General features: G+C 61.7%; 49 protein-coding genes and 1 riboswitch (2 of these 50 running past the window's edge). Of the genes, 35 read left to right on the top strand and 14 right to left on the bottom strand.

Annotated elements, in window-relative coordinates; genetic code table 11:
• From BN1123_RS09845 to cbl, 6 genes are all read left to right on the top strand, one after another.
• Positions 1-574: the 3' portion of a sulfate ABC transporter substrate-binding protein gene (locus tag BN1123_RS09845; RefSeq protein WP_042026720.1), read on the top strand. It extends 425 nt beyond the left edge of the window; 574 of the gene's 999 nt are visible here — the last part of the coding sequence; its start codon lies beyond the left edge, outside the window; its stop codon occupies positions 572-574.
• Positions 575-629: 55 nt separating this feature from the next.
• Positions 630-1205, top strand: a complete 576-nt coding sequence (locus BN1123_RS09840; protein WP_042026718.1) for an RBBP9/YdeN family alpha/beta hydrolase — start codon at positions 630-632, stop codon at positions 1203-1205.
• Between the two features lie 261 nt (positions 1206-1466).
• The gene (gene cysT / locus BN1123_RS09835) at positions 1467-2306 is read left to right on the top strand and encodes a sulfate ABC transporter permease subunit CysT (RefSeq protein ID WP_042026717.1); all 840 of its coding nucleotides are present in this window, start codon (positions 1467-1469) and stop codon (positions 2304-2306) included.
• Entirely contained in the window at positions 2303-3193 is an 891-nt protein-coding gene (gene cysW / locus BN1123_RS09830) for a sulfate ABC transporter permease subunit CysW (RefSeq protein ID WP_042026716.1), read from the top strand. Before cysT ends, cysW begins: the two co-directional genes overlap by 4 nt.
• A 22-nt stretch (positions 3194-3215) precedes the next feature.
• Positions 3216-4274: a sulfate/molybdate ABC transporter ATP-binding protein gene (locus tag BN1123_RS09825; RefSeq protein ID WP_042026715.1), complete on the top strand. Its 1059-nt coding sequence runs from the start codon at positions 3216-3218 to the stop codon at positions 4272-4274.
• A 96-nt stretch (positions 4275-4370) separates the two neighbouring features.
• Positions 4371-5318, top strand: coding sequence for an HTH-type transcriptional regulator Cbl (gene cbl, locus BN1123_RS09820; protein WP_042026713.1), 948 nt, complete (start codon positions 4371-4373; stop codon positions 5316-5318).
• A 61-nt stretch (positions 5319-5379) separates the two neighbouring features.
• Here the strand turns inward: cbl and gbpA are convergent, their stop codons facing one another.
• Entirely contained in the window at positions 5380-6804 is a 1425-nt protein-coding gene (gene gbpA, locus BN1123_RS09815; RefSeq protein ID WP_082037521.1) for an N-acetylglucosamine-binding protein GbpA, read from the bottom strand.
• A gap of 64 nt (positions 6805-6868) precedes the next feature.
• A riboswitch (cyclic di-GMP riboswitch) is annotated at positions 6869-6953 on the bottom strand.
• A gap of 265 nt (positions 6954-7218) precedes the next feature.
• Positions 7219-8907: a methyl-accepting chemotaxis protein gene (locus tag BN1123_RS09810; protein WP_042026712.1), complete on the bottom strand. Its 1689-nt coding sequence runs from the start codon at positions 8905-8907 to the stop codon at positions 7219-7221.
• 280 nt (positions 8908-9187) lie between these two features.
• On the opposite strand from BN1123_RS09810, the gene BN1123_RS09805 reads away from it, so the two are divergent.
• The 11 genes from BN1123_RS09805 to BN1123_RS09755 all read left to right on the top strand — a co-directional run bounded on the left by BN1123_RS09805 (position 9188) and on the right by BN1123_RS09755 (position 25931).
• A complete protein-coding gene (locus BN1123_RS09805) occupies positions 9188-11041 on the top strand; it encodes a M3 family metallopeptidase (RefSeq protein ID WP_042026711.1) in 1854 nt (617 codons plus the stop codon).
• A gap of 460 nt (positions 11042-11501) precedes the next feature.
• Positions 11502-12845 carry a TackOD1 domain-containing metal-binding protein gene (locus tag BN1123_RS09800; protein ID WP_042026709.1) on the top strand — a complete coding sequence of 448 codons (1344 nt, stop codon included), beginning with the start codon at positions 11502-11504 and terminating at the stop codon, positions 12843-12845.
• Positions 12838-14178 (top strand): glycosyltransferase family 2 protein, encoded by a 1341-nt coding sequence (locus tag BN1123_RS09795; protein ID WP_042026707.1) that lies wholly within the window; start codon positions 12838-12840, stop codon positions 14176-14178. Before BN1123_RS09800 ends, BN1123_RS09795 begins: the two co-directional genes overlap by 8 nt.
• Positions 14178-15227 (top strand): HlyD family secretion protein, encoded by a 1050-nt coding sequence (locus BN1123_RS09790; RefSeq protein WP_042026706.1) that lies wholly within the window; start codon positions 14178-14180, stop codon positions 15225-15227. The genes BN1123_RS09795 and BN1123_RS09790 overlap by 1 nt, the downstream gene beginning before the upstream one ends.
• 802 nt (positions 15228-16029) lie before the next feature.
• Positions 16030-18414 carry a poly-beta-1,6 N-acetyl-D-glucosamine export porin PgaA gene (pgaA, locus tag BN1123_RS09785; RefSeq protein ID WP_224212325.1) on the top strand — a complete coding sequence of 795 codons (2385 nt, stop codon included), beginning with the start codon at positions 16030-16032 and terminating at the stop codon, positions 18412-18414.
• Complete coding sequence (gene pgaB / locus BN1123_RS09780) at positions 18414-20372, top strand: poly-beta-1,6-N-acetyl-D-glucosamine N-deacetylase PgaB (protein ID WP_224212324.1); 1959 nt, start codon at positions 18414-18416, stop codon at positions 20370-20372. The genes pgaA and pgaB overlap by 1 nt, the downstream gene beginning before the upstream one ends.
• A complete protein-coding gene (pgaC, locus tag BN1123_RS09775; RefSeq protein ID WP_082037520.1) occupies positions 20369-21619 on the top strand; it encodes a poly-beta-1,6-N-acetyl-D-glucosamine synthase in 1251 nt (416 codons plus the stop codon). The genes pgaB and pgaC overlap by 4 nt, the downstream gene beginning before the upstream one ends.
• Positions 21606-21920: a hypothetical protein gene (locus BN1123_RS09770; RefSeq protein ID WP_026458228.1), complete on the top strand. Its 315-nt coding sequence runs from the start codon at positions 21606-21608 to the stop codon at positions 21918-21920. The genes pgaC and BN1123_RS09770 overlap by 14 nt, the downstream gene beginning before the upstream one ends.
• Before the next feature lie 462 nt (positions 21921-22382).
• Positions 22383-23045: a hypothetical protein gene (locus BN1123_RS09765; protein WP_042026704.1), complete on the top strand. Its 663-nt coding sequence runs from the start codon at positions 22383-22385 to the stop codon at positions 23043-23045.
• A gap of 21 nt (positions 23046-23066) precedes the next feature.
• Positions 23067-24410: a zinc-dependent metalloprotease gene (locus BN1123_RS09760; RefSeq protein ID WP_042026702.1), complete on the top strand. Its 1344-nt coding sequence runs from the start codon at positions 23067-23069 to the stop codon at positions 24408-24410.
• 237 nt (positions 24411-24647) lie between these two features.
• On the top strand, positions 24648-25931 hold the full coding sequence (locus BN1123_RS09755; RefSeq protein WP_042026701.1) for a ferredoxin reductase family protein: 1284 nt from the start codon (positions 24648-24650) through the stop codon (positions 25929-25931).
• On the opposite strand, the gene BN1123_RS09750 is transcribed toward BN1123_RS09755, so the two are convergent.
• Positions 25914-29081: a S41 family peptidase gene (locus BN1123_RS09750; RefSeq protein WP_042026699.1), complete on the bottom strand. Its 3168-nt coding sequence runs from the start codon at positions 29079-29081 to the stop codon at positions 25914-25916. The genes BN1123_RS09755 and BN1123_RS09750 overlap by 18 nt on opposite strands.
• A gap of 280 nt (positions 29082-29361) precedes the next feature.
• On the opposite strand from BN1123_RS09750, the gene BN1123_RS09745 reads away from it, so the two are divergent.
• On the top strand, positions 29362-29838 hold the full coding sequence (locus tag BN1123_RS09745) for a L,D-transpeptidase family protein (RefSeq protein ID WP_026457107.1): 477 nt from the start codon (positions 29362-29364) through the stop codon (positions 29836-29838).
• A gap of 84 nt (positions 29839-29922) precedes the next feature.
• Here BN1123_RS09745 and BN1123_RS09740 read toward each other — a convergent pair whose 3' ends face one another.
• The 5 genes from BN1123_RS09740 to BN1123_RS09720 all read right to left on the bottom strand — a co-directional run bounded on the left by BN1123_RS09740 (position 29923) and on the right by BN1123_RS09720 (position 35307).
• Complete coding sequence (locus tag BN1123_RS09740; RefSeq protein WP_082037519.1) at positions 29923-30369, bottom strand: ion channel; 447 nt, start codon at positions 30367-30369, stop codon at positions 29923-29925.
• Positions 30370-30445: 76 nt separating this feature from the next.
• Complete coding sequence (locus tag BN1123_RS09735; protein WP_042026697.1) at positions 30446-31477, bottom strand: DUF2955 domain-containing protein; 1032 nt, start codon at positions 31475-31477, stop codon at positions 30446-30448.
• Between the two features lie 34 nt (positions 31478-31511).
• Positions 31512-32639 carry an HlyD family secretion protein gene (locus BN1123_RS09730; protein ID WP_042026696.1) on the bottom strand — a complete coding sequence of 376 codons (1128 nt, stop codon included), beginning with the start codon at positions 32637-32639 and terminating at the stop codon, positions 31512-31514.
• 18 nt (positions 32640-32657) lie between these two features.
• Positions 32658-34187: an efflux transporter outer membrane subunit gene (locus tag BN1123_RS09725; protein WP_082037518.1), complete on the bottom strand. Its 1530-nt coding sequence runs from the start codon at positions 34185-34187 to the stop codon at positions 32658-32660.
• Entirely contained in the window at positions 34177-35307 is a 1131-nt protein-coding gene (locus tag BN1123_RS09720; protein ID WP_042026694.1) for an AI-2E family transporter, read from the bottom strand. Before BN1123_RS09720 ends, BN1123_RS09725 begins: the two co-directional genes overlap by 11 nt.
• 532 nt (positions 35308-35839) lie before the next feature.
• Between BN1123_RS09720 and BN1123_RS09715 the strand changes: the two genes are divergently transcribed.
• The 5 genes from BN1123_RS09715 to BN1123_RS09695 all read left to right on the top strand — a co-directional run bounded on the left by BN1123_RS09715 (position 35840) and on the right by BN1123_RS09695 (position 39886).
• Positions 35840-36562, top strand: a complete 723-nt coding sequence (locus BN1123_RS09715; RefSeq protein ID WP_042026693.1) for an AzlC family ABC transporter permease — start codon at positions 35840-35842, stop codon at positions 36560-36562.
• 2 nt (positions 36563-36564) lie between these two features.
• Positions 36565-36897, top strand: coding sequence for an AzlD domain-containing protein (locus tag BN1123_RS09710; RefSeq protein ID WP_042026692.1), 333 nt, complete (start codon positions 36565-36567; stop codon positions 36895-36897).
• 124 nt (positions 36898-37021) lie between these two features.
• Complete coding sequence (locus BN1123_RS09705) at positions 37022-38548, top strand: YjjI family glycine radical enzyme (protein WP_042026691.1); 1527 nt, start codon at positions 37022-37024, stop codon at positions 38546-38548.
• Positions 38549-38559: 11 nt separating this feature from the next.
• Complete coding sequence (locus BN1123_RS09700) at positions 38560-39450, top strand: YjjW family glycine radical enzyme activase (protein WP_042026689.1); 891 nt, start codon at positions 38560-38562, stop codon at positions 39448-39450.
• Between the two features lie 112 nt (positions 39451-39562).
• Positions 39563-39886 carry a DUF1820 family protein gene (locus BN1123_RS09695; RefSeq protein ID WP_026456223.1) on the top strand — a complete coding sequence of 108 codons (324 nt, stop codon included), beginning with the start codon at positions 39563-39565 and terminating at the stop codon, positions 39884-39886.
• Between the two features lie 46 nt (positions 39887-39932).
• On the opposite strand, the gene BN1123_RS09690 is transcribed toward BN1123_RS09695, so the two are convergent.
• The 3 genes from BN1123_RS09690 to BN1123_RS09680 all read right to left on the bottom strand — a co-directional run bounded on the left by BN1123_RS09690 (position 39933) and on the right by BN1123_RS09680 (position 42689).
• Entirely contained in the window at positions 39933-40865 is a 933-nt protein-coding gene (locus BN1123_RS09690; protein WP_042026687.1) for a LysR family transcriptional regulator, read from the bottom strand.
• 209 nt (positions 40866-41074) lie between these two features.
• The gene (locus BN1123_RS09685; protein WP_042026686.1) at positions 41075-42271 is read right to left on the bottom strand and encodes an amino acid aminotransferase; all 1197 of its coding nucleotides are present in this window, start codon (positions 42269-42271) and stop codon (positions 41075-41077) included.
• Between the two features lie 142 nt (positions 42272-42413).
• A complete protein-coding gene (locus BN1123_RS09680) occupies positions 42414-42689 on the bottom strand; it encodes a metal/formaldehyde-sensitive transcriptional repressor (protein WP_026456226.1) in 276 nt (91 codons plus the stop codon).
• A 70-nt stretch (positions 42690-42759) separates the two neighbouring features.
• Here BN1123_RS09680 and dmeF point away from each other — a divergent pair, with 70 nt between their 5' ends.
• The 5 genes from dmeF to BN1123_RS09655 all read left to right on the top strand — a co-directional run bounded on the left by dmeF (position 42760) and on the right by BN1123_RS09655 (position 48771).
• The gene (gene dmeF, locus BN1123_RS09675; RefSeq protein ID WP_042026685.1) at positions 42760-43698 is read left to right on the top strand and encodes a CDF family Co(II)/Ni(II) efflux transporter DmeF; all 939 of its coding nucleotides are present in this window, start codon (positions 42760-42762) and stop codon (positions 43696-43698) included.
• A 273-nt stretch (positions 43699-43971) separates the two neighbouring features.
• Positions 43972-44979 carry a Fe(3+) ABC transporter substrate-binding protein gene (locus tag BN1123_RS09670; RefSeq protein ID WP_042026684.1) on the top strand — a complete coding sequence of 336 codons (1008 nt, stop codon included), beginning with the start codon at positions 43972-43974 and terminating at the stop codon, positions 44977-44979.
• 39 nt (positions 44980-45018) lie between these two features.
• Positions 45019-46644: an ABC transporter permease gene (locus BN1123_RS09665; protein WP_042026683.1), complete on the top strand. Its 1626-nt coding sequence runs from the start codon at positions 45019-45021 to the stop codon at positions 46642-46644.
• 97 nt (positions 46645-46741) lie between these two features.
• The gene (locus tag BN1123_RS09660; protein ID WP_042026682.1) at positions 46742-47776 is read left to right on the top strand and encodes an ABC transporter ATP-binding protein; all 1035 of its coding nucleotides are present in this window, start codon (positions 46742-46744) and stop codon (positions 47774-47776) included.
• 89 nt (positions 47777-47865) lie between these two features.
• Positions 47866-48771 carry a Dyp-type peroxidase gene (locus BN1123_RS09655; RefSeq protein WP_042026681.1) on the top strand — a complete coding sequence of 302 codons (906 nt, stop codon included), beginning with the start codon at positions 47866-47868 and terminating at the stop codon, positions 48769-48771.
• A gap of 99 nt (positions 48772-48870) precedes the next feature.
• Here BN1123_RS09655 and argR read toward each other — a convergent pair whose 3' ends face one another.
• On the bottom strand, positions 48871-49341 hold the full coding sequence (gene argR / locus BN1123_RS09650) for a transcriptional regulator ArgR (protein ID WP_005340378.1): 471 nt from the start codon (positions 49339-49341) through the stop codon (positions 48871-48873).
• Between the two features lie 202 nt (positions 49342-49543).
• On the opposite strand from argR, the gene BN1123_RS09645 reads away from it, so the two are divergent.
• The 6 genes from BN1123_RS09645 (at position 49544) to BN1123_RS09615 (ending at position 54485) form a co-directional block, all read left to right on the top strand.
• Positions 49544-50284, top strand: coding sequence for an ATP-binding cassette domain-containing protein (locus tag BN1123_RS09645; protein WP_042026680.1), 741 nt, complete (start codon positions 49544-49546; stop codon positions 50282-50284).
• 24 nt (positions 50285-50308) lie between these two features.
• Positions 50309-51046, top strand: coding sequence for a transporter substrate-binding domain-containing protein (locus BN1123_RS09640; RefSeq protein ID WP_042026679.1), 738 nt, complete (start codon positions 50309-50311; stop codon positions 51044-51046).
• A gap of 3 nt (positions 51047-51049) precedes the next feature.
• Positions 51050-51700, top strand: coding sequence for an arginine ABC transporter permease ArtQ (gene artQ, locus BN1123_RS09635; protein ID WP_026456672.1), 651 nt, complete (start codon positions 51050-51052; stop codon positions 51698-51700).
• 3 nt (positions 51701-51703) lie between these two features.
• The gene (gene artM, locus BN1123_RS09630) at positions 51704-52366 is read left to right on the top strand and encodes an arginine ABC transporter permease ArtM (RefSeq protein ID WP_042026678.1); all 663 of its coding nucleotides are present in this window, start codon (positions 51704-51706) and stop codon (positions 52364-52366) included.
• A gap of 221 nt (positions 52367-52587) precedes the next feature.
• Positions 52588-53523 carry a malate dehydrogenase gene (mdh, locus tag BN1123_RS09625; protein WP_042026677.1) on the top strand — a complete coding sequence of 312 codons (936 nt, stop codon included), beginning with the start codon at positions 52588-52590 and terminating at the stop codon, positions 53521-53523.
• A 368-nt stretch (positions 53524-53891) separates the two neighbouring features.
• Positions 53892-54485: a tetratricopeptide repeat protein gene (locus BN1123_RS09615; RefSeq protein WP_042026676.1), complete on the top strand. Its 594-nt coding sequence runs from the start codon at positions 53892-53894 to the stop codon at positions 54483-54485.
• A 96-nt stretch (positions 54486-54581) separates the two neighbouring features.
• On the opposite strand, the gene hmpA is transcribed toward BN1123_RS09615, so the two are convergent.
• Positions 54582-55775, bottom strand: coding sequence for an NO-inducible flavohemoprotein (gene hmpA, locus BN1123_RS09610; RefSeq protein ID WP_042026675.1), 1194 nt, complete (start codon positions 55773-55775; stop codon positions 54582-54584).
• 112 nt (positions 55776-55887) lie between these two features.
• Here hmpA and BN1123_RS09605 point away from each other — a divergent pair, with 112 nt between their 5' ends.
• Positions 55888-56355, top strand: a complete 468-nt coding sequence (locus BN1123_RS09605) for an Rrf2 family transcriptional regulator (protein ID WP_042026674.1) — start codon at positions 55888-55890, stop codon at positions 56353-56355.
• Between the two features lie 33 nt (positions 56356-56388).
• Here the strand turns inward: BN1123_RS09605 and BN1123_RS09600 are convergent, their stop codons facing one another.
• Positions 56389-56642, bottom strand: partial view of an HlyC/CorC family transporter gene (locus BN1123_RS09600; protein ID WP_042026673.1) — the 3' portion only. The gene runs 1027 nt beyond the window's last position; the window shows 254 of its 1281 coding nt (coding positions 1028-1281); its start codon lies off the right edge, out of view — the gene reads right to left on this strand; its stop codon occupies positions 56389-56391.

Here is a 56642-nt window from a genome sequence, read left to right as displayed (position 1 = left end):
CGTCACCCCCAATCCCAAAACTTCCGGCGGGGCGCGCTGGAACTATCTGGCCGCCTGGGGCTATGCCCTGAAGCAGAGCGGCAGTGAAGAGGGGGCCAGGCAGTTCGTCGGCAATCTCTTCAAAAATGTGAAGGTGCTGGACTCCGGCGCCCGTGGCGCAACCACCAGCTTTATCGAGCGGGGCCTTGGCGACGTGTTGCTGGCGTGGGAGAACGAAGCCCTGCTGGTGCTGGGCCAGGCCGGCAACCGCGACAAGTTCGAGCTGGTGGTGCCGTCGGTCTCCATCCTGGCCGAGCCACCGGTGGCGGTGGTGGACAAGGTGGCCAGGAAGCACGGCACAGAGGCGGTGGCCAAGGGCTACCTGAAGTACCTCTACTCAGACGAAGGGCAACGGATCATCGCCAAGTATCACTATCGCCCCAGCAATCCGGCGATCCTCAAGGAGACGGCCGCCCAGTTCCCGAAATTGACCCTGTTTACCGTCAAGGAGCTGGAAGGGGATTGGAACAAGGCCCAGCAGAAGCACTTCGCCCAGGGTGGCCTGTTCGACCAGATTTACCAGCCGGGCCGCTGAGCGGCACGCCCCCCATCACTCACTGGCCAGCGCGCCAACGGATAGGAGTAACAAGATGGACAAGATCCTCCTGGTTCCCGGTTTGCACGATAGCGGGCCGGATCACTGGCAGAGCCGCTGGCACCTGCACTTTCCCCACTGGCAGCGCATGAGGGGGTTGCCGTGGGACAAGCCGAACCTGACGGTCTGGAGCGCCAAGCTGGCGAGCAAGCTCAAAAGCCGTCGCGGCCGGGTGCACCTGGTGGCCCACTCCTTCGGCGCCCTGACCGCTATTGCCGCCGCCCGGCTGCAACCCCACAAGATTGCCTCCATCCTGCTGGTGGCGCCGGCGGATCCGGCCCGTTTCGGCATTGCAGACGAGCGACTGGCCGGCCCCCTGCTGGTGTCGGCCCAGATGGTGGCCAGCCGCAACGATCCCTGGATGAGTTTCGAGCGGGCCGAACACTGGAGCCAGCAGTGGCAGGTGCCGCTGTTTGATGCCGGTGAGGCGGGTCATATCAATGCCCAGTCCGGTCACGGGGAGTGGCATCAGGGACTGCATCTGCTCGGCAACCTTCACCGTCGGGCCGAGATGGTGATCGAACCGGCTCCGGTGGCGTGGAAAGGGTGCCCGGCTCTGGGGTTTCGCTGATGGTTGGATGACCGCGGGGGAGGGATGGAGATCGAGATGATAACTGTCTGATTTTGTTCACTGGCTCAATTGCACAAGGCTCCGTTTTTCAGGTCTTTTGTTGATATGAAAGACCTTTTTTATCTGGGTTGCCCGCAACGCCCTGTTTTCACGCCGTTAGACAAAAAAGTGATTAGCAAAGGTGTTATTGGTGTTTGTGACGGGGAATGAGAGCCAGCAGAATCACTATGTCGAAATTAATTTATAACACATGGATTTGTTATGCGATTTGGTTCTTATTCTGTTCTGCCTGGCTTTGGCCAGACCCTCGGCTTCAGTCTGCTCTATCTGGGGTTGCTGGTACTGCTGCCCCTCTCGGCACTGGTGCTGTTTGCGCTGAATAACCTGACTGCTGCCGAGTTCTGGCAGGTGATAGGGTCGCCCCGGGTGCTGGCCTCCTTTCGTCTGAGTTTCGGGGCGGCGTTTGTCGCGGCGCTGCTCAACAGCCTGTTCGGCCTGATCCTGGCCTGGGTGCTGGTGCGTTACACCTTCCCCGGCCGCCGTCTGGTGGATGCGCTGATCGACCTGCCATTCGCCATGCCCACCGCCGTCTCCGGCATCGCCCTGTGCGCCATCTTCGCCCCCAATGGCTGGATCGGTCAGTGGGTTGCTCCACTCGGTATCGAGCTTGCCTACAACCCGATTGGAGTGGTCATCGCCCTCACCTTTATCGGTCTGCCGTTCGTGGTGCGCACCCTGCAACCCGTGCTGCGGGAGGCCGAAGCAGAACAGGAAGAGGCGGCCGCCAGCCTGGGGGCCGATCGCTGGCAGACCTTCCTGCGTGTGCTGTGGCCGACCCTGGTGCCGGCCCTGCTCACCGGCTTTGCCCTGGCGTTTGCCCGTGGCGTGGGGGAGTACGGTTCGGTCATTTTTATCGCCGGCAACCTGCCCATGGTCTCTGAAATTGCGCCCCTGATGATCATGAGCCACCTGGAGGAGTACGACTATGCCGGTGCCTCTGCCATCGCCGTGGTCATGCTGCTGATCTCTTTTGTTTTATTGCTGCTTATCAACAAGTTGCAGGCCTGGAGCTGGGCCCGCATCGGGGGGAGCCGGATATGAATGCATCGACCATCGCCATGGATGTCGCCCCCGTGGTGGCAGAGGACCAGCGCAAGGCGCCGCCGGTGATCCGCGAGCCGCAGTGGGTCAAGTGGCTGCTCATCACCCTGGGGCTGGGCTGGTTTGTTGCCCTGTTGCTGCTGCCGCTGGCGACCGTCTTTATTCAGGCGCTGAGTCCTGGCCTGGCATTTTTCTGGCAGGCCATCAGCGAGCCGGATGCCCTGAGCGCCCTTGGGCTGACCGCTCTGGTGACCCTGTTCGCCGTGCCCCTCAACCTGTTGTTCGGCCTCGCGGCCGCCTGGGCCATCGCCCGTTTCCGTTTCCCGGGCCGGCAGCTGCTCGTCACCCTCATCGATCTGCCGTTTTCGGTCTCGCCGGTGATCGCGGGCCTGATGCTGGTGCTGCTGTTTGGCAGCCACGGCTGGTTTGGCGACTGGCTCAGTGAGCACGACATCAAGGTCATCTTTGCCACCCCGGGCATCATTCTGGCCACCACCTTCATCACTGTGCCCTTCGTGGTGCGCGAACTGCTGCCCCAGATGGAGGCGCGCGGCCCGGAAGAGGAGGAGGCCGCCATCATGCTGGGAGCGAGCGGATTGCAGATGTTCTGGCGGGTTACCCTGCCCGGGATTCGCTGGAGCCTTATGTACGGCGTGCTGCTCTGTACTGCCCGGGCGGTGGGGGAGTTTGGCGCCGTCTCCGTGGTCTCCGGCCATATTCGCGGCCAGACCAATACCCTGCCGCTGCATATCGAGATCCTCTACAACGAGTACCAGACCGGCGCCGCCTTCGCGGTGGCAAGCCTGCTGGCGCTGTTCGGGATCTTCACCCTGCTGGGGGAAACCCTGCTGGCCCGGCTGCGTGGCCAACCCACCCACTCTCACTGATCACAGTTTCAAGGAGGCAGCCATGAGCATTCAGGTGCAAGGACTCAACAAGCATTTCAACCAGTATGCGGCACTGACCGACATCCACCTCGATTTTCACGACGGTGAGCTGGTGGCCCTGCTGGGCCCCTCCGGCTGCGGCAAAACCACCTTGCTGAGGATCATCGCCGGGCTGGAGCAGGCCGACGCTGGCCGGATCATTATCCGCGGCGAGGATGCCTCGGCGCTGCACGTGCGCGAGCGCAACGTCGGCTTCGTGTTCCAGCACTACGCCCTGTTCCGCCACATGACGGTGTTCGAGAACGTGGCATTCGGCCTGCGGGTCAGGCCGCGCAACGAACGCCCGGGCGAGGTGGCCATCCGTGCCCGGGTCAGGGAGCTGCTGGATCTGGTTCAGCTTGGCCACGTGGCCGAGCGCTACCCGACCCAGCTCTCCGGCGGCCAGCGTCAGCGGGTCGCCCTGGCCCGTGCCCTGGCGGTGCAGCCCAGGGTGCTGTTGCTGGATGAGCCTTTCGGCGCCCTCGATGCCCAGGTGCGCAAGGAGCTGCGCCGCTGGTTGCGGGAGTTGCACGACGAGTTGCACGTCACCAGCCTGTTCGTCACCCACGATCAGGAAGAGGCGCTGGAGGTGGCGGATCGGGTGGTGCTGATGAACGCCGGCCGGGTCGAGCAGATCGGTACCCCGGCCGAGGTCTATGACCATCCCGCCAGCGCCTTCGTGCACAGTTTCCTCGGCAGCGTGAACCAGTTTCGCGGCCGGGTGGCCGAACAGGGGTTCGGCATCGGTGAGCAGTTGCTCGGCGGCCCCTCGACCGCCCATCTGGCCCCGGGCAGTGCCGCCATCGCCTATGTGCGTCCCCACGAGCTGGAGATTCTGCCGGTAGAGGCCAGCGGCGGTATCAGCGCCACCATCACCCGCCTGCTGCCCATGGGGCCGCGCATCCGGGTGGAGCTACGTGGCGAGGGGGGCGTCCACTACGAGGTAGAACTTGGCAAGGAGGCGGCCAGCCATTTCACGCCGGGCCAGGAGGTACGGCTGGTAGCCAGACAGGCGCAGTTCTACCCCGATTACCAGATTTGATGGGCTATCCAGGCTGGATGCGAGTCATCGGCCTGCCCGCATCACCCACAACGCATGGCGGTGGACACCGCCGCGACTCGACGCAGGAGGCGATGAGTGAACTTTCAGCAGTTACGTATTATCCGGGAGGCTGCCCGGCGGGATTACAACCTGACCGAAGTGGCCAACGCCCTGTTCACCTCCCAGTCCGGAGTCAGCCGCCATATTCGCGAGCTGGAAGAGGAGCTGGGGGTGGAACTCTTTATCCGCTATGGCAAGCGGCTGCTCGGCATGACGGAGCCGGGCAAGGAGCTGCTGGTGATCGCCGAGCGCATCCTCGGGGATGCCGAGAACATCCGCAAACTGGCCAGTACCTTTGCCAACCGCGATTCCGGACGCCTGCTGGTGGCGACCACCCATACCCAGGCCCGTTACGCCCTGCCCCGGGTGGTGAAGGCGTTTCGCGAACAGTTTCCGCTGGTACAGCTGGAGCTGCGTCAGGGAGGGCCGGAAGAGATAGTGCGGCTGGTGCAGACCGGCGAGGTGGACATCGGCATCAGCAGCGAGCAGCTCGACAGGAGCGAAGGGGTGGTGGCCTTTCCCTACTATCGCTGGCATCACAACATAGTGGTGCCGGAGCGCCACCCGCTCTCGCAAGAGTCCGAACTGACCCTGGAGGCGCTGGCCGACTGGCCCATCATCACCTATCAGGCGGGGCTGACCGGGCGGGTGCGAGTGGACGAAGCGTTCGCCGAGGCGGGGATCACGCCGCAGATCCTGCTGACCGCCCAGGATTCGGATGTCATCAAGACCTATGTCGAGCTGGAGATGGGGGTCGGCATACTGGCGGACATGGCGTTCGATGCCCGGCGCGATCACACCTTGGTGCAACTCGACGGCAGCCATCTGTTTGCGCCGCACACCGCCTGGATTGGCCTCAAGCAGGGGCAGTTCCAGCACAATTTCGCCTGGCAATTCATCCAGCTCTGCAACCCCGAGCTGGCGCTGGCCGACATCCAGGCTCGTGCCATGGGCGGCGAGCCCCAGATCGATTACCAGATCTGAGCCTCTCACCAGACCAAACGGGGAGCCACTGGCTCCCCGTTTTCATGTCGCGATGAAACGATTAGTTCAACTCAATCCAGGCATCCTGCCAGTGGGAGCCGGTGCCCGGCTCATACTGGGTCGCGTTGGCAGACCACTGGCTGCACCAGCCACTGTAGGGGAAGGGTTTGCACTGGTAGACCTTGCCGTTCTTGGGTTGCAGCACCCTGGTGCCGTCGGTGTAGGACTTGAGCCCCTCCGGAAAGGCGAAGTCATGAGCGCCGCCGGCAGCGGGATCCTTGAACATCAGATCCAGAGTCTGCTGGAGCGGGGTACCGCCATTTTTCGGGGTGCCCTTGATCACCAGCTGGTGGTGACCGGCGCTGAGCCCGGTGAGCGGCATGGTGAAGCCCTGGCTGCTGTCCTTGATGTCGGCGCTGGACTGGCCTTTGGCGATGCCACCATGGTCATACAGGGTATTGGTGACGGTCAGATCGCCCTGGGTGGTGACGGTGAAGTCGAGGGTTGCCTTGCCGTTGTCGAGCTGGTATTCGCTCGCCAGACCGCTGACGCTGATGTCGTTGCCAACCGGCGGCTGCAACTGCTCGAGCTGGATCTCGACCCGCTCCAGAGCGCTGCCCGCCTTGAGGTAGACGGGGTTCTGGCCGTAGACGGGGTTGAACTGGCCATCCGTCCCCTGCTGGCCGGCACGGATCAGGCTCTGTTCTGCGTTGATCTTGCCGGCCAGGGCGTGGGCCCAATTGTTCTTCTGGCCTTGCTCCGCGCTGGCGATGGTCAGCTCGGTCTGCAGATCGGTGCGCTCGCCGTTGGCATCGAATACCCGGGTTCTGGCCTTGTCGCCGGCCGCCAGATCGATGGAGGGGTAGATGGTGCCGCCCTGGGTCCACGCCAGCGGTGGCTGGGTACCGCCCTTGAAGTTGGCATCGATCAGGTTGTAGAAGCTGTTGGCGGTATCACCCACTTCCCACACCCCGAGAATGATCTGGTAACCGGTGCGCTCCGGCAGGATGCACTGGTGGGTGACCTGCTTGGGCGGTTGCACCATGTTGCCGTCGATGACGCAGAAGGGGGTGAGCTCGAAGGCGTCGCGAGTCAGAGGCTGGTTCGGGTTCCAATCCTGTTTGGTCAGGTAGTAACGCCAGTTGCGGGTCACATGATTGGCGGTGAAGGTCCAGCTGATGGAAAAGGGGCCGGCCTGCACGTCGCGGCGGGTCCAGCGATCGCTGGTCTGGGCGTTGAGCTCACCGAACTGGGGATGGCCGGCGGCAGCAATCTGCCCATCTGCCGGGCCGCCGTCCGGGAAGCCGGAGGAGGCCTCCAGGCTCTGGGGTTCCCACTGCACGGCGCCGCACTGGCTGTTGCCGCCGGTCTTGCACAGGGCGTTGCGCGATTCCGGCTGGCTGATGTAGCCGTGGGCCTGCACGCTGCCGCTGGCGAGCAGCGCCAGGGCGGTGGCGAGGTGATTTAATCTGATGCTTGCTGCCATACATTCCTCTGGTCGATAGATGTGGGCAGTCACGTTGGCAGGGGAATCCCCGGGCACACCTGAGTGTGGCAACCCCGCTATCCTGGACGAACGTCTTTAGACCGGAAGTTTTGCGTCCTGACTTTTCAGCCAGTTTGCCAAATGACTACAGAAAGGGTCATGGTGTCGCGTTTGGCGACAAAATTATCATGACTAATTTTGATTAAATTATTAAGTGTAAATCTTTACAGCTTGACCTTTCTAGCGTTGGTTTTTCACTCAACTATATGTTTTTAAATGTATAAATAATCAGCCTAGTCTTCTTAAGCTCGCCAATCATGTCGATAAGATGCGAAAATTTGGCATTTTTTATCAATAAAAAAATCCCCTGCCACCTTCGTGGTCAGGGGATGGGATGCGACAGTGCAAGACGGATCAGTGGCGAACCCGGGGGGATCCGTTCTGGCGCGGTGACGGCATCTGCATGGGCAACGGGCTCTGTTCGCTGGCGTGGCCGAGTTTGAACACGGCGAGTCGTTCGTCCAGGTTGCGGGAGAGGCCGGCCAGCAGCTCGCTCTCCTGAGCCAGCTGGGAGGCAGACTGCGACATCTCCAGCGCCGAGTCGTTGATACCGCTGACATTGCGGTTCATGTCTTCGGCCACCATGCTCTGCTGTTCGGCGGCGGTGGCGATCTGGGTTGCCATGTCGCTCACGTGCTGGATGTGGTTGACGATGAGGGAGAGATCCTGGCCTGCCTTCTCGGACTGGTTGACGCTGCTCTCTGCCAGCTTGCGGCTGGTGTCCATGGCGTCGGCCGCACTCACCGCCCGCTGTTGCAACTGGGCAATGGTGCCCTGGATCTCTTCGGTGGACTGGCGGGTACGGCTCGCCAGCTGGCGCACCTCGTCGGCGACCACGGCAAACCCGCGCCCCTGTTCGCCGGCCCGGGCAGCCTCGATGGCGGCGTTGAGGGCCAGCAGATTGGTCTGCTCCGAGATGGCGCTGATGACGGCGGTCACCTCGCCTATCTGCATCACCCCCTCCTTGAGCTGATTGACCTGCAGGGTGGCCTGCTCCACCTCGGTCGCCAGCGCCTGGATGCCGTGCACGCTGGCGTGTACGTCCTGATTGCCTAGGCCGGCTTCGCTGGTGGCATCCTGGGTATCGCGGGCGGTATTTTCGGCGTGACCCGCCACATCCGAGATGGTGGCGCTCATTTCGTTCATGGCAGTGGCAAGCTGGGCCAGTTGATCCCGCTGGCTGGTCACTGCCTGGTTGGTCTGCTCGGCGGAGGCCGCGATGCGCAGGGCGGCATCCGCCACGTTGCGGGCCCCCAGGCTCGCCTCGAGCAGGGCGTGGCGGATGGCATCCAGACCCTGGTTGGTACAGTGTGCTACCATCCCCAGCTCATCCTTGCCCTCAACCGGGATGCTGACCACCAGATCCCCCTTGGCGACCCGCTGCATGGCGTGATTGATCCGGGTGAGGGGATTGACGATGGAGCGGCTGATGGCAAATCCCAGCAGGCCCATCAGCAGGGTAGCCAGCAGGGTCGCGCCCCCCATCAACTCATACTGGGACCAGATGGTCGCTTCTATGTCTTGCAACAGGATGCCGGAGCCCAGGATCCAGCCCCAGGGCTGGTAGCCGGCAACCAGCGACATCTTGCGGGCGGACTCGCCGGAAGGGGATGCCCAGAGATATTCCAGCCGACCCTGATGCCCCCCCTTGCCGAGATCCACCATGCGCTGCCAGTGGTCCTCCGTATGTGCTGCGCGCTGTTCCCCCATCTGCTGGCCGACCAGTTCCGGCTTGGCAGGGTGGACGATGATGTGGCGGGTCTCATCGATCACGAACAGGTAGTTGTCGCCATCGAAACGCATGCTGTTGAGCATGGCCCTGGCCTCGGCTTGTGCCTGGTCGGCAGGCAGGCTGGTGGCGAGGGCCTGGATCCGGCTCATGGCGAGATCCAGCACCGCCTGCAGCCGCGCCTCCCGTTCACTCATCAGGTTGCGATGCAGGGCACTGGCCGAGATCAGCAGCAGTGCGATAAAACCGGCCAGCGCCAAGGTGAGCAGCAGCATCAATTTGCGGCTCACGGCGATATCACCGAGCTTGAACATGGTATCTCCCTGATTTCCTTATGGGTCTGGCTGTGTCCAGCCACTCCCGTGCTCCAGATTATTTTGCAGTTAACATTTAATTAACTTTCAAAAGCTTGCCGCTAGCGAGAGCTAATTGAGTATTTCAACAACAGTATAGTCAGCAGATAGCTCTCCCCACTTTTTGGTAGCTTGTTTATGCGCATCCCGGCGCATTATTTGCCAACACAAATGAATGAGATGGCATTTCACCAATAAGGAGTGGGCCCCGTGCGGGTGACCCCATTACAAGAGGGAATTTATGAGTTCCATTGCCAGGAATTACTTCAACCAGCTCAACGCCGACTACCTGCAGGTACACAGGCGCAAGGAGGATCTCTTCTGGTCCACCTACATGGGCACCAGCGACGATCAGGCCGGCTTCACCGCCGCCGAGCAGGCTTACAAGGGCTTTTGTGCCAATCCGGCACGGTTGCCCGAGCTGCGCGAGATGCTCGCACTGGCACAAGAAGAAGATCTCAAGCGGGGGCTCAAGGGCTGGCTCGCCTTCTTCGAGTGCAACGTCATCGAAGATCCTGCTGCCGCCGTCCTGATGGATGAGCTGGTGGCTGCCGAGGCAGCGCTGTTTGCCCGCCGCAAGGGGTTGAAGCTGACCTTGCTGGACGAGCAGGGCCGCCAGGTGGCAGGCAGCCTGCCCGCCGCCAGCACGGCGCTGGCCGCCAGCGCCGATGCAGCGGTACGCCAGAGCGCGCTCGCCATGTTTCACACCCTTGAGCAGTGGGTGGTCGACAATGGCTATCTGGAGATAGTCGCGCTGCGCAACCGTTTTGCCCGCGCCATGGGCTATCGCGACTACTTCGACTACAAGGTGCACAAGAATGAGCAGATGAGCCCGGAGCAGCTCTTCGCCATCCTCGACGACTTTATCGCCCGCACCGAACAGCGGCTGCACCAGAGCCTGGCCGAGCTGAAGGCGGCCAAGGGGGAAGAGGCCCTGCTGCCCCACAACCTGCGCTATAGCGTGAGCGGCGACGTGACCCGCCAGCTCGACCCCTATGTACCCTTCTCTCGGGCGCTGAAGGATTGGGTCGAGAGCTTCCGCCGCCTCGGCATCCAGTATCGCGGCGCGACTCTCACTCTGGATTTACTGACCCGGGAGGGGAAATACGAGAATGGCTTCTGCCACGGCCCGGTGCCGAGCTTCTGGCAGGAGGGGGAGTGGGTACCGGCGGTGGTCAACTTCACCAGCCTGGGCAACCCGGCCCAGGTGGGCAGCGGCTGGAGCGGGCTCAACACCCTGTTCCACGAAGGCGGCCACGCGGCGCACTTTGCCAACGTCACCGGCAACGCTCCCTGCTTCTCCCAAGAGTTTCCGCCCACCTCCATGGCCTATGCCGAGACCCAGTCCATGTTCTGTGACAGCCTGCTGGATGACGCGGACTGGCTCAAACGCTACGCCAGAAATGCGGCGGGGGAGGCGATCCCCGACGCGCTCATCGAGGCGATGATCGCCGCGCGCCAGCCGTTTCGCGCCTTCAACGAGCGCCAGATCGCGCTGGTGGCCTACTTCGAGCGGGATCTCTACGCCATGGCCGATGGCGATCGCACCCCGGCCGCCGTGCTGGCGCTGGCCCGTCGCTGGGAGCGCCAGATCCTGGGAGTAGAGAGCCCGCGCCCGCTCTTGGCCATTCCGCACCTCCTGAACCAGGAATCAGCCTGCGCCTATCACGGCTACCTGCTGGCGCTGATGGCGGTGGAGCAGACCCGCGCCTACTTCCTCAAGCGCGACGGCTATCTCACCGACAATCCGCGCATCGGACCGGATCTTGCTGCCCACTACTGGGGGCCGGGCAACGGCAAGAGCCATGATGAGACGCTGCGCAGCCTCACCGGCGAGGGCTTTAGCGCCGCGCCGCTGGCCGAGGCGTGCAACCGGAGCGTGGCCGAGGCGTGGCAGCAGGCGCAGGAGTGTATGGATGCGGCACAGCAACGTCCGCCGGCGGGGGAAGGAATGCCGCTAGACGCTCACATCCGGGTGGTACACGGCGCCGAGCTCATCGCCGACAACAGCGAATCAGAGGCACGCATGCTGGCCGATTTCGAGGCTTGGATCCGCACCTTGTCCGGTCGCGACAGTACAGCACTGAGGCGTTGATAACCACGGTGATCCGTGTCAATGACCTCGCCAGCTTGGCGGGGTTATTTTATATTCGAATAAATCTCATTTGATAAAATGCTGCCGGGTTAGTTATGGGTAAAGCCTTATGCTGATAAAGATGCGCCATGCATACTATTTATATTGCTAATTGTGTCATTGACTAATTATTATACTTTGGCAAAATTATCGCTCTCGCCACCCCCGATGTGAATCGGGTTCGGAAAGCTACAGATCTCCTCCCGGAGATGGCTGTGCCGCATATGGAATATGGCACTGGTCATTGTTGATTATCCTCCTGCTCCTACCATATCCATAACATGGGTCGCTTTCGTCGACCGCGTCGTTGGTATCGACAATGATGAGAAATGCGTATGTCGCTTTTCCCATTCCGGTTGGTACTGAACATTGGCCCACTGGGCCGTCTCTGTTTTTGCCTGTGGAAAGAGGTAATCTCCCCATGACGAGCACAAGTGAACAACTCTGCCAGATATCCCTGTTGGGGGCGCCGGTAGAGCGAAACACCCAGTCTCTCGATGATTTGTCCCAGTGGCAGACAGCATTACAGCCGGTATTGCTGCTCAACTTGCCAAGTGAAGAGCAGGATCGGATCTTGCTGGCAATCCGTCGTGATCCTTCCCGTTATCTTTATCCGGTGTTTTGCGTAGAGAAGAGTCCGCTTTCGCCCATGCTGGCAGATGGTTTGGCGTCCCAGCTGGATGAGCGAGTTCCTGACATGCTGGAGCGGCTGGCACTGCTGACTCCGCGCGAACACCCCGATGACATGGAAAAGCTGGCCTGGTACAGCTGGCCCCGTGCCCATTTCCGTCTATTGCCCCGCTGGCAGGCGGGCTGTCGCCAGGGGTACAGCTATCCGTTGCTGGATTGTTTGCTGGGTGCCGATGCCGGGACATCCTTGCCGCAATTGGTCTCCGAACGATTGCTGCAGAGCGAACAACTGGTCGATCGGGTGCGCCTGTGCAACAGCTGCAACTCGGCCCACCTCAATTTTGTCGACGTGTGTCCGGAATGCTCCCATATCGCCATCCAGGCCAAGCCTGCGGTGCACTGCTTCACCTGCGGTCATGTGGATGATCAGGATGCCTTCATGCAACAGGGTGTGCTGCGTTGCCCCAAGTGCGTGACGACCCTGCGTCATATCGGGGTAGACTACGACAGGCCGCTGGAGAAGTACCGCTGCCTCTCCTGCCATGCCCGTTTCATGGAGGCGGCAGTACAGGCTCGATGCCACGAGTGTGGTCAGGCCCACAAGCCAGATGATCTGGTGGTATCTCCCATCTATGAGTACCGCATTGGCAAGCTGGCTCGCCATATTGCCCGCGAGGGTACCCAACAGTTGCATCTTCCCCTGACCTGGGGGGCGCCTATGGCCATGGATCACTTTCCCTGGCTGCTGCAATGGAGCAATCGTCTACTGCAACGTCATGGTGGCAGCCATACCCTGCTGGCAATCCGGGTTGAACATCTTGCCGAACTGCGAGCCGAGTTGGGACTGTTGAAAACCCAGCAGCGACTGGGGGCCTTGCTGGCTCGTCTGCAGGCGCTGTTTCGGGATACCGATGTGGTTTGCCAGTATGCCGACGATCAGTTGTTACTGCTGTTGCCACACACCAATGTGGAGGATTGGCAGATCCTGCAGGGGCGGATCCTGGCGCTCAACAATGTCGAGGGTCTGGATGCCCTGACGCTGAATGTGAAGGTAGAGCCGTTGCCTACCACGCTGGGTGAAGATATCAGTCTATGGTTGAGTCGCTGGCTGGATGGGAGCCTCCAGGATGCCTGAGTGGATGAGTACGGTCCGTTACATCCTGACCGAGATCCTGGGCAGTCTGCAGTTTTCACCCAGGATGATCCTGTTGCTGCTACCCATGTTGCTGTTGATGGAAGTACCACTGATGGCGCTGACCCTGACCGGGATCCTAAAATGGTTTTCCCGTCAGGTACCCAAGGCGTCGGATCTGCCGCTATCACGCCGTTGTCCCAAAGTCTCCTGCATCATCACCTGCTACGGGGAGGGGGAGGCGATCCGCTCGACCATCCTGACCCTCAAGGAGCAGCTTTATCGTGGTCATCTGGAGATCATTGCGGTGATCGATGGTGCCAAGGCCAACGCCCATACCTATCAGGCAGCCTTGAACTGCGTCGCCGAGTTCCAGGGATGCGAGACGCGAACCCTGGTGCTGCTGCCCAAGTGGCAGCGTGGTGGGCGGGTATCGACCCTCAATGCCGGGTTGTCGGCGGCAACCGGTGAAATAGTCATGAATGCCGACGGGGACACCTCCTTCGACAACAACATGATCGACGAGATTGTGGCCTGTTTCGATGATCCGAACGTGCCGGCCGTCGGCGGGGCGCTGAGAGTGCGCAACTTGCGCGATGGCCTGATCACTCGCATGCAGGGGATCGAGTACATGATCTCCATGCAGGGGGGGAAGACGGGCCTGAGCGAATGGAACCTGATCAATAACATTTCCGGTGCGTTCGGGGCATTTCGCCGCGATTTTTTGCGCCAGATCGGCGGCTGGGATACCCACACTGCGGAAGATCTGGATCTGACGGTGAGGATCAAACATTACCTCAAGCGTCACCCCAATCTGAAGATAGGGTTTGCTCCCAGGGCCATAGGCCACACGGATGCCCCTGCGGATCTGATGACCTTGGCCAACCAGCGTCTGCGCTGGGATGGGGATCTGCTGTTTCTCTACCTGCGCAAGCACAAGTTGTCGCTGACTCCACGCATCCTGGGTTGGAAGACCTTTCTGTTTACCTTGATTTACGGCGTGGCGCAAAACGTGGTGCTGCCGCTGCTGGTGATGGGATACAGCTGGTGGCTGGTGCTCAGTTATCCGGGCCCGTTCGTGACAGCCCTGATGTTATGTCTCTATCTGGTCTATCTGTTTCTTACTCTGGTCAATTTTTTGGTGTTTCTGCTCGCCATCTCGGAGCGGCCCAAAGCAGATCTGTACATGCTGCCATGGTTGTTGCTGTACCCGGTATATACCTTGCTGATGCGCTTGTGGTGCGCCGTGGCTCTACTCAATGAAATATTCCGGCGTGGTCATGAAGAGAGCAGCATGGCGCCCTGGTGGGTATTAAAACGAGGAAATAAATTCTGATGAAAGTCACATTCAATCCCCCCAAGAAGCAGGATGCTACCTCGGATGACGGGATCCGGGTGTTGTATGCCCCTGCCAAGCGCATCGCGTTCAAGGCTCGCTGGTATCTGATCTTGCTGCTGGCATTCAGCCCGGTCATCATCTTGCTCGGCTACCTTGGACGAGAGTGGTGGCTGACTCAGGCGCCAGCGATCATCACGACGGAACCCCAGCTGGTGGTGGCCAATGGTGATGGTTTCATTCGCAGCATTTATATGTCCCCCGGCCAATCCATCTCGCAAGGTGATGCATTGATGCGTTTCGAATCACCGTCGCTCAAGGCCAACATTGAAGGTCGCAAGGCTCGTCTGAAAGCGCTTGAGCTGGACAAGGGGAATGACGAACAGGCGATATTGAACAATCTGGACGAGCAGATCAGCATCGCCGAGCGGGGCACTCGTGAACAGGAGGGGATCTATCAGGAGTATGCTGGGTACAGGAAGGAAAAGCTGGTTTCCAGCGCTGAATATGCCAGCGCTTTGCTGAGCTGGACTCAATCTCGCATCGACCTGCAGAAGGCCAGGGCTGAAAAAACGCAGCAAGAGTTGCAGATCAAAGAGGATCACCTGACGGGACCGCTGGCCAGCGCCCGCCACCAGCTGGAGCAGGAGCTGACCGAGATGGAAGCCATTATGCGACAGCAACAGCCCCTGTCTCCGGCCACCGGCAAGGTGTCTGACGTGCTGGTGCAGGAAGGGGACTGGGTCTTCTCGGGCGCGCCTTTGGCGCTGATATCCAAACATATGGATCCCCTGGTCATCGCCTATGTGCAACCCAAGTACTTGACCTCGATGGAAACTGGACACAAAGCCACCGTCAAGTTGCCGAGTGGCGAGCGTTTGTCTGCACGGATTGCCAGACCGGTGGAGCTGGCGGACAAATTGCCAGCCCAGCTGGCTGCGCCGTTTGAAGGAGAGAAGGCGACCCTCAAGGTGGCCCTGGCGTTGGATGAGAAACTCCCTGCCAATCTGCAAGTTGAGGGGTTGCCAGTCACTGTCTTGTTCGATTGATGTCCTGTTCGAAAAAGGCATTAAAGAGCCAGTAAAAGAGCAAAGTAGAATACGAACGGGGCCATTGAGTCCCGTTTGAGTGTCATGGATGTTGTCACGTTGCCGGGTCTGTTCGACTCGCGTTGAAGATACAGCCGTTTTGAGAGACAAGAGGCCGGCAAGTTGAAGCGGTCTCTGTCGTTCAGAGGTTCTGATGATCTGCGTGGCTTGGCGACCACAAGATACGAACACTTTCTTTTGCTATTCGTCAGTTAATTTTTTCTGGCGAAAAAGGAGCGTCACTCAACCAAGCATGTGACAGTTATTATGCTGGTCATCGATTACGACAACTTGTGTCGTATTGCTGGTTTGGGCCCGATCTTGGTTCCTGAGGAAAACGGTCAATCAGGTGAGTGTGATGATAAAAGGGGAATTAGCCGCAAAACCCTTATAATTGGCACATCAATTGCCTCCTCCAATTCTATTTTCCCTCCTGAATTTTGTGGTTTTGCATGTCTCCACGACTCGTCGATGAGCATAAATTCGTTACACCCCCGGATTGACTAAATTCTCTACAGAATCAAAATTGTCGTCCTCGCCACTCCCGATGTGAATCGGGTTCGGAAAGTTACAGGTCTCCTCCCGGAGATGGCTGGGCCGCACATAGGAAAGGTGCCGGTCTTGCTGCCCACCTTTCACCCTCAAATCAGCACACAGGTCAGGAAGCCATCTTGCCCATCCGGCAAGAGCGGACGCGTGTGTATATCCGTGTGGGAGTTCAAGGACGATACGACCCGCGTTTGTTATGGGTGGTATGTTGCGAATGAATCGCATCTTTTGGTTACTGGTGCTGCTGCCGTCGTTGGCATGGGCCGGTGGGGTGGACAACGCCCGCGAAGCCTGGGTCATCAAGGCCAGGGCGGGGGAGCTTGAGACTGCCATAGTGGGGCTGGATGCCCTTTATCGACAGACAGGTGATGGCAAGGTGCTCGACGATTTGATCGCGGTGCGGCTTTGGCATGGCGATCGCAAGGGGGCGCTGGCTGCCTGCACACCTTGCGAGTTCAGTCCCATCTCGAACAAGACGCTGGAAGAGGTGGCCCGCGCCGCCCGGGACGAGAAGCGTTATCCGGAGGCAATCAGCTACTACCGCGTCCTGCAGGGGCGCGCTCCCGCCAATCCCAACGGTTGGCTCGGGCTGTTTCTCACCGCCAGCGATCAGGGCAACCAGAGGTTGGCCCGTCAGGTGGCCAGCGAGTACGAACAGCGTTTCGGCCGTGATCGCGCCATCCTTGATGCCCGTCTCTACGCCGCCCGCCAGGCGGAAGATGCCATGGGCGAACTGCTGGTGCATCAGCAGTGGCTTGAACTCGAGCCGGATAATGCCGAGCAGGTGCTGGCGCTCTATCGGGTGGCGGTCGGGCTGGGTGCCGGGCCTGCGGCCGGCGAATTGATGGCCCGTTATCCCTCGCTGTTCAAGCCGGTGGACAGGCTCTGGCTCGATTACTATCAGGCTGTCAATCTGCTGCGGATGTCATCCAAGATCGAGGATCCCGCCCAGGTTCGTACCTCTCTGACCCAGGTCCTGGCGCTGCAGGACAAGATCCTGGCGCGCGCTCCCCGCGATCATGTGCTCTACCTCAGCACCCGGCGGGATCGGGTGGTGACCCTGGTCGCCCTCGGCGAGTTTGCCCAAGCAGAAAAGGCGTCCGCCACTTTGCAGGCAGAAGGGCCATTGCCGGATTATCTGCTCGAAGCGCGGGCCGATGCCCTGGCCGGGCTGGGGCGGGCGACGGAGGCATCTGCGCTCTATGACCGGCTGGCCACTCCCGAACGGGCCAGAGACAAGACATTGCTGGAGAAGCGTTTCTACGCCTATTCGGATGCGGAACGTTACGAGGCCGCCCAGGCGTTGCTGGCGGGTTGGCAGGAACCGGCGACTCGCTGGGATTTTACCGGCAACCAGCGGATGGCCAACGATGACTACGAGAAGCTACTGCAACTGAGAACCCTGCTGCAGGCCTGGCGTGGTCAGGCCGGGGAGGCGGAGGCACAGCTGGAATCCTGGCTGAAAACCGCACCGGCCAATCCCTGGCTCTGGTTGCAACTGGGGGATATCCGGCGCTGGCGCGGTCATCCTGACGGGGCCGAACAGGCCTACAGGGAGGCTATGCGCTGGTTGCCAACCGGACGCACGGTGCAGGCCGAGCCGGGTCGCCTCCATGCCCGGCTCGATCGGGGGGAGTGGCAGCAGACGCCACAAGCGGTGCGAGCCCTTGGCAACCTGACCCGGGATCGTCAGGAGCTGCAACAACGGCTGGCTCTGGAGCAGGCACCCATGCTCACGACCGAGCTGACCCATGGCCGCAACGAGGGAGGCTCGGTGCAGGCCAGTCGCGACTGGCGTTATGACAGCCGTCTCTATAGTGGCCGTAGTGATGGTGGTGATCGTCTGTTTGTTCGTCGTCAGGGCAGCTTTGGTGACTATGAGGGGCAAGGGGAGAGAGCCGCCTACACCGGAGTCGGGGCCGAACTCTCCTTCTATCCGCTGCTGCTGACCCTGGAAGGGGGCACGGGCAGTGAGCTTAACCACAAGGGCTACCTGTGGAGCCGTCTCGACTGGCGGCTGGACGATCAGTGGCAACTGGGGGCCGCCGTCAATTTCAACAGCGCCGACACCCCGCTGCGGGCCCTGGCGCGGGGCCATTACGCCGATCAATACCTGCTGGATCTTGGCTGGCGCCAAGACGAAACCCGTGAGGGCGGCCTGCGTCTCGAACGCATGGACATCGATGATGGCAACCGGCGGCTCACTGCCTCCGGCTGGCTGCGCCAGGATCTCTGGCGCCGGGATCGCTGGTGGTTTGACGGCACCCTGCGGGCCGCCACCTCCCGCAACGAGGAGGTGGACGCGGACTACTTCAACCCCTTGAGTGATCGCAATCTGGAGCTGGAACTGGCGGCGCGCTACCGCTTGCCGCTGGATGGCCGTCGCTCTCTGCTGCAAAGCCTCACCATGAGCGGCAATCACTACTGGCAGGAGCGCTATGGCGGCGATCAGGGCTGGCAGCTCAGCTATCGCCATGACTGGATGCTCTCACCTGCATTGAGCCTTGGCTATGGTCTGGGCCGTCGTCAGGCCGTCTACGACGGCAACCGCGAGTATGGAAATTTTGTCTTCGCCAATCTGCAATGGAGTTTCATGTGATGAGACGCTGGCTTGCTCCTTTTTTTCTGTTGTTGACCCTGCTGCCCGGTCTCACCCAGGCGGCCCGCAAACCGGATGATTACGTGGTGCTCTGCTATCACGACATCGTCGATCTCAAGCTGACCCCCAACCTCAAGCTCTATCCCCAGACGATCCGGCGCGACACCCTGATCCGCCACTTCAACTGGATCAAGCAGCAGGGCTACCATCCGGTCAGCTTCCAGCAGGTGCTGGATGCCAGGGCGGGCAAGGCGCCGCTGCCGGACAAGGCGATCCTGCTCAGCTTCGACGATGGTTACGAGAGTTTCTACCGGCTGGTTTACCCCCTGCTCAAGCTTTACAACTATCCGGCCGTTTTTGCGCTGGTGGGCAGCTGGCTGGAAGTGGCGGATGACCAGATGGTTTCTTATGGCAACGACAAACTGCCCCGCAGCTATTTCGTCAACTGGCCGCAGATCCGCGAGATGCAGGCCTCCGGGCTGGTGGAGATCGCCTCCCACACCTTCGCTTCCCATTACGGGCTGCTGGCCAACCCGCAAGGCAACGTGCAACCGGCGGTGACCACGGCGGGCTGGAGCCAGGCGGGTTACGAGTCCATGGCCGCTTACCGGGCGCGGGTGAAGGCCGACTTCGACGCATCGGCTCGCCAGTTGAAGCAGCAGACGGGGCAGGCGCCGCGCATCATGGTCTGGCCCTATGGCGCCTTCAACGAGACGGCGCTGGATCTGGCCCGGGAGGCGGGCATGCCCTACACCTTCACCCTGGCCGAAGGACTCAACAAGGTGAACGACACGGGCAGCACAGTGCGTCGCTATCTGCTGGATGAGGACACCAGTCTCGAGACCCTGGACGAGATCATGGGAGGCAATACCTGGGAGCGGCAGGTGGAGCGGTTGGTACACGTGGATCTCGATTATGTCTATGACCCGGATCCCCGCCAGATGAACAAAAACATCGACATGCTGCTGGACAGGATCAAGGGCTACGGCATCACTACCGTCTATCTGCAGGCCTATGCCGATGACAACGGTGATGGGGTGGCGGAGGCGCTCTACTTCCCCAATCGCCATATGCCGGTCAAGGCGGATCTGTTCAACCGGGTGGCCTGGCAGCTCAAGACCCGGGCCGGGGTCAAGGTGTATGCCTGGATGCCGGTGATGGCCTACGACATGGGGCCGAACCATGCCTATGTGACCGACAGCCGCACCGGTGCGCCGGCCAAGGGGCAGTATCTGCGCCTCTCACCCTGGGATCCGGCCAGCCGCCGGATCCTGCTGGATATCTACGAGGATCTCGGCTTCTACACCAAGTTCGACGGCCTGCTGTTCCACGATGACGCCTTCCTCAGCGACTACGAAGGCCCCTTCCCTCTGGAGCGTACCCCAGAGGCACTGCAGGCACAGGGAGAGCGCAAGACCGACCTGCTGATCGATTTCACCATGGAGCTGCGTGATGCCGCCGCCCGTTACCGTCAGGGGGGCGCGGATGGCCTCAAGACTGCCCGCAACATCTACGCGACCCTGGTGACCGAGCCCGAGTCCCAGCAGTGGTTTGCCCAGAGCATGGCCGCGTTTGCCAAGGCTTACGACTACACCGCCGTGATGGCCATGCCCTACATGGAGCAGGCGAAAAATCCCGACGAGTGGCTGGCCAGACTGGCGGAGGATTCGCTAGCCCGGGTGCCGGCCGATCGCCTGGTGTTCGAGCTGCAGAGCCGCAACTGGCGCACCGAGCAACCCATACCCGACGCCGAACTGGCGCGCTGGATGCAGATCATCCGGAGCAAGGGGGTGAACAACTTCGGTTACTACCCGGATGATTTTCACAACAATCAACCGGATCCCGCCGTGCTGAGGCCCGTCTTCTCGGTACAGACACAGCCACAACCTGAATTGCAGAGGGGCGTACAAGGCGGCTCAATCCGCCAGGGGGCAGCGACCACGGAGGTGACGCGGTGAGTGATCTGCTGACGGGCATCGCCATGTTCACCCTGGCCTATCCGAGCGTAATGGCGCTGGTGTGGATCTGTGGCGGCCTCTACTACTACTTCCAGTGGGAGCGGCGGGATATCGCCCTGGCCAGAAAGGGGCTCGAGTTGCCCCGCTATCCCAAGGTGACCCTGATGGTGCCCTGCTACAACGAAGGGGCCAATGTGGAGGAGACCATAGGTCACCTGCTGCGCCAGCGTTATCCCGACTTCGAGGTGCTGGCCATCAATGACGGCAGCAAGGATGACACCGGCGAACGGCTGGATCGGCTGGCCAGGCAAGATGAGCGCCTCACAGTGCTGCATCAGCCCAACCAGGGCAAGGCCATGGCCCTCAACAACGGATTGGCGCTGGCCAAAGGGGAAATACTGATCGGCATCGATGGCGATGCGGTGCTCGACCATGAAGCCGCTCGCTGGATGGTGAAGCATTTTCTCGACAGTCCCAAGGTCGGCGCCGTCACCGGCAACCCCAGGGTGCGTACCCGCTCCACCATCATCGGCAAGATCCAGACCGGGGAGTTCAGCTCCATCATAGGCCTCATCAAGCGGGCCCAGCGCATCTATGGCACCGTCTTCACCGTCTCCGGCGTGGTGGTGGCGTTTCGCAAGTCGGCGGTGGAGGCGGTGGGCGGCTGGAGCACCGACATGGTGACCGAGGATATCGACATCAGCTGGAAGCTGCAGCTCGCGGGCTGGCTCATCCACTACCAGCCCCAGGCGCTGTGCTGGGTGCTGATGCCCGAAACGGTGCGAGGTCTCTACAAGCAGCGGTTGCGCTGGGCCCAGGGCGGGGCCGAGGTATTTCTGCGCTATGGCTTGCAGGCGCTGCGTTGGCGCAATCGCCGTTTCTGGCTGCTGTTGCTGGAGTATCTCTCCAGCGTCGCCTGGTGTTACAGCATGCTGATGCTGGCGGTGAGCTGGCTGCTCAACCCCGAGCTGGAGGGGTTGGCAAGGGGGCACCTGTTCCAGTGGACAGGTGTGATGATGACCGGCATCTGCCTGCTGCAGTTCTCCGTCAGCATCTTTATCGACAGCCACTACGACAAGAGCATGGCCCGCAGCTTCATCTGGTGTGTCTGGTATCCCCTGATCTACTGGCTGCTCAATCTGGTGACAGTGATCGTCGCCGTGCCCAAGGCCATTTTGCGCCGTCGTGGTCAGTTGGCGGTCTGGGAAAGCCCCGACAGAGGAGAGTCGTTCCGTGACAAAGCATAAGCTGGCGCAGGAGATGATCATCCGCAATGGCACCCGGCGTAGCTGGCGTTACCGCGTGCGGGATATGTTGATCCTGCTGGTGACCTGGAGTGGCTGGCTGTTTCTGGTGCTGCAACCCTGGTTCAGCTACCTGGAAACGGGGGCGGAGGGAAACTTCATCGGCTCGCTCGATATGGTGGAGGTGGGGCAGCTGTTTCTGGCGCTGCTGTTCGGCATCTTCCTGCTGATCCACTCCTGGGCCAAATACAACAAGTTGTTGTACCGCCTGATGCGAAAGCGGGCGGCACAGCAGGACAAGTAAGCGAGAGGGGCCATGGGCCCCTCCGCCGTTTCTGGTGGCCACACAGGGCCATTCATAAACGTTGCCGGTGCCGGGATCTCCCGTGGATGTGGCCAGAGAAAATGCCAGTCTGCCTTCCGGCGCATTCACGTTGATAAACCAGAGGGTCATCAGGGACTGATGGCGTCTTTGCCGGATCTACCGACGCAGATTGTCGCGGGCGAGGCGCTGATGGTGGGTGTTGGCCCCGATTGCAACCCATTTCACATGCCTGTCCAGGTCAGTGCCGAGAGGGGATCTCCTTCCTTTAAAAAGCTCCTCTTGGGGCTATTTTCTTTGCCATCTCGTTCGGAACGGTGGCAACTACCCATCTTGATAGGGTTTCAAAAGACTATTGCCATCCCTTGTGGTTCATGTTTAGTATTCCGGCTCTAATTTTTTAAGTCGTTGTTTTATAAGGTTGTTTTTGACATGGATATCAGTATGAACCGAAAGAGATGGGTTGGCGTGCTGGTTGTGTGTGCTCTGTTGGCTGGGCTGGCCTGGTGGGTCAGGGGACCGCAATCCAAAGAGACAAACGACACTGTTGCCATCGGTGTGGAGGCAGAAGCCACCATGGAGCCTCTGGTATTGGCCGAACCCGTGGCTTCGGCTGCCTTGCCGGTACCGGAGCTTAAACCCATGCCGGTGGCAGAGAAGCCCGGTCGGCTCGGCGCGCAGGGGGGTTATGAACTGGATGAGCCCTGGCAGGCCGCCGAGGTGGATGCTGACTTCCCGTTGGCGGAGCCGGGTGAGGGGGTTGAGCAGCTTCAGCCCATCGCCTTGCAGGGTGACGAGCTGGGACGGGCCCAGATCGGTGACAGCGTGACCCTGCCGCTGCCCGATGGCAGCACTCTGAAGGCCAGGGTGACCAAGGTGCAGTTGCAACGGGGCGGTGAGCGCAACTGGCAGGGTGAAGTGCAGATCGACGGTGGCAGCTATCCGGTCAATTTCACCGTCGGCAAGCAGGCCACCTTCGGGTTTATCGGCACGCCGCAAGGCAGTTATTCCGTCGAGACCCTGGGGGGCAAAGGGTGGGTTTACAAGAACCCGCCACTGGATCGGGGTCATGGTGACAATGACGGCCTGATCCCGACACATCAATAACAACAGAAAAAGGAAAATCACATGCAAAGAACCACATTGGGAATCGTGGTCGCAGGCTTGTTGGGTGCTACACCGGCAGTGGCCAATACCATTGATCTGATGGTGCTGCACACCCCCGGGCTGGCCGCCCGCTATCAGGGGGATGCCCAGACCCGGATCCAGCACATGGTGAACGTCACCAACCAGATCTACGCCGCCAGCGGCCTGGATCTGACGGTGCGAGCCGTGCACAGCGCCGAAGTGGACTATCCGGACGGTGGCACCGACAACGCGGCGCTCAATGCCGTGACCAAACAGACCCACAAGGCGTTCAAGGAGGTGCCGACCCTGCGCACCCGCTATGGCGCCGACATGGTGGCGCTGCTGCGTCCCGATACCGGTAATCACGGTAGTTGCGGTCTGGCCTGGGTCGGCGGTTCGGCGACCTATGCCGACGGTCGCAAGGTCTACGCCGACGGGGATCTCTCCAAGGAAGCGGGCAAGATGTTCAGCCATGTCACCGCCACCGGTTGCGGTGATGTGGTGCTGGCTCACGAGCTGGGCCACAACATGGGGCTCAACCACTCCCGTCTGCAGGATGGCACGGGCGGCACCTATCACTATGCGCTGGGCCACGGAGTGAAGGGATCGTTCGCCACCGTGATGGCCTATCCCTCCAGCTTCGGGGTCTTCAGCAACGAGTACAAGTTCTCCAGCCCCGACCTAGTCTGCAAGGGCCAACCCTGCGGCGTGGATCACCTCGATGCGGCCAACGGCGCCGACGCGGTGCGAGCCCTGAAGGTCACTACGCCGCAGATCGCCGCCTTCTATCCCACCATGGTGACGGAGGAGGTGCCGGATCTGGGCGAGCTGGAGCGCACCCTCGAGCAGCGTCGTCAGGAGCTGGAGACGGCACGAACTCACTATAGTGAGCAGCTGGCGGCCCAGACTGCCCTGAAGGAGCGGCAGGAGACGCTGCTGGCCAACTTCGAGCGTTACCAGCGCGAGCAGGCGGATCTCAACCAGCGCAGCAACAAGGCGATCAAGGAGAGCAACCGGCTGGTGCAGCAGTACAACAGCTACAACGGCCGTTACAGCCTCGCCGAGTACCAGAAGATCCGCGTCATCCAGAACGACCTGCTGGCGCAGATCAACCAGCTGCGCAGCGAGAGCAACGAGCTGATCCGCCAGTACAACGGGATCAGCCAGCGCTATAACGACGAGGTGAAGGAGTACAACGGCAGTTGGGATCGTTACAACCAGCTGATTGCGGCGGTGAAGAGTGCCGATGGCAAGGTGGAGGAAGCCCGCCGCGAGGTGGAGCTGGCCGAGCACAGATACCAGTTGGCGCTGCTGCGCCAGCCGGCCGAGGTGTTGCCAGCCTGACAAGGCATGCCCGGGCTTGCCGGCCCGGGCATGGTGATTGACACCGGGAGACCGAACCGCCCCGTGGGCAGTTCGATCTCTGGGGGAAGGGGCCTGCGGGCCCCTTCGTTGTCTGTGCTTGTCACACATTGCCACAAACTTTCCCCCTGCTGGCAAAGTCTTGTGACCTGATGGGTCTGTAATGAAACCATGGACAGGGAGACGAGGCCCTGTGGTATGCAAACCAAGGAGCATGTGATGACGGGCAAACAGATGCTGTGGGGATGGCCACTGCTGGCGGTGGCCATCTGGTGGCTTGGCTATGGGGGGGATGCCGGCAATTTCTGGCCCTGGCGCCATGAGATGTTGCTGCTGACCGGCCTGCTGGGGATGGGATACATGGCGATCTCGCTGGTGCTGGCGCTGCGCCTGCCGCAGCTGGAAGCCTGGTGTGGCGGGCTGGATCGGATGCTGCGACTGCATCGTCACAGCGCCATTGCGGCGGCCCTGACCCTGACCGGCCACTGGTTGCTGGTGGAGGCCCCCAAGTGGGCGGTCTCGGCCGGCTGGTTGACGCGCCCCGCCCGCCGTGGCGCGGGTGGTGGCAACGGTGGGGGGGCCTCCCTCCATGCGCTGGGCAATGACCTGGGAGAGTGGGGTTTTTATCTGCTGATCGCCCTGGTGGTGGTGAGCCTGCTGGCGCTGGTGAGTTACGGGCGTTTTCGCCTGATCCATCGGCTGGCGCCCCTCATCTATCTGGCGGGCTGGATCCACGGGCTCTGTCTGCTGCCCAACATTGGCTGGCTGAGCCCGCTCGGCATCGCCATCTGGCTGCCCGGCGGGGTGGCGGCCCTCGGTGCGTTTTACTCCCTGCTGGGACGGGTGGGGGCCAGCGATCGACATGCCGGCCGCTTGGTTGCCGTGCGGGAGCTGGCGGATCAGACCTGTGAGCTGACCATGGCCCTTGAGACACCACTCGCCCACTATCGCCCCGGCCAGTTCGCCTTCTTCGAATTCGATGTCAAAGAGGGGCCGCACCCCTTCACCTTGGTGCGGGTCTCGCCGGATCGGCGCGAACTGGTGATCGCGGTGCGGGCGCTCGGGGATCATACCCGCGAGCTGGTGGCGGCGACCCGGGTCGGGGATCCGGTACGGGTGACCGGCCCTTACGGCGCCTTCGTCGCCCCCCTTGGCCGCGGCCGGTCACTCTGGTTGGGAGCCGGGATCGGCATCACCCCCTTCGTCGCCTGGCTGGAGGCGATGGCGGCCCGCGGTGAGCGCGGCGAGGGGATCACCCTGATCCAGTGTGCACCCGACAAGGTAGGAGCCGTCTATCGGGCGCGGATCGCCGAGCTGTGCCAGCGCACCGGGGTGCGTTATCAGCTGCATCTGGACAAGGAGGCGGGACGGCTGGATCTGGCGCGGGTCGCCGAAGGGGCGCCCGGCCAGGTCTGGTTCTGCGGCCCAGAGGGGATGGCAGACGCCCTGACCCGGCTGCTGCCGGACGGGCGTCTGCACCGCGAGCTATTTCGCTTTCGCTGACAACTGCTCGAGGGCGGCCTGTACCGCGGCCTCCAGCTGGGGGTCGCGCCCCGCCAGCATGTCGGCCGGGGTGAGGGGAACCTGGCGATCCGGGAGCAGCTCCTGATTTTCGTAGAAACTGCCGTCGGGTTTGCGCAGCCCCAGGCTCGGGATGCCGTAACCGAGCCCCGGGATCAGGCGGGACTCATGGGCATAGACGGTGGTGCCGGTGCCGGGAACCGGCTCACCTATGATGGGGCCAATCTTGAGGGCGCGGTAATACTCGGGAAAGGCGGAACCTTCCGAGTAGCTGCCGGCATTGGCCAGCACCACCGAGGGTTTGGTCCACTGGCGGGTGGCGGCATCCGTTGCCCCCTTGCCAAGGCGCGGCCAGTTGACCGCCATCCCCTTGGCGCGGCCATTGCCGGTGAGAAACTCCACCAGGGTATTGGCGAGATAGCCCCCCTTGTTGAAACGCACGTCGACGATCAGGGCCTCGCTGCCGCGCAGCCGCCCGAGCGCCTGTGCCACCAGCTCCTCGTAGACGGCGTTGCTCATCTCCGGCAGATAGACGTAGCCGACGCGCCCCTTGCTCAGGGTCGCCACCCGATCGCGCCGCTTGGCGACCCAGGCATCGAGTTGCAGGGCATACTCCTGCTGCAGATCGATGGCGGTCACCTCCACCTCGTCAGGCTCCTTCTGGCCCGCCTGCTGGAAGGTGAGGGCAAGCCGGGTTCCGGCCTGATGGTTGAGCGCCTGATCGAGGGCGGCCAGATCCGGGATGGGGGTGTCGTTGATGGCGAGCAGGCGCGCGCCGGCCCGGATATCGCTCTCCTGATCCAGCGGGCCGCCGGCCAGCAGGCTGGTCAGCATCACCCCCTGTTTGCTCTCCTGCCAGTAGCCCCCCAGGCTGGCGGTGTCATCCGCCAGACGCGGGAAGGGGGCCGGGCCATAGCCCCAGGTGTGGGAGACGTTCAGCTCGCCGGCCAGCTCGGCCAGCAGATTGCCGAAGTCGCGGCCATTGTTGATGCCGGGCAGCAGGGCGCGGTAGCTGGCGACATAGCCGTCCCAGTCCACCCCGTTCATGTCGTCGCGATAGAACTCCTCCCGGGTGAGCCGGGTGATCTGGTCGAAGGCGGCATTCATGCGGGCATGCCAGCCGCTGTCCGATGGCAGGGCAAAGGGGGCGCTGATGGCTTCGCCAGATTCGAGGGCTACCTGGGTTACCTCTCCCTCCCGCACCAGGGTGGCGAGGGTGGCCTCCTTGTTGAGGCTGGCCAGGGCGGGACCGGGCTGCTCGGCAAACAGCTGGCGAGTCTCTCCCTTGCGCAGATCCAGGGTGTAGCCCTTGATCTCGCTCTGTTCGCCGGTGCCGGGCTCTTCCACCAGATAGGTCAGCTGATCATTGACGAGACGGCTGGCGAGCAGGGTGCCGGCGGGCAGCAGTTGCAGCGCCTCCCGATGGGCCAGGCGATCGGTCTCGAAGCCATAGCCCTCCTTGGGCGGTGCCTGTTCGGCCAGGAAGTCGGCCTTGGCGGCGCGACTGCTGTAGATGCCGAGCAGGTTGTTGCCAAGGGGCTCGCCATCGGCCCCCAGGGCGCCGTACTTGGTCGATTGCCAGTAGAGGATGCCGCCATCCTCGCTCCAGGCGGGGGCACTCTCCTGATAGCCGCTCAGGCTCACATTGACCGGCTTGGCCTTGGCATCGCCGGTGTCGATGACGGCGATCTCCTGCTGGGCCGAGTCCGGGCGCAGGGTGAGCGCCAGATGGCGGGAGTCGGGGGCGAAGGCGAGATCCACCTCGTGGCGGGCGGGGTTGAAGCTGGCGGGCACCAGTTCGCGCTGCTTGTTGCTCGCCAGATCCAGCAGGTGGATGGCCTGGCCGTCCACCACGAAGGCGAGCTGCTTGCCATCGGGGGAGAGTACGGGCCGACTGATCCCCTTGCCGGGAATGGCCAGCAGCAGGCTCTCTTGCAGGCTGCCCGGATCGCTGAAGAGGCGCTCCGGGTCCGCCTTGCGCAGGCGATAGAGGGCGGCGGGCCCCTGCTGCTCCGAGAGATAGATAAGCGAGCGCTCCTTCTCGGCGTAGAGGGGGCTCGACTGCTCGCCGGGATCCCGGGTCAGCCGGCGTACCCGCTCCCGCTCCGGATCGACGGCAAACAGATTGCCCTCGCTCACCAGGATCAGCTCCTTGCCCTCCTCGCTGACCAGCGCCTCGTCGGCATGGGTCAGGGACTGGCTCTGTTCATCCGGCTCCGTCGCCACCTGAGGCGCGATGGTCAGCTTGCGCGGCTGGGTGCTACCGGCGTCGAGTCGATAGATCTCCCCCAGCCAGGACCAGACCAGATCGCCACCGCGGGAGGCACTGAGCCCCCGCACCGGATGGCCCTGGTAGTGGGTGAGCTGCTGCTCCTTGCCGCTGGTGAGATCCCGTTGCCAGACGTTGAAGTCCCCGCTGCGCTCGCTGAGATAGAAAAGGGCGTTCCCGTCGTCGCGCCAGACCGGATCGCTGGCGGCGATCCTGTCTTCGGTCAGTTGCCGGTGCTGCTTGCCGTCAAACAGCCAGAGGCGGGAGACGGCGAAGGATTGCTGGTGCTTGCGAAAGGGCTGATCCATGGTCGGCATTTGGTAGGCCAGTCGCTCCCCGTTGGGGCGGGCCAGGGTGGCCGGCAGCGGCAGATCGGCCTGCAGCTTGCCGCCAGTCACCTGCGTCCAGTAGAGGGCGCTGCCCTGCATCCCTTCGGCGACGAAGTGGTCGGCCTTCGAATCCCAGGGGCGCTGGCTGCTCAGCAGCAGGCGCTTGCCATCCGGGCTGAAGGCTTGGGGCAGATCGGCGCGCGAGTCGCGGGTGAGGCGCACCATCTCCCCGCCGCTGGCGGGCACCACGAAGACGTCTTCGTTGCCGTAGAGGTTGGCGGCAAAGGCGATCAGCTTGCCATCCGGCGACCAGATCGGTCGCTGGCTCAGGTAGTCGCCGCCGGTCAGCGCAGTGGCAGGCCCTCCGTCGGCGCTGCCGACGAAGATGCGCCCCTGCCAGGTGAAGGCGAGTTGCTTGCCATCAGGGGAAAGGGCAGGCTCGCGTAGCCAGAGTGCCTCGGCGGCGAAGCTGGCGGGCAGCCAGAACAGCAGGGGAGAGAGCAGCAGGGGGATGAAACGGCACGAAGAGCGCATGGCGGGGTCCTGTCGAAGAGTCGAATCCTTATCTTCGCCGATCATCGGTGTGGGGGCTAGCTGGAATTGCACTCGTATCTTGTTGTTTTAATTATTAATTAATAAAAAACAAACAGGCGACTCAAGGAAAGGCACAGCGGGGACGCAAGATATGTTTATCTGACATATTGAGTATTGATGGCGATCCAATATCATGGCGCTCGCTTGCCAGTTGGCTGGCGAGATTCAGATGATGAGATCAAACGCAAAAGCCCGCACCAGAGGCTTGCCGAGGGATGGAATGAGAGCCGTATTGCTGTGTCTGTTGGGGCTTTGGCCCGCATTGAGTTTTGCCACCCTGTCTGCCGACATGGTGGTGGTGAAGAAATCCACCTATAGCCTGACCCTGATGAAGGATGGCAAGGAGGTGAAACGATACTGGATTGCCCTGGGGCCGGCTCCCATGGGACACAAGCAGCGGGAAGGGGATCAGCGCACACCGGAAGGGCGCTACACCCTGGACTACAAGAAGACCAACTCCGGCTTCTACAAGGCCATTCATATCAACTACCCGAACCTGCAGGACATCCAGCGTGCCAATGAGCTGGGGGTCAATCCTGGTGGCATGATCATGATCCACGGTCAGCGCAACAACGTGGGCAACGTTAGAGTACAGCCCTCCAACTGGACCAACGGCTGCATCGCCATGCTGAACCACGATCTGGATGAGATCTGGGATGCCATCGAACCCGGTACGCCCATCGTCATCGAGCCCTGATTCGGGTAGAGACAGATAAAAATACAAAAACGGCAGACCCTGGGTCTGCCGTTTTTTATTGCCATTTTTTATTGAAAAACAGCCTTACTTCAACCGGTTGCCGTTGTTGAGCTGGGTCTTGATCAGCGCTTGCAGCACGGCCATCAGGGCCGCCCCCGTCATGCCGAACATCAGCACGCCATTGGCCGCCTCCAGCGGTCCCAGCATCTTCCACTGCTGCTGCATCACTATGTCGCCATAGCCGAGTGAGGTGAAGTTGACCCCGGAGTGGTAGACGGCCTCATAGATCTGATCGAACTGGCCAAGGCCGAGAAACAGCAGGCCCCAGATCATGATCTGGATGAAATTCCCCAGCATCAGCAGGACCATCACCACCAGCAGGGGGCCGACGCCACGGCCCAGCCAGCCCGGGGTGGGGTTGTTGTGGACCTGGTTGATATAAAAACGCACCGCCCGAAAGGTCAGGCTGGCTTGCAGGACAAGGCAGATCAGCATGGTAGGCAATCCCACCAGCAGGTTCATCAGCATCATGGGTGGCCCTCATGGTTGGTTGGATCAAACGGGATGGCGGTCCCGGGTATCGGGCCCGCCAGTAGTGACATCATCGTCATGGGTGAGGCTCCCCGGGGATCATAGAGATCCCGTTTCTGCGCCCCGCCCGCCAGCGCTCCAGCACCCAGATGGCGCCCCAGGCGTAACAGGAGACCAGGATGAACAGGGCGAGCCGGAACAGGGAGGCCTGCATCACATCCTTGCCGTTGGCGCTGTCTTGGATCGCCGGCCCCAGCAGGATGATCACCGTCATCAGGGCGTTGCTCCAGAAGGAGGCGGGCAGACGGCTCGGCACTATCCGGAACAACCGACGGCCGAGCCAGAGGCAGATCAGCATGACCCATAGCATCAACATCCAGAGGCTGGGCAGCAGGGCCAGGCCGAACCAGGCGAGAGCCGCGATCAGGGCGCCCATCAGGGTCGAGCCCACCAGCTCCTTGCCGGCGTTGCGCGCCTGGGTGGTGCAGGCCTGCTGGCTCAGCGCCACCGTCTTCATAATGGCGGCCAGATAGTGGGCCGGATCCTGCAGCGCCATCACCAGCACGGGCAGCACTATGATGACGGCGCGTAGCGCCACCCAGCCAGCATTGTCCGGACTGAGGTGTTCGGGTTTGGGGAGGGGGGCCCCCTCATCCGGAAACAGGTTGTGGGAGACCGAGCTGATGAAGGCGCCCAGTATGATGCCGATCGCCAGCGCCTGGATCACCACGAAGGCGAGGGCCTGGCTTGCCGTGCCTGCCACCGGGATCAGGGTGAGGGTGGCCACGAGCAGCAACAGCAGCGGGTTGCCGTTTTTCAGCCCCAGATAGAAGAGGCCGAACAGCAGCAGGGCGATCAGCAGCATGGCGCTGGTGCCATAGTGCTGGAGCAGGGGCACCATCAGCACGCCAGTGCCCATCAGCACCATGAGTGCGCCCCCTATCATCAACCCCTTCATGGTGGAGAGTGGCGGGCCCGGCTTGCACAGCAGCATGATCACCACCAGGCTGCTGAGGTGTGGCAGGGGCAGCGCCAGGCCATAGGTGATGAGGATGCACAGCCCCATGCCCAGGGTCAGCCTGAGGATTGCCTTGTCGGCCCTGTGCATCAGCCTCTTCCTCGCTGGTTCATGACGGGCACGCTCAATAGAGATAGGAGAGCAGGCTCATCAGCCTGATGAAGAGGGCTCCCAGGCCGTTCATCAGCCAGTTGTCGCCACTGTAGACCAGTACTTCGGCCTGGCCGCCGACCCGGATCCCCTGCAACCGTGACAGCTCTTCCTTGTCGAACTCGATGGCCACCGGGAAGCGCTGGGCCTGGCGCAGCCAGTCGCGGTTGTTCTGCACTGTGGGCAGGCTGCCCGCTGCCGTCTGGTTGCCGGCACTGACCCCGTTGCCCAGGCTGCGGATCCGCCCTTTGAACACCTGACCCGGCATCACATCCAGCACGATGGCGACCTCGTCGCCCGGTTTCAGATTGCCCAGGTTGTTCTCCGTCATGTCGGCGCTGATCCAGACGTCGTGGATGGCGATCAGCGTCATGGCGGGAGCCCCTGCCGAGACAAACTGGCCGACGTCGGTACGCAGATCCGTCACCAGCCCGCGGGAGGGGGCGAGCACCCTGGTGTGGGCGAGATCCAGCTCGGCCTTTTCGATGGCGGAACGGGCACTCATCAGCTGGGAGTTCTTGTCACCGCTGTTGCCGGCGGCCTCTTTGGCCTGGATCAGGCTGGCCTCGGCCGCCTTGACCTGGCTCTGGGCCTGTACCCTTGTGGCGCGGGCCACTTCGAGGCGGCGCACCGAGATGGCGCCCGGATCCTCGGCATAGAGCCGCTCCTGGCGATTGGCATCCTGTTCGGCCTTGAGGCGGTTGGCCTTGGCGGCCTGGAGCGAGGCCTCGGCGGCGGTGACACCGGCCGAGGCGGCGTTGACCGAACGCAGCACCGAGTCGTAATCGGATCTGGCCCGTTGCAGCGCTATCTGGTACTGGCTCGGATCGATCTCGAACAGGGGCTGGCCCTGGGCCACGTCGTCATTGTTCTTCACCAGCACCTGCTGCACCTGGCCGGAGACCTGGGCGGCGATGGGGACCACGAAGGCCTGCACCCTGGCCTGTGAGCTGTAGGGAGTCAGGCGATCGGCGGCAAAATACCAGAGCAGGCTAAGGCCGATGAGGGCGAGCAGCAGCTGGGTCGCGACGCGGCTCCCCTTGCCCGCAGGGGCAGGGGGAGCAGACGGAGTGGGTTGGGAAGGCTGGGGATCTTGGCTCATGGTCTTCTCGTCATCACATTAGGGGGCACGGGCGGCGGGCAGGGGATCGGTCAGCATGGGGCCCCAGTCGCTGCGCGATTGCATCTCCTGGCGGCTCTGCTCGTCGAGCAGGGGACGAGTGCGTCCCTGCTGCCAACCGCCTCCCATCGCCTTGTAGAGGGAGATCAGGCTGAGCATCACGTTGCCGCGGCTGCTGACCAGTCGCTCCTGCTGACTGAACAGGGCACGCTGGGAATCGAGCACCCGCTGGAAGTCGGCCATGCCCTCACGGTAGCGGATATTGGCTATCTCGAGGGAGCGGCGGGCGGCCTGCTCCGTCTGCTCCAGCAGCCCTATCTGCTCTTCGTTTTTGGCAAAGCCGATGGCGGCGTCGTCGATCTCGCGGGCCGCAGTCAGCAGGGTGTTCTGGTAGCTCTCCTTGAGCTGCTGGAAGCGCGCATCCTGCACCAGCACGGCATTGCTGAGCAGGCCATGGTCAAACACATTCCATTTGAAGCTTGGTCCTATTCCCCAATCCAGGGTGGTACTGCTGCCGGAGAGTGAGGTGGCCGAGAGGCCGAGGGATCCCAGCAAGGTCAGGGAGGGGTAGAGCTCGGCTTCGCTGACGCCGATCAGGGCCGACTGGGCCGCCATCAGTCGCTCGGCACTGCGCACATCGGGGCGACGGCGGATCAGATCTGCCGGCAGCTCGCTGGCCAGCTGCAGGCTGGCGTGCGGGATTTTGCCAGTGTTGTCGCTCATCTCGGGCAGGGGGCCGGGGGCGCGAGCCAGCAAGGTGCTCAGGGCATTCTGGCTCTGCCGCAGACTGGCCTCCAGCGCCGGGATCCCGGAGAGGGTGCTCAGGTACTGGGTCTTGGCCTGCTGCACGTCCAGCTCGTCACTGTTGCCGCTGCGAAACTGCTTCTGGGTGATCTCCAGACTGCGCTGTTGCAGGCGGGCGTTCTCCCGGGAGATCTGCAGCCGCGCCTCCAGGGTGCGGATGTTGACGTAGAGAGTGGCGACCTGGGCGGCCATCAGGACCTGGATATCGTCGTACTGGGCCAGGGTCGCAAAGTAGCTGGCATCGGCCGCTTCAATGCTGCGCTGGAATTTGCCCCAGAAATCGATCTCCCAGCCGAGGTTGGCCCCAAGGTTGTAGCTCACGAAATCGGTGTTGGGACCATCCCGCACCTGGCCGACCGGCATGGCGCTGCCGCTGACCTGCTGCAACTGGGGATAGCGGCTGGCATCTGCGATGCCGAGCTGGGCCCTGGCCTCCAGGATGCGCAGGCCGGTGGCGCGTACGCTGTGGTTCTTGCTGAGCGCTTCCTGCACCAGGGCGTCGAGCACGGGATCCTGGAACTGGGTCCACCACTGGTCGTTGGTGTCGACAAACGAGTTTCCTTTGACCTGGCCGAGGGAGCCCCCCTGCCAGGTGTCGGCGGCGCCTCCCCCGGGTTTGACATAGTCCGGCCCCAGGGTGGTACAGGCGCTCAGCAGCAGGCTGCCGAACAGGGCGACCCCGAGGGGCGCCCTGTGATGAAGGTGACGACTTGGCTTAGGGGGCATCTTGCGGCTCTGCGGCTTGGTTGTCGCTGCCCTGGGGGGCGAGATGGTGCCCGGCCACCCAGGACATGAAGACCTGATAGCCGATGGCGAGCAGAGTGGCACCGACAAACATGCCGAGGATGCCGCTCGATACCATGCCGCCCAAGGCGCCCAGCAAAATGATCGGCATGGGGGCGTCGACACCGCGTCCCAGCAGGATGGGCTTGAGCACGTTGTCAGCCAGGCCGGAGGCTACCAGCATCACGGTGTAGATGATGGCCGGCACGGTGGCGTAGTCGCCGCTACTCCAGATGTAAATGACGGCGGGGATGAAGATCACCGCGGCCGGGATCTGGGCGATACCGAGGATCAGGGCAACCAGGGCGATGAGGCCGGGTGCCGGGATGCCGGCGATGGCGACCGAGAGACCCAGCAGGATGGCCTGGATAAAGGCGACCCCGATCACCCCCATGGCTACGGCGCGGATGGTCGCGGTACAGAGGGTGGCGAATTCGTCACCCCGGGCATCGCCCATGACGCGGGTGGAGATGGCCTTGGCGCTCTGATGGCCCGGCATGCCGTAAGCCATGATGATGCCGGCGATGGCGAAGGAGAGGATGAACTGCAGTATGCCGGTCCCCATGCTGGCCACCATGCCGAGCGCCGTCTTGGCGATGTTGCCAATCTTGGGCTGCATGCTCTGGATAAAGGCGGGCAGATCGGTCGCCGCCATGTGCCAGGCGGCATAGAGCTTGTCACCTATGACAGGCCAGCCCGCCACCGACTCCTTGGGCAGGGGAAGTTGCAGGGTGTTGTTCCTCATGTCGTGGATGAGGCTTGTGATGGTGTCGGCCAGCGAGCTGGTCAATATCGCCGTGGGCACCACGATCAGGGCTATGCCTCCCAGTACCAGCAGGGTCGCCGCCCGGCCCTGGCGATTGCCCAGTCGTGCCGCCAGGCGCTGGTGAGCGGGATAGAGGGTCACGGCCAGGATCAGGGCCCACAGCATCAGGGTCAGGAAGGGAGAGAAGATCCCGTAGCAGATGATAACCAGGGCCAGGATCAGTCCCGCCTTGATAAGTACATCCAGCAACTTGTTAAACAAGCGGCGTTCCAGTTCCGGGTTGGTATCGTATTGCATAGCGGGCTCTCACGGTGAAAGTGAAGTCGGATTTATCTCATAGGGTGTTATTTTCAGCGGGGCATTTTTAAATTCACTAGCTGTCCCCAAGCTTAACCAGCTAACTATTTATAAAAACAAGGCAATTAAATGACATTGTGTATCAATGCATTACATGGCTGCTTTGGTGTGTCTCACATTTTGATGAATATCAAATATCCCCCTTTTATATACGCTAGTCATTATTTGAATATAGAGCCTGATGATTAATTAGAAAGTTTAATAAGTGGTGTTATTTATATTTTTCAGAATAAAGCTTTGCTCATTTATGGTTGTTAGCTGAGTTATCAGTATCTATTTCTGCGGTGCGTCTTGAAGGGCGTGGAAAATATTTTTTGCATCCTCCATGACAGAAATCATACCGGTTATGGGCAGGGGGGCGCCGGGCAAGCACGACGTGCTGGCACTGACAGAGTCATCACTTGCGACAGAAGTTAGCGTTTCTGCGCGGCTATGGTAGCTTGCTGGTTTTGTTCGGTTGTGGAAAACAGATATGGACGTCAATCCTGCAGCGCTGTCTGGCGGTGCTTCTCGCCTGTCCCAAGTGCGCTGGTGGCAGGCGACACTCGATATTTTGCCCCTCTCCATCTCGGTCATCCCCTGGGGGATATTGTGCGGCGCCCTGGCGCTGCAGGTGGGGTTGAGCCCGCTGCAGGCCCAATGCATGTCGCTGCTGGTCTATGCCGGCGCAGCCCAGCTTTCGGCCACCACTTTGTTCGGGGCGGGCACGCCGCTGCTGCCCATCATGGGGTCGACGGTTGTCATCACCTCCCAGCATCTGCTGTACGGCTTTACCTTTCGCCGCGACGTGCTGCCGCTCTCCCTGCGCTGGCGCGCGAGTCTCGCCTTCTTTCTGACCGACGAGATGTTTGCGGTGGCGCTCAAGGATAGGGAGCACAACGGGCGCTTCGACCCCGCCTATGCCCTGATCGCGGGCTTCGTCTTCTATCTGTTCTGGAATCTGGCGACCCTGCTCGGCATCGCCGCCGGCCAGTACATCGACGGGCTGGAGCAGATGGGACTGGATTTCGCCATCGCGGCCACCTTTATCGCCATGACCATCCCCGCCATGAAGAACCTGCCCATGGTGGCGGCGACCCTGGTGAGCGGATCCATGGCGCTGCTCACCAAGCCACTGTTGGCGGAGGTGTACATTATCGTCTCGGCTCTCTCCGGCATGGTGGTGGGCTACGTGCTGCACCGGATGAGGAGATAAGCATGACCTGGCTGATGATAGGCCTGCTGGCCCTGATCACCTTCTTCAACCGCTTCGCCTTCTTCTCGCGCCTGACCCGTTACCAGCCCGGTGCCGAGATGGGGGCCTTCCTCAGCTTCTCGGCCCAGTCGGTGCTGACTGCCATCTGGTTGCCCATCGTCTTCAGCTACGAGCCGGGGCAGGGGGTGACCTGGGATCCCGACTATCTGGCCGCCACCCTGCTGGTGACGGTTCTGACCCTGCTGCGGCTGCCGACCCTGGTGGTGGTCGTGGTCGGCATGGGGGGCTTCTTCCTGCTGCGCTGGCTGGGGGGCGTGGCAGTGCTGTTGTCCTGATGGCGAAAGGGGCGTGATCTCGCATGGCGGATGTCATTTAGTGACATCCGCCATGTTGCCAATGTCACTTCAAAAAAAGCCTTCAAAGGGTAAGGATATGGTGTCATCTGCATAGGAGCGCCCCATGTCTTTCACCCAAGCCTGCCAGCGTATCGTCCGTGATCCCCTGCTGTCACCAGCCCAGAAGAGCCACGCCATGGCGCTGGCCGCCGAAAATGCCCTGCCCTATCCCGACCTGCCCGAGGCGGTAAGCGAGGCGATGGCGCAGGGGTTTATCTGCGACATGTTCGAAGGGCATGCTCCCTACAAGCCGCGCTATGTGCTGCCCGACTATGAACGTTTCCTCCGTCAGGGCTCCGCCTGGCTGGAGCTGGCCCCGCCACAGGACTTTGACGAGGCACTCGATGCCCTGCGCATCCTTTATCACCATGTTCCCTCCGTCACCGGCATGCCGGTCTGGCTGGGGCGGCTCGATCACCTGTTGCTGCCTTTCGTCGGCGGGCTGGATGACGATGCGCTCTATCGCAAGCTGAAAGCATTCTGGATCTATCTGGATCGGGTACTGCCGGATGCCTTCATGCACGTCAATATCGGCCCTGATGACAACCGTCTCTGCCGCCTGATCCTGCGCATCGACGGCGAGCTCAAGCAGGTGGCGCCGAATCTGACCCTGTTCCACGATCCTGCCGTGACGCCGGATGCGCTGCTGTTGCAAGGGGTGAAGAATATCGCCAGTTGCAGCAAACCCCATATCGCCAACTACCCGATCCACAGCGCGACCTTCGACGAGCGCGGCTTTGGCATCGTCAGTTGTTACAACGCCCTGCCGCTGGCCGGTGGCGCCAACACCCTGGTACGGCTTTCTCTCAAGCGGGTGGCCGAACAGGCGCAGGGGATCGACGATTTTCTCGGTTGCCTGCTGCCCCACTACTGTCGCCTTGCCTCCCAGTTGATCACGGCGCGCGCAGCGTTTCTGCACAGTGAGTCCGGCTTCTTCGACAGCTTCCTGCTCAAGGAGGAGCTGCTGGAAGAGGAGCGCTTCGTCCCCATGTTTGGCATCTATGGCATGGCGGAGGCGGTCAATATCCTGATGGACAAGGAGAATCTGCCGGATCGCTACGGCCGTGAGGAGGAGGCGAACCAGCTTGGCTATCGCATCTCTGCCCAGCTTGCCCGTTACGTGCAGGAGACGCCTCAGCCCCACGCCTGGCGGGGCCATGCGCTGCTTCACTCCCAAGGCGGTCTCAGCGTGGATGTGGGCGTGACCCCGGGGGTACGCATTCCCTATGGTCAGGAGCCGGATCCCGCCAGCCATGTGCTGGCCCTGGCGCCCCATCACGGCTTTTATCACTCGGGGATCAGCGAGATCCTCACCCTGGAGCCCACCATTCGCCAGAATCCGCAGGCGTTGCTGCAGCTGTGCAAGGGGGCACTCGCCATCGGTATGCGGGAGTTCACCGCCAACGTGGCGGACAGCGATCTGGTGCGGGTGACCGGCTACATGATCCGCAAAAGCGATGTGGCCCGTTTTGCCGAAGAGGGCTCGCGTCTGCAGACCACCTGCCTTGGTGCCGAGGCGAGCGAGGTGACCGCCATTCGCCAGCGGGCGCCGCGGGTCATCGCCCATGAGGCGCTCGTCAGCGAATTGTGAATGGCGGCGACATGAAAGATTGCGCCAGGCAGTGCAGCGCCCGGGTCAGCCGGGTGTTGCCCTTCTCCTGTGTCGATGGGCCGGGCAACCGCCTGGTGCTGTTTCTGCAGGGGTGCAATTTCAACTGCCCAAGTTGCCACAACCCCCACACCATAGGGCTGTGCGATCACTGTGGTGACTGCGTGCCAGGTTGCCCAAGCGGGGCCCTGACCCTGGATGAGGGCAGGGTGAGCTGGCAGGCGGCGCTTTGTACCGATTGCGATTTCTGTCTGGAAATCTGTCCCCGCAGCGCCAGCCCCAAGACCAGCATCATGACGGTGATCGAGGTGCTGGTCCTGCTGCGCCGCTACGGCCCATTGCTCACCGGCATTACCGTCTCCGGCGGCGAGGCGACGACCCAGCTCCCCTTCGTGATCGCCCTGTTCACCGCCATCAAGCAGGCGCAGGATCTGGCGCACCTGACCTGCCTGCTCGACAGCAATGGATCTCTGGCGGAAACCGGCTGGCGGCGACTGTTGCCCGTGCTCGATGGCGCCATGATCGATCTGAAGGGGTGGCGAGAGTCGGTACATCTCTCCTTGACCGGCTATGGCCGCGAGCGGGTGCTGGCCTCGCTGCAACTGCTGGCGGAGGAGGGCAAGCTGGCCGAGCTGCGCCTGCTCCATGTGCCGGGGCGCAGCGATTTTCTCGATGGGCAGGGGGAGCTGGCGCCTGACCTGATCGCCTTCTTGCGGCGATTGGGATCTGTGCCCATCCGCCTCAACGGTTTTCGTCACCACGGGGTGCGCGGCGAGGCACGAAACTGGCTGCAGGCATCCCGCAGCGAACTGGTCTTGCTGGCCAATCGGCTAACCGGGATCGGTTTGGGGCCAGTCTCGTTGCCAGCCCTGATGAGTGAGTAGTTATCCGGATCTGCAGGGCAGGATAAAGGCTGCAACTGTGATTTCTGTCTATTGGTCGGGGAGCCGGACGGCGGCTAGAATATCGGCCATTCTCCCTCAATGACAGATAATCATGAGTGAAAGCAAGGCGTTATATCGGGTTCAGTTCATTTGCCACAGCGAGCGCTATGAGGTGTATGTGCGCGAGGTCAATCAGGGGCAGCTGTTCGGTTTTATCGACATTGCAGATTTTGTCTGGGACACCCACTCGGCTCTCATCGTCGACCCCAGCCACGAGAAGCTCAAGAGCGAATTTGCCGATGTGCGCCACACCCTGATCCCCATGCACCAGGTGCTGCGCATCGATGAGGTGCAAAAACAGGGGGCTGCCCGCATCACCGAGCTTGGCAACAACGTCTCTCCCTTCCCCGGCCCCATCTATACCAAACGCCCCTGATATCGGGGTCATGTTTCGCCCAGCCTGAATATGACTTGCCGCCCGCTCAGGGCGGTGAGAGATCCCGCCCCAGCGCCAGGATCCGTTGCCGGAACCAGTTGCGTGCCGAACTCTCTCCGGTCGGGCCATACCACACCAGGCTGTGGCTCACCTTGCCGTAATCGAACGGGGCGGGACGCAGCGCCAGATCCGCCTGCTTTGCCATGTGGGCGGCCCAGCCGCCGACGGCGGTGAGGATCAGATCCGTCCTGGGCAGCAGGGCTGCCGCGCTGGAAAAATCCGGCATGGTGGCGCCAATTTGGCGCCTTACCTGCTGCTGGGCCAGGCTCTGCTCGAAGAAGGGATTGGCCAGTTCGTTGTCGCGAATGGCGATATGGCGCCAGCTCAGGTAGGCGTCGAGATCCCAGTGTCGCGCCAGGGCCGGGTGATTTCGGCGCAGCAGGCAGACGAGCTTCTCTTCCCGCAGGGTTTCCCATACCAGCCCGGATTGGCGGGGCGGGGGCTGGCTCTGATCATGGGGCAGGATCACGAAATCGAGCTTGCCCGCGACCAGCGCCTCCAGCCCCTGTTCATCCTTGTTCCAGATCTCGGGAACCAGCCCGGGCACCTCCTGCATCAGCTGGCCCAGAATGGGGCCGACCGGCCAGGTCATCATGCTCTCCCGCATTCCCAGGCGCAGGGTACCCTGCCACTGCAGAGGGTCGAAGGCGTTTTGCTGGGTCAGGCCGCTCAGCTCGCTCAGCAGCCGGTGCAGGGTAGGCGCCAGCCGTTCGGCGAAGGGGGTGAGCAGCAACTGGTTGCCCTGGCGGTAGAGCAGCTGGTCACCGAGCAATTCCCGCAACTGGTTGAGGGTTTTGCTGACGGTGGAAGGGGTGGTGCAGAGTCGCTCGGCGCAGCGGGTGACGCTCTGGCAGTCGAGCAGCAGGTGCAGGGTGACCAGATGGCGTCCTCCCAATCGGGACAGGGCAATCAGATCCATAAAGGCTCCTGAAAGAGGATGAAAGCGACAAGAATCGACAAGCTGCCTACGGTACTGACGAGCGCCAAGGTTGGGAAGCCAATTCGGGGTGACCGGATGGCGAACTCATGCTTGGGCGGGAGAGTGCAATCAGGTATCTGATGACTTCTGAAGTTGCATAAAGCGGGCAGGGGACAAGAAAAAGCCCCGCCAAAGCGGGGCTGACGGGATTAGCCCTGGAGCACGGCGGCCATGGCATCGGCCACGTAGTCGACGTTGCGGCTGTTGAGGCCGGCCACGCACATGCGACCGGAGCGCACCAGGTAGACGGCGAACTCCTCGCGCAGACGGTCGACCTGCTCCGGCGTGAAGCCGGTGTAGCTGAACATGCCACGTTGGTTGATGAAGTAGCCAAAATCGCGGCCCGGCACCTTGGCGCTCAGCACTTCGTAGAGCTTCTGGCGCATTCCCTTGATGCGGATGCGCATTTCGGTCACCTCATCCACCCACATGGCGTGCAGCTCGGGCTGACTCATCACGGCCGCGGTGATCTGGCCGCCGTGGGTGGGCGGGCTGGAGTAGTTGCGGCGCACGGTGGCCTTCATCTGGCCCAGCACCCGGCTTGCCTCTTCGGCGTTCTGGCAGATGACCGACAGGCCGCCGCAGCGCTCGCCGTAGAAGGAAAGGTTCTTGGAAAACGAGTTGCTGACGAAGAAGCTGACACCGGCGGCGACCATGGCGCGAATGGCGTAGGCATCCTCCTCCAGGCCGTCGCCGAAGCCCTGATAGGCGATATCCATAAAGGGGATCAGCTTCTTCTCGACCACAAGGGTGATTACCTGGTCCCACTGGGCGCGGGAGAGATCCACCCCGGTCGGGTTGTGGCAGCAGGGGTGCAGCAGCACGATGCTTTGCGGCGGCAGCTGGTTCAGACAGTCGATCATGGCGTCGAAACGGACGCCGCCGGTGGCCGCATCATAGTAGGGGTAGTCATGCACCTTGATGCCGGCCCCCTCGAACATTGCCTTGTGGTTGTCCCAGGTGGGATCGCTCACCCACACCTCGGAGGTCGGGAAGTAGCGCTTGAGCAGATCGGCGCCGATCTTGAGGGCGCCAGAGCCACCAATGGTCTGAATGGTGGCGATCCGCCCCGCCTTGACCGCCTCATGGTCGGCACCAAACAGCAGGTGTTGCACCGCGGTGCGGTAGTTGGCGGCACCCTCCATCGGCTGGTAGGGACGCGGCGCCGGTGCGGCGGCGCGCTGGGCCTCGGCCTGTTGCACCGACGGCAGCAGCGGGATGCGCCCCTGCTCGTCGTAATAGAGACCGATCCCCAGGTTCACCTTCTGCTCACGGGTGTCTTTGTGAAAGGTCTCGACCAGGGTCAGGATGGGGTCGCCAGCGTAGGCGTCGACGTGTTCAAACATGGGGGGTCCTTGCGAAATAAAATCCAGATGATGGCGATCAATGATCGGCGGTCATCATGGCGTAAAGCGGGCGAGGGCTCAAGCCCGGCGCACGTGGGGATGGCGGCTTCAGGCGATCATTTGCGGGCCGGGGGCTTCCCGATTATTTCAGGTAGGATCGCAGGACGCTGACCACCTGGTCGAGATCTTCCATGCGCTCGGCCGGAGTGGCTTCTGCGGCGCCAAGATGCTCGCGCATATGGCCCTCCAGCACTTCCAGCATCAGGCCGTTGACGGCGCCGCGAATGGCCGCGATCTGCTGCAGGATGGCGGCGCAGTCGCTCTCCTGCTCCAGGGCATGCTCCAGTGCACTGGCCTGGCCCTTGATGCGGCGAACCCGCGTCAGCAGCTTCTTCTTGCCGTGAATGGTGTGTGACATCAGGATCCTCTCGATCGATAAAACTATACTAGGGTATAGTATATGGTATGTCCCGCATCAGGAGAAATCCATGTCATCCCTCGCCTCGTCCCACTGCCATCAACCCGTCATTCACGAGGGGAATCCGCTCGCCGAACGCAAGACCCGTTGGGCCGTGCTGCTCACCGTCATCATGATGGTGGCCGAAATCGGGGGCGGCTGGTGGTTCAACTCCATGGCCCTGCTGGCCGACGGCTGGCACATGAGCTCCCATGCCCTGGCACTGGGGCTGTCGGTGCTGGCCTATCGGGCGGCGCGTCACTTCGCGCGGGATCACCGCTTCTGCTTCGGCACCTGGAAAATTGAGGTGCTGGGGGGCTTCACCAGCGCCCTGATGCTGGTGGGGGTGGCCCTGCTGATGTTGGTGGAGTCGGGGGAGCGGCTACTTCACCCGAGCGAGATCCACTACCAGCAGGCGATCGCCATCGCCCTGCTGGGCCTGCTGGTCAACCTGGCCTGCGCCTGGCTGCTCAAGGACGACCACGGCCATCACCATCACAGCCATGATCACCACGGTCACGCTCATCATGACCACGATCATCATGGTCATGGTGACTTGAACCTGCGCGCCGCCTATATCCACGTGCTGGCGGACGCCGCCACCTCGGTGCTGGCCGTTCTGGCCCTGGTGGGGGGCATGTTGTGGGGAGCCGACTGGCTGGATCCCGTGATGGGCATAGTGGGGGCCGGTCTGGTGGGGGTTTGGGCGGTCGGGCTGCTGCGCCAGACCGGGCGGGTGCTGCTGGACGCCGAGATGGACGACCCCGTGGTGGCGGAGATCCGCGAAGTGATCGCAGAGCTGCCCGATACCGAGATCCGCGATCTCCACGTGTGGCGGGTGGGGCAGGCGCAGTATGCCTGTGTACTCTCCCTGCTGATGGCGGCACCTCTGCCAGCTGGACAGATCCGTGAGCGGCTCGCCATCCACGAAGAGCTGGTGCATGTGACCATAGAGGTCAACGGCCATTGAGCCTCAAGGGGTCATCGACTCCCGCATCCCAACCGCGACCACCAGGTTGCGGCACTGGGGGCGCGAGTGTGCCGCCTCTTCCTCTCTCCTGATTTGTTGCTGGAAAGCCTCCTGTGGACGGAGGCTTGTTCGGCGCAGAGTGCTTCGCCCGCATTATTCATCCTGATTTAAATATGTGACTCCACACATCTGGTCGGCCTTGATTCCAGGGTGGGTAATATGCAGAATGCAAACGGCAATAGTTCTCACTCTAACTACCTCAAGGAATGGATGATGAAAATGAAGATGTTGGCACTGGCTTTTTCTGCGTTGGCGGCTCAATCGGCTTTTGCAGCAGGGGAAGTGAATGTCTACTCCAACCGCCAGGATGAGCTGATCAAGCCCATCATCCAGCAATTCGAGAAAGAGTCGGGCATCAAGGTCAATGTGGTATTCGCCAAAGAGGGTCTGAACGAGCGTCTGGAGCGGGAAGGCAAGCTCTCCCCGGCGGATCTGATGCTGACCGTCGACATCAGCCGGCTGACCGATCTGGTGGACAAGGGCCTGGTGCAGCCGGTAGACAGCAAGATCCTGCAGGAGAACATCCCCTCCATCTATCGTGATCCGGAGAACCGCTGGTTCGCCCTCACCACTCGCGTGCGCGCCATCTATTCCAGCAAGGAGCGCCTCGGCAAGCTGGACACCATCAGCTACGAAGATCTGGCAAAACCTGAATTCAAAGGGAAAATTTGTACTCGCAGCGGCAAGCATGAGTACAATGTGGCCCTGGTCTCCTCCATGATCGCCCATCACGGCATGGCGGATGCAAAAACCTGGCTGGAAGGGGTCAAGGCCAACCTGGCTCGCAAGCCGCAGGGCAACGACCGGGATCAGGTCAAGGCGATCAAGGATGGCATCTGTGATGTCTCCCTGGGCAACAGCTACTACCTGGGCGCCATGCTGAAGGATCCGGCGCAGAAGTCCTGGGCTGATGCTGTCTATATCAACTTCCCGAACCAGGGGGATCGCGGTGCCCACGTCAACGTGAGCGGCGTGGCCATGACCAAGTATGCCAAGAACAAAGAGGCTGCCCAGAAGCTGATGGAGTTCCTGGCCGGTGACACCGCCCAGCACATGTATGCTGACGTGAATGCCGAGTATCCGGTCAAGGCCGGCGTCGAGCCTTCCGCCATGGTCAAGTCCTGGGGCAGTTTCAAGTCTGACCCCATGCCGGTCAGCGATTACGCCAAGCACCGCAAGGACGCCTTGCAACTGCTGGATGAAGTGAAATTCGACTTGTAATCAGATGGGGCCAACGGCCCCATCAACCTCTGTGGACACATGAAAAATTTTGGATGGATTACCGGCAGCTGGGCCACCGCCCTGCTGCTGGCTTTGCCGGTGCTTGCCCTCGTCTTCTCCGCCTTCTCGGCTGACGGAGATCTGTTTCGCCATCTCGCCGATACGGTGCTTCCCGCTTATCTTGGCAATACCCTGGGGCTGGTTATCGGGGTGGTGCTGCTCAGTCTGCTGTTCGGCGTGCCCACCGCCTGGCTGGTGGCCATGTGTCAGGTGCCGGGGCGCCGTGCCCTGCAGTGGGCCTTGATGCTGCCCATGGCCATGCCCTCCTACATAGTGGCTTATGTCTACACGGATCTGCTCGACTACTCGGGCCCGTTGCAGGCGGGGCTACGCACCCTGTTTGACTGGCAATCCCCCGCCGATTACTGGTTTCCGGGCATCCGCTCCCTCGGTGGCGCCGCCTGGGTGCTGGCGCTGGTGCTGTTTCCCTACGTTTATCTGCTGACCCGCGCCTCCTTTCTGGAGCAGTCGGTCAGCCTCATTCACTCCAGCCGTCTGCTGGGCTGCACCCCCTGGCAGAGTTTTCGCCGCCTCAGCCTGCCGCTGGCGCGCCCGGCCATCATGGTGGCCGTCTCCCTAGTAGCGATGGAGACCCTGGCCGACTTTGCCACCGTCCACTTCTTTGCCATCAACACCCTGACCACGGCGGTCTACGACACCTGGCTCGGCTACGGCAGTTTGGCCACCGCCGCCAAGCTCTCCTGCCTGATGCTGCTGGCGGTAGTGCTGCTGATCGCGATGGAGCGTCGCTCCCGCCAGCGCCAGCAAGTGTTCCAGAAGTCGATGGGTCACGAACAGCCGTTGCGCTACCCGCTCAAGGGGATGCGGCGCTGGCTGGCTGCGATCTGGTGCTGGGGGCTGGTGCTGGCCGGCTTCGGCCTGCCATTCGTCATCCTGCTGGATTATGGGGTGCGTTATTTCGAGTTGTCGTGGACGCCGGAGTTCGTCCGCTTCGCTGGCAACAGCCTGCTCATCTCGGCGCTGACCGCCCTGCTGGCCATGGGGATCGCCCTGTTGCTCGGTTTCTTCCGCCGCCTCGACGGTGGAGTCAAAAGCCTGCTGCCCCTGCGCATCGCCGCCATGGGCTACGCCATGCCGGGCACAGTGCTCGCCATCGGGGTGCTGGTGCCGCTGACGGCCCTCGATTTTGGTATCAACGATCTGGCCGAGTGGCTCGGCCGTCAGGGCCCGGGCCTGCTGCTGACCGGCACCCTCACCGCCATCGTGTTCGGTTATCTGGTGCGCTTCGTGGCCATCGCCATCGGCTCGGTGGAGAGCAGCATGGGCAAGATCTCCCCCAGCCTCGATATGGCTGCCCGCTCTCTGGGACAGGGGGATGGCGGCATGCTGCGGCGGGTGCATCTGCCACTGGTGCGCCGCGGCCTGTTTGCCGGTGCCATGCTGGTGTTCATCGAATCCATGAAGGAGCTGCCCGCCGCCCTGCTGCTACGGCCGTTCAACTTCGATACCCTGGCGACCCACGTCTACCAGTTCGTGTCGGACGAGATGCTGGAACGGGGGGCGCTCGGCGCCATCGTCATCGTGCTGGTGGGCCTGTTGCCGCTCATCTGGGTCAACCGCAGCCTGGATGGCCCGGGCCACTGACCCCGAAAACATGTTATAAACAGCGCCACCCCGCACTGGCGCGGATGGTCGACCGGCCACGGCCGGTTTGAGTCAAAAGCATATGAGGATGTAAGTCGTGTCTTGCCTGCAGGTTGAGAATGTCAGCTGCCGTTACAACGGTCGCAATGTGCTGGAACAGCTGTCCCTGACGGTGGCCGACAACGAGATCGTCTGTCTGCTGGGGGCGAGCGGTTGTGGCAAGACCACCTTGCTCAAGGCCATCGCCGGTCTGATGCCACTGGCAGAGGGGGCGATCCGCCTGGGCGACACCCTGCTGGACGGGCCGGATGCGAGTGTGCCGCCCGAGGCGCGCAACATTGGCATGATCTTCCAGGATTACGCCCTCTTCCCCCATCTGACGGTGGCGGACAACGTCGGCTTCGGGCTGACCCGGCTCGATCGTTCGGCTCGCCAGCAGCAGGTGGAAGAGGCGCTGGTGCTGGTCAACCTGCAGGGGCTGGGGGATCGCTATCCGCACCAGCTCTCCGGTGGCCAGCAGCAGCGGGTCGCCATCGCCCGCGCTCTGGTGTGCAAACCCAGGCTGATGCTGCTGGATGAACCCTTCTCCAACATCGACACCCAGGTGAGGATGAAGCTGATCCTCGAGATCCGCGCCCTGCTCAAGCAGCAGGGGATCGGCGCCATCTTCGTCAGTCACAGCAAGGAGGAGGCGTTCGCCTTCGCCGATCGACTGGCGCTGTTCCGGGCCGGTCATATCGAGCAGGTGGGCCAGCCGGAGCAGCTCTATCGCCGCCCGCAGAACCGCTTCGTGGCGGAGTTTCTCGGTGGGGTCAACTATCTGGCTGCCGAAGTGGTGGACAGCCACTGCGTGCAGACTGCACTCGGCGTGGTGTGCGGCACCGAGCCCCACGGTCGGGCGGTGGGCGAGCGGGTGCAGTTGATGCTCAGGCCCCAGCAACTGTCGCTGGAGGCTGCGGTCGGTGGCGAGCTGAAAGTGCTGGAACAGCAATTCCTCGGCCACCACTGCCGGGTGATATTGGACATCCAGGGGCAGCGGCTGGAGGCGAGCATAGGCGAACCCCTCGCCGGTGAGCGGGCGCGGGTCAACGTTGCCCCCCATGCGCTGGTGCTGTTTGATCCATTGCCGTGACAGACCTGATATCGTTGTGAAATCAAGGAACTGACCCGATAGCGGTTTATAATCGCGCCATGCCCATTGCCCATACAGGGGAGAGATACATGAAAGCCCAAGCCGGGATCTGTGCAGAGCCGAATCTGCATGCCCTCTATCTGATGTTCAATCGTACCGGTGATGCAGCCGAGCTGGTTGCCCGTCTGGCCAAGATGCCTGCCCTGTGGGAGGCCGTCGCCGCCGATTTTCCCGATGCCGGTTTCAGCGGTCTGGTCGCCATCGGCTCCGATGCCTGGGATGACCTCTATCCCGCTGCCCGTCCTCCCCAGTTCCGCGGCTTCATGGCCCAGTCCGCCAATGGTCAGGAGGCGCCCAATACCCCATTCGATCTCTTCGTCCAGCTGCGTGCCGATCGGGTCGATGTGCTGCATCACGCCGGTCAGCGCGTGATGGCGCTGCTGGCTGGGCTGGTGGAGCTTGCCGAAGAGGTGCGCGGTTTCCGCAACCTGGATTGTCGCGATCTGACCGGTTTCGTCGACGGCACCGAGAACCCGCAGGATGACCACCGCGCCGAAGTGGCGCTGATCGACGGTGGCGAATTTGCCGGTGGCTCCTACGTTCACGTCCAGCGCTGGGTACACGCCATGAGCGACTGGGAGAAGCTGGCCCTGAAGGATCAGGAAGACATCATCGGTCGCACCAAGGCCGACAACATCGAATACGAGTCGGCCGACAAGCCGCTGACCTCCCACATCAAGCGGGTCAACCTCAAGACTCCGAAGGGGGAGTCCATGGAGATCCTGCGCCAGAGCATGCCTTGGGGCACCATGACCGAGCAGGGGCTCTACTTCATCTCCTGCTGCCGCACACCGCTGCACTTCAACGCCATGCTGGCCAGCATGTACAAGGGGGAGGGCAGCCATTTCGACCATCTGCTGCGCTTCACCAGGGCGGTGACAGGGGCGGCCTTCTTCGCGCCATCGGTCGACTTTTTGCTGGCCCAGGGCCGTTAAGTCCGAACTGGCAACAAGCCCGAATCAGCAGAGAGTGCAGATAACAAAAATCCCGGCCTTGGCCGGGATTTTTCGTTCAGGTCGGGTCGTCAGGCCTGATTAAGGGGTCTGTTCGAACAGCTCGAGGGCGGAGAGATAGAGCTCTTCGATGTCGGTATCGCTGGTGGGGGTGATGAAGATGGTGTCATCACCGGCGATGGTGCCGAGGATCCCTTCTGCCTTGCCGAGGGAGTCGAGCAGACGAGCGATCAGCTGGGCCGCACCCGGACTGGTGTGGATCACCACCAGGGCGCCGTTGTGGTCGACGTCCAGCACCAGGTTCTTGAGCGGGCTGGAGGTGGTGGGCACGCCCAGTTCCACCGGCAGGCAGTAGACCATCTCCATCTTGGCATTGCGGGTGCGAACGGCGCCGAAGCGGCTCAGCATGCGCGATACCTTGGACTGGTTGATGTTCTCGAAGCCCAGCTCTTGCAGGGCGGTAACGATTTCTGCCTGGGAGCCAAATCGCTCTTCTTTCAGCAAGGCTTTAAAGGCCTTGGCCAGTTTTTCTTGCTTGTCGTTGTGTTTCATCTTGGTCTCACGAATGAGGAGGTGTAGCGGCCTGCGAGAGGGCAGGCGGCAGATACGAACAGCGCGGCCATTTTGCATTCATATGCCGATTTTTGCAAGGAAGCGGCGCTTGTTCTGCATATTGATTCAAAAATGGCTTGCGTGAGCCTTGATAAGGGGTAGAATCAGGACGAAATTTTGCAAATTTATTCAATTTGGTTGTATGGGTATTGAATTAGTCGGTATCGAAAAATCCTGGCACAAGGTGCCGGTGCTGCAACAGGTCAGTTTCCGGACCGCTCCCGGCGAGACCCTGGTATTACTGGGGCCGAGCGGCGCGGGCAAGAGTTCCCTGTTGCGTATGATGAATCTGCTGGATACGCCGGATGCCGGTGTGCTGCGCATTGGCGAGAGTGAATTTTCTTTCCCGAGCACTCTGTCTGCCGCCGACTTCAATCGCCAGTCACAACTGTTGCGGCGAAAGGTGGGCATGGTGTTCCAGCAGTACAATCTGTGGCCCCACCTCACGGTCATGGAGAATCTCATTGAGGCGCCGATCAAGGTGCTCGGCATGAGCAAGGCGGCGGCCATCGAGAAGGGGGCCTATCTGCTGGCCCAGCTGCAACTGGCCGACAAGCGCGATGCCTGGCCGGCCCGTCTCTCCGGTGGCCAGCAGCAGCGGGTGGCCATTGCCCGCACCCTGATGATGGATCCGGAGGTCCTGCTGTTTGACGAACCGACGGCGGCGCTCGATCCCGAGATCACCAAGGAGGTGGCCGAGATCATTCGCAACCTGAGCCAGACTGGTATCACCCAGGTGGTGGTGACCCACGAGGTGGAATTTGCCCGCAAGGTGGCCAGCCAGGTGATCTATCTGGAGAAGGGGCGCATCATAGAATCAGGTAGTGCCGCCATTTTCCAATCTCCGCAAACCAGCCGGTTTGCCGAATTCTTGATGCATTGATATTGAGTCGATAAGGAAGCTGTCATGAAAAAGAGTCTGTTGCTGGTTGCCGCCATGGGCCTGCTGAGCACCCAGGTGCTGGCGAAAGAGATCAAGTTCGCCACCGAGGCGACCTATGCGCCGTTCGAATATCTGGATGAGAAGAACGAGTTCCAGGGGTTTGACATCGATCTGGCCCGCGCCATCTGTGCCCAGGCCAAGCTCGAGTGCAGCTTCCACAACCAGGCCTTCGACAGCCTGATCCCCAGCCTCAAGTTCCGCCGCTATGATGCCGCCATCGCCGCCATGGACGTGACCCCGGAGCGGGCCGCTCAGGTCGACTTCTCCGACATCTATTACGAGAACTCGGCGGTATTCGTGGCCAAGAAGGATGCCTTCAAGCAGCCGGAAGAGATGGTGGACAAGACGATCGGCGTGCAGAATGGCACCTCCCACCAGTCTTATCTGGTGGACAACTGGGTCGGCAAGGGGTTGCTCACCGTGCCTTACGCCAGCTATCAGAGCGCCTTCCTCGACATGATGAATGGCCGCACCGACGGGGTCTTTGCCGATACCGCAGTCGCTGCCGACTGGCTCAAGCAGCACAAGGACTACGCCGTGGTCGGTGAGCCTGTGACCGATGCCAAGTACTTCGGTACCGGCTTTGGCATCGCGGTGGCCAAGGGCAACCAGGAGCTGCTGACCAAGCTGAACAAGGGGCTGGCCGAGATCAAGGCCAACGGCACCTATCAGAAGATCTTCGACAAGTACTTCGCCCAGTAAGCCATGTTGAGCCTGTTGTTGGACGCAGCCTGGATGACCCTCGGGCTGGCCTTGGCATCACTGGTCGGGGGTATGGTGCTGGCGCTGGCGTTCAGCGCCGCCGAGCTCAGCAAGCGCCGTTGGCTGGTGTGGCCAGTGGCTACGCTCACCACCCTGATACGCGGTCTGCCCGAGCTGCTGGTAGTGCTGTTTATCTACTTTGGCTCGACCCAGGTGCTGTTTCTCATCACCGGTGAGTATGTGGAGTTCAGCCCGTTCGCCTGTGGCGTGCTGGCGCTCTCTCTGCTATTCGCCAGCTACGCGACCCAGACCCTGCGGGCGGCACTCAATGCGGTGCCCGCCGGGCAGCGGCTGGCGGCGCTGGCGCTGGGCCTTGGCAAGGGTCACATCTTCTTTCGCATCGTGCTGCCCCAGGCCTGGCGCCACGCCTTGCCGGGGCTGGGCAACCAGTGGCTGGTGCTGCTGAAAGACACGGCCCTGGTCTCCCTCATCGGGGTGAACGAGATGATGCGCCAAGCCCAGATGGCGTCGGCCAGCACCTATCAACCCTTCACCTGGTATGCTGCCGCCGCGCTCATCTATCTGGCCATCAGCCTGGTGAGCGAATACGGCCTTGGCCTCGCGGCCCGTTACACCCGCCGCTACGGAGGCTAATCGATGCAAGAGTATCTCGTCACCCTGCTGGGGGGGCTGCTGACCACCCTGGAGCTGACCCTGTTCAGTCTGCTGCTCGGTATCACGCTGGCGCTGCTGATGACCTGGGTGCTGGAGCGGCGCATCCCGCTTGCGACCCAGTTGGTGCAGCTGTGGGTGCTGATCTTCACCGGCACGCCGCTGCTCATCCAGATCTTCCTCATCTACTACGGGCCCGGCCAGTTCGAGTGGCTTAAACAGAGTCCGCTCTGGCCATTGCTCAAGCAGCCCTGGTTTTGTGCAGTGCTGGCACTCGGCCTGAACACGGCTGCCTATTCGACCCGCTTGTTCAAGGGGGCACTCGACGCCATTCCGGCTGGTGAGGTGGAGGCGTGCCGCGCGCTGGGGTTTTCGGCGGGGCAGACCCTGTGGATGAAGGTGCGTCATGCGGCGCGGCGACTGGTGCCCGCCTACTCCAACGAGGTGATCCTGGTGCTCAAGGGCAGTTCGCTGGCCAGTACCATCACCATCATGGACATCATGGGGCTGGCCCAGCGTCTCAACGCCCAGACCTATGACACCCTGGCGGTGTTCGGCGTCGCGGGTGCCCTCTACCTGACCATGAACGGATTGTTAACAATTGGTTTTCGCTGGTGTGAACGGCGAGCCCTCGCCTTCCAGAGCTGAAACCAGTCAATCTACCTCTTTGTGGTGAGGGGTGATGCAGGAAATCTGTGCTTCCCCTCCAATTTTTCGCATTTTTCCCCATTTTTATTCGCCGCCTGTCTTCTGGTTCACATAACCCGTTATTGCAACTGTTATCAGATTGTTTTTTATGGGGGGATCCATTAAGGTTGGGCGCACAACAACAAACAACCTTAAACCTACGCTTAAACATGGAGTTGATCATGAAAGTTGCCGTTCTGGGTGCCGCTGGTGGCATCGGTCAAGCCCTCGCTCTGCTGTTGAAAAATCGTCTGCCTGCCGGTTCCGAACTGAGCCTGTATGACATTGCTCCCGTGACCCCGGGTGTTGCCGTTGATCTGAGCCACATCCCCACCGACGTGGCCATCAAGGGCTTCTGCGGTGAAGACCCGACTCCCGCCCTGGCCGGTGCCGACGTGGTGCTGATCTCTGCCGGTGTGGCGCGCAAGCCGGGGATGGATCGCTCCGATCTGTTCAACATCAACGCCGGTATCGTCAAGAACCTGGTAGAGAAGTGTGCGGCGACCTGCCCGAAAGCCCTGATCGGCATCATCACCAACCCGGTCAACACTACCGTCGCCATCGCCGCCGAAGTGCTGAAAAAAGCCGGTGTCTATGACAAGCGTCGCCTGTTCGGTGTCACCACTCTGGACGTGATCCGTGCCGAGACCTTCGTGGCCGCCGCCAAGGGCCTGAATGTCGACAACGTGCGTGTCAACGTGATCGGTGGCCACAGTGGTGTGACCATTCTGCCGCTGCTCTCCCAGGTTGAAGGGGCTTCCTTTACTGCCGAGGAAGTGGCTGCCATGACCAAGCGTATCCAGAATGCCGGCACCGAAGTGGTAGAAGCCAAGGCGGGTGGCGGCTCCGCAACCCTCTCCATGGGCCAGGCTGCCTGCCGTTTCGGTCTGTCGCTCATCAAGGGTCTGAAGGGCGAAGCCAACGTCATCGAGTGCGCCTATGTGGAAGGCAATGGCGAGAACGCTACCTTCTTCGCCCAGCCGGTGCTGCTCGGCAAGAACGGTGTCGAGACTGTGCTGGACTACGGCAAGCTGAGTGCCTTCGAGCAGGAAGCGATGGAAGGCATGCTGGCTACCCTGAAAGCCGATATCCAGCTGGGTGTCGACTTCGTCAAATAAGGTGTTCATCCTCGCGCAAAGGGAGCTTCGGCTCCCTTTTGTTTTATTGGGCAAGGTGACAGGCTAAGGGGAGCGGGATTTTGGCCGATAACAGAGAGCAGCAGGAGATCCCTATGATGAAACCCCTTACGCTTCTTGTTCTGAGCATTCTGTTTACCTCGCCCTTGTACGGCGCCGAGGCGGTGTCGGCTGCTGCGCCAAGCGAGACGCCTGCTGTTGCTGTCGTGGCCCCTGCTGCGAGTGCGGCCGCGCCTGTTCCCTCCGCCGCGGCCCCGAGTGCTCCCGTGCTGTTGCCGGCAGAGCCCCTGTCGCCTGTGCCAACAAGCAGTGCGGCCGCCACTTCGGGGGCGGCTCCCTTGCCACAGGCGATGCCGGCTCCGGCTCCTGTCGTGACGCCGCTGTCGGTCGGCGAGTTGCAGGCGGTGCCCCTCTATCGCCAGGACGAGCTGCTCAACTGGATTGAACAGGGGCGCCATCTCAAACAGGTCAAACAGGACCGCTGTCAGTTGACCCAGGATATCGAGGCGCGGGCCTCTGTGATGAAGATCCCGGCCTATCAGTTCCTGTGGGGCGATATGCTGGCCTGGGGAGTTTGCACCAAGTCCAATGCCGAGCTCGGGGTGCAATATATGTGGGAGGCAGCCAATCAGGGACTGGCGCCTGCGCTGGAACAGCTGGGTCGCTACTATTGGAAGGGGACGCTGGTGCAAAAGGATCTGGTGCGTGCCGAAACCCTGATGCGCGAGGCGGCCAGCCAGGGTTTTCTGCGGGCCAGGATCGAGTGGGTCGAGATGCTGCTGCAGGGAATGGGCAGTCCCCTTGACTACGAGGATGCCTACCGTTGGTTGCACGGCTCCGTGATAGGCGACAAGGCATTGCACCAGAAGGCGGCGAGCCTGCTGAAGCAGCTTGGCAACCGCATGCCCGCCAACGTGGTGGCTCGGGCCAAGGCCATGCACTAAAAAATGACCCACGGATCTGCATCCGTGGGTTGGGAGTGGGAGGTTACCGCGCCGTGACCGGCTGGCTCCTTGTCAGGAGAAAGTGTTTAACCTGCCTTACAGATCCTGATGGGGACCAAACACTTCGTAGTGCAGCTGCCCGGCAGGAATGCTCGCCGCGAGCAGCTGATCCTTGATGGATTGCATGAAGCCAAGCGGCCCGCAGAAGTAGTAGTGGGCATCGGGCGCGAGCAGCTCTGCCACCTGAGCCAGATCCATGGTTCCCCGGAAGTCATAATCTTTCCCCTGCTGATCCTGAGCCATCGGCTCCCGGTACCAGACCCGGCTCTGCAGCCTGTCATGCTGCGCGCACTTGTACCGGATATCTTCCCTGAAGGCGTGCAGATCCCCTCGTTCGCAGGCGTGCAGCCAGCTGATGCTGGCGCCATGGTCTCTGGCCAGCAGATGGTTGAGCATGCTCAGCATGGGAGTGAGGCCCACTCCGCCGGAGATCAGCACCACCGGGGTCGTCTTGTCAGCCTGCAGGAAGAAGTCGCCGGCCGGTGGCATGACGTCGATACTGTCACCGACGTGCAGATGATCGTGCAGCAGGTTGGAGACTTGTCCCTCGGGGTCGCGCTTGACGCTGATACGGTACTCCCGGCCGTTGGAGGCATCGGAGAGGGAGTATTGGCGGATCTCCTGATACTCGAGCTGGGGGTGAGCCAGCTTGATACTGAGGTATTGCCCCGGTTTGAAGTCCAGCACGGGTTGACCATCCGCCGGAGCCAGCACGAAGGAGGTGATGAGCGCGCTCTCGGCCCGCTTCTCCTTGATAATGAAGGGGCGGGTTCCCTGCCAGCCACCGGCCTGGGCCGCCTTCTCCTGATAGATCTCCCGCTCCCGGCCGATGAAGATGTCGGCCAGTACCCCGTAGGCCTTGCCCCAGGCATCCAGAACCTCGTCAGTGATCGCACTTCCGCCCAATTCTTTGAGCGTGGCCAAGAGATGACTACCCACAATGTGATATTGTTCGGGCTGGATCAGGAACCCCGTGTGCTTATGAGCGATGCGCTCGACCGCACCGGCCAGGGCACCCAGATTGTCGATATTTTTCGCATAGGCGGCCACGGCATTGAACAATGCCAGCGGTTGGCCGCCACTGCGCTGATGGGCCAGATTGAAGATATCTTTCAATTCCGGGTTATGACTGAACATGCGCTGATAGAAGTGTTGAGTCAGCGCCGGACCTGCCGATTCGAGCAAAGGGATGGTGCTTTTGATGACGGCAACGGTCGTTTGGTCTAGCATAGGGAACCTCTTTCTAATTGAACATATAAAATGTCATTTAATAAATGGCATCCTAGATGTTTATTTGATTTGGATCAACACTTCACTTTTCGCATTGCGCTAATCAGGCTTTATGAGACTAACCAGTTATACAGATTTTGGATTGAGAGCCCTGCTTTATCTGGCCACCCTGCCGGAGGGAGAGCTCTCAAGTGTTGCCAAGGTATCGGCCTTGTACGGCGTGTCACGCAACCACATGGTGAAGGTGGTCAACCAGCTGGTGAAGCTGGGGTATCTGCAATCCCAGCGCGGCAAGAACGGTGGCATTCGCATGGCATGCGATCCTGCGACCGTCAACATAGGCCAGGTGATCCGTGCGCTGGAGGGAAATCTCGATGGTATCGACTGCAACTCGCCAGCCTGCCACATCGTATCGGTCTGCCTGTTGAAGAGTGCCCTGAAGGAGGCGATGGATGCCTTCCTGGCGGTGATGGACAGCTACACGCTGCTGGATCTGCTGGCCAACCGTGACGAGTTGCAGAAGGTGTTCGGGGAGCTGATCCCGACCCTGGTGCTGGAGCCCGAGGAAGAGGGTGAATAAGCACTAAAAAGGGCTGCCAGAGGCAGCCCTTTTTCAATCTTCGTCGTGGGTATCCGGACGATAGGATGCCGGCATGATCCGCGCCATCTTCACCATGTTGTTCTCCACTTCCAGGATCTCGATGGGATAGCCCGCCAGCCGGATGCCGATGTTGGGCTGAGGGATCTCCTCCAGGTATTCGAGGATCAGGCCGTTGAGGGTCCGCGGGCCGTCAATGGGCAGCTGCCAGTTCATCTCCTTGTTCAGCTCGCGCACGTTGGCCGAGCCCTCCACCAGGAAGGTGCCAT

Source organism: Aeromonas enteropelogenes (genome assembly GCF_000819845.1).
GTDB classification, from domain to species: Bacteria; Pseudomonadota; Gammaproteobacteria; order Enterobacterales; family Aeromonadaceae; genus Aeromonas; species Aeromonas enteropelogenes.
This window is presented reverse-complemented; position numbering and strand designations above follow the sequence as displayed.

What these genes read in the sequence shown, in the direction of transcription:
- BN1123_RS09840 (WP_042026718.1), top strand. Translation starts at nt 630, where the DNA reads ATGGACAAGATCCTCCTGGTTCCCGGTTTGCACGATAGCGGGCCGGAT.
- cysT (WP_042026717.1), top strand. Translation starts at nt 1,467, where the DNA reads ATGCGATTTGGTTCTTATTCTGTTCTGCCTGGCTTTGGCCAGACCCTC.
- cysW (WP_042026716.1), top strand. Translation starts at nt 2,303, where the DNA reads ATGAATGCATCGACCATCGCCATGGATGTCGCCCCCGTGGTGGCAGAG.
- BN1123_RS09825 (WP_042026715.1), top strand. Translation starts at nt 3,216, where the DNA reads ATGAGCATTCAGGTGCAAGGACTCAACAAGCATTTCAACCAGTATGCG.
- gbpA (WP_082037521.1), bottom strand. Translation starts at nt 6,804, where the DNA reads ATGGCAGCAAGCATCAGATTAAATCACCTCGCCACCGCCCTGGCGCTG.
- BN1123_RS09810 (WP_042026712.1), bottom strand. Translation starts at nt 8,907, where the DNA reads ATGTTCAAGCTCGGTGATATCGCCGTGAGCCGCAAATTGATGCTGCTG.
- BN1123_RS09805 (WP_042026711.1), top strand. Translation starts at nt 9,188, where the DNA reads ATGAGTTCCATTGCCAGGAATTACTTCAACCAGCTCAACGCCGACTAC.
- BN1123_RS09800 (WP_042026709.1), top strand. Translation starts at nt 11,502, where the DNA reads ATGACGAGCACAAGTGAACAACTCTGCCAGATATCCCTGTTGGGGGCG.
- BN1123_RS09795 (WP_042026707.1), top strand. Translation starts at nt 12,838, where the DNA reads ATGCCTGAGTGGATGAGTACGGTCCGTTACATCCTGACCGAGATCCTG.
- BN1123_RS09790 (WP_042026706.1), top strand. Translation starts at nt 14,178, where the DNA reads ATGAAAGTCACATTCAATCCCCCCAAGAAGCAGGATGCTACCTCGGAT.
- pgaA (WP_224212325.1), top strand. Translation starts at nt 16,030, where the DNA reads ATGAATCGCATCTTTTGGTTACTGGTGCTGCTGCCGTCGTTGGCATGG.
- pgaB (WP_224212324.1), top strand. Translation starts at nt 18,414, where the DNA reads ATGAGACGCTGGCTTGCTCCTTTTTTTCTGTTGTTGACCCTGCTGCCC.
- BN1123_RS09765 (WP_042026704.1), top strand. Translation starts at nt 22,383, where the DNA reads ATGAACCGAAAGAGATGGGTTGGCGTGCTGGTTGTGTGTGCTCTGTTG.
- BN1123_RS09760 (WP_042026702.1), top strand. Translation starts at nt 23,067, where the DNA reads ATGCAAAGAACCACATTGGGAATCGTGGTCGCAGGCTTGTTGGGTGCT.
- BN1123_RS09755 (WP_042026701.1), top strand. Translation starts at nt 24,648, where the DNA reads ATGACGGGCAAACAGATGCTGTGGGGATGGCCACTGCTGGCGGTGGCC.
- BN1123_RS09750 (WP_042026699.1), bottom strand. Translation starts at nt 29,081, where the DNA reads ATGCGCTCTTCGTGCCGTTTCATCCCCCTGCTGCTCTCTCCCCTGCTG.
- BN1123_RS09745 (WP_026457107.1), top strand. Translation starts at nt 29,362, where the DNA reads ATGAGAGCCGTATTGCTGTGTCTGTTGGGGCTTTGGCCCGCATTGAGT.
- BN1123_RS09740 (WP_082037519.1), bottom strand. Translation starts at nt 30,369, where the DNA reads ATGATGCTGATGAACCTGCTGGTGGGATTGCCTACCATGCTGATCTGC.
- BN1123_RS09735 (WP_042026697.1), bottom strand. Translation starts at nt 31,477, where the DNA reads ATGCACAGGGCCGACAAGGCAATCCTCAGGCTGACCCTGGGCATGGGG.
- BN1123_RS09730 (WP_042026696.1), bottom strand. Translation starts at nt 32,639, where the DNA reads ATGAGCCAAGATCCCCAGCCTTCCCAACCCACTCCGTCTGCTCCCCCT.
- BN1123_RS09725 (WP_082037518.1), bottom strand. Translation starts at nt 34,187, where the DNA reads ATGCCCCCTAAGCCAAGTCGTCACCTTCATCACAGGGCGCCCCTCGGG.
- BN1123_RS09720 (WP_042026694.1), bottom strand. Translation starts at nt 35,307, where the DNA reads ATGCAATACGATACCAACCCGGAACTGGAACGCCGCTTGTTTAACAAG.
- BN1123_RS09715 (WP_042026693.1), top strand. Translation starts at nt 35,840, where the DNA reads ATGGACGTCAATCCTGCAGCGCTGTCTGGCGGTGCTTCTCGCCTGTCC.
- BN1123_RS09710 (WP_042026692.1), top strand. Translation starts at nt 36,565, where the DNA reads ATGACCTGGCTGATGATAGGCCTGCTGGCCCTGATCACCTTCTTCAAC.
- BN1123_RS09705 (WP_042026691.1), top strand. Translation starts at nt 37,022, where the DNA reads ATGTCTTTCACCCAAGCCTGCCAGCGTATCGTCCGTGATCCCCTGCTG.
- BN1123_RS09700 (WP_042026689.1), top strand. Translation starts at nt 38,560, where the DNA reads ATGAAAGATTGCGCCAGGCAGTGCAGCGCCCGGGTCAGCCGGGTGTTG.
- BN1123_RS09695 (WP_026456223.1), top strand. Translation starts at nt 39,563, where the DNA reads ATGAGTGAAAGCAAGGCGTTATATCGGGTTCAGTTCATTTGCCACAGC.
- BN1123_RS09690 (WP_042026687.1), bottom strand. Translation starts at nt 40,865, where the DNA reads ATGGATCTGATTGCCCTGTCCCGATTGGGAGGACGCCATCTGGTCACC.
- BN1123_RS09685 (WP_042026686.1), bottom strand. Translation starts at nt 42,271, where the DNA reads ATGTTTGAACACGTCGACGCCTACGCTGGCGACCCCATCCTGACCCTG.
- BN1123_RS09680 (WP_026456226.1), bottom strand. Translation starts at nt 42,689, where the DNA reads ATGTCACACACCATTCACGGCAAGAAGAAGCTGCTGACGCGGGTTCGC.
- dmeF (WP_042026685.1), top strand. Translation starts at nt 42,760, where the DNA reads ATGTCATCCCTCGCCTCGTCCCACTGCCATCAACCCGTCATTCACGAG.
- BN1123_RS09670 (WP_042026684.1), top strand. Translation starts at nt 43,972, where the DNA reads ATGAAAATGAAGATGTTGGCACTGGCTTTTTCTGCGTTGGCGGCTCAA.
- BN1123_RS09665 (WP_042026683.1), top strand. Translation starts at nt 45,019, where the DNA reads ATGAAAAATTTTGGATGGATTACCGGCAGCTGGGCCACCGCCCTGCTG.
- BN1123_RS09655 (WP_042026681.1), top strand. Translation starts at nt 47,866, where the DNA reads ATGAAAGCCCAAGCCGGGATCTGTGCAGAGCCGAATCTGCATGCCCTC.
- argR (WP_005340378.1), bottom strand. Translation starts at nt 49,341, where the DNA reads ATGAAACACAACGACAAGCAAGAAAAACTGGCCAAGGCCTTTAAAGCC.
- BN1123_RS09645 (WP_042026680.1), top strand. Translation starts at nt 49,544, where the DNA reads ATGGGTATTGAATTAGTCGGTATCGAAAAATCCTGGCACAAGGTGCCG.
- BN1123_RS09640 (WP_042026679.1), top strand. Translation starts at nt 50,309, where the DNA reads ATGAAAAAGAGTCTGTTGCTGGTTGCCGCCATGGGCCTGCTGAGCACC.
- artQ (WP_026456672.1), top strand. Translation starts at nt 51,050, where the DNA reads ATGTTGAGCCTGTTGTTGGACGCAGCCTGGATGACCCTCGGGCTGGCC.
- artM (WP_042026678.1), top strand. Translation starts at nt 51,704, where the DNA reads ATGCAAGAGTATCTCGTCACCCTGCTGGGGGGGCTGCTGACCACCCTG.
- mdh (WP_042026677.1), top strand. Translation starts at nt 52,588, where the DNA reads ATGAAAGTTGCCGTTCTGGGTGCCGCTGGTGGCATCGGTCAAGCCCTC.
- BN1123_RS09615 (WP_042026676.1), top strand. Translation starts at nt 53,892, where the DNA reads ATGCCGGCTCCGGCTCCTGTCGTGACGCCGCTGTCGGTCGGCGAGTTG.
- hmpA (WP_042026675.1), bottom strand. Translation starts at nt 55,775, where the DNA reads ATGCTAGACCAAACGACCGTTGCCGTCATCAAAAGCACCATCCCTTTG.
- BN1123_RS09605 (WP_042026674.1), top strand. Translation starts at nt 55,888, where the DNA reads ATGAGACTAACCAGTTATACAGATTTTGGATTGAGAGCCCTGCTTTAT.